The sequence below is a fragment of the Azoarcus sp. CIB genome (genome assembly GCF_001190925.1).
Classification (GTDB): Bacteria; Pseudomonadota; Gammaproteobacteria; order Burkholderiales; family Rhodocyclaceae; genus Aromatoleum.
Window position 1 is genome coordinate 1361567 of the sequence record NZ_CP011072.1, and the last position, 54902, is coordinate 1416468.

The window sequence follows — 54902 nt, forward strand, 5'->3', positions numbered from 1 at the left end:
CTCGACGGGGGCGCCGGTGTCGACAGGATGACCGGCGGATACGGTAATGACACCTACGTCGTGGACACCATCAAGGATGTGATTTCCGAGGGCAGCGTTTCGGGCGGCTCAGACACGGTGGTGTCGAGCATCGGCTACACCCTGGGTACAAACGTCGAAAACCTCGTGCTGACAGGACAGGCCGGCCTGAGCGGAACGGGCAACTCGCTGGCGAACCGCCTGTCGGGCAGCGACGGTGCGGATACCCTGAAGGGGCTTGCCGGAAACGACGTGCTCCAGGGCGGCGCCGGGAACGACATGCTGGTCGGTGGCCTGGGGATCGACGAGCTGACAGGGGGGGCGGGCGCGGACGTCTTCCGCTTCGAAAGCACCCTGGGCTCGACCAACATCGACACGATCACGGACTTCGACGGCACGAGCGATACGATCCAGCTGGAGAACCTGATCTTCAAGAAACTCGCTGCAACCGGCAGCCTCGCGGCTGCGAATTTCGTCGCCAGCGCCACGGGCGAGGCCGCCGATGCCAACGACTACGTGCTTTACAACACGAGCACGGGCGGCCTGTACTACGATGCCGATGGCAATGGAGCGGGCGCGGCCGTTCAGGTGGCGACGCTGACCAGCGCCCCGACCCTTGGCGCCGGGGACTTCATCGTTACGTGACGAGCGGGAATCGGCTCGCCGGCTGAATCCGGTCGGCCGGACGTTTCCCGCGTCCGGCCGATTGCATGCGGTCAGAGCTCCTGCAACGCGGTGGCGATGGCGCTACTTGCAAGCTGTTCCGCCCGAGTGGCTGCCGTTCAAACTCCCGGCGTCGACGCGGCGATTACAAAATGGTCGGCGCTCACGGGACGCGATGATTATCTCAAGGAACCGAGACCCAGCCCTCAAGCGCCTGATGGGCCGCCTCGTCCAGAGTCTTGGGGCCGAAAGGATCGCCGTAGTTGCGATCCTGTTGGTCCTCCAACATCTGGCCGAGCATGCCGAGTCGGTTGGAATAGTCCCATATGCCGCCGCGCACGGCGCTCATGGCCTTGACGTCGAGCGTTTCGATGGCGGGCAGGTTGTGGATGATGAGATGGGTCATGATGGCTCTCCTAACGCGTGTATCGCGTTTCTGCTGGTAGTGAGCTCGATGCTGCGCTCGCCACTCTTATTGCAGAAAGCGCGCCAGGGGCGCCATAGGCATCTTGAAAAAAGCGTAAGGGCCTGAAAATAAAAATAATGTGAAGGCGCATCGCTCGCGTCGAAGGCGATGTGGGTACCACTGGCGGACGCCAAGCGATGGGCAATCCCCAACAGGTTTAGGAGAAGTGTTGGGTCTGTCACGTCACGGTTGGGCAGCCGACGCCGCATAAAGCTGGGGAGGGGCTAAGGGGTGACCCCCTGTGTGCTCGCGCGCGTCGGGCGCGTGGCGTCGATATTCCGGGTGGGTGGGTGCGCTCCCGGCGTGCGCAGCCGCGCGGCTGGAAACTCCTCCTGCCACAGGCGCGTGCCCGCGCCGTTCCACGCGGCGACGCGCAGCAACCGCGAGCCGGCCGGCCCGGAGAACTCCAGCGTGCAGAAGTTGCGCTGCGTGACCAGCGTTCCGGGCACCTCGCGCACCGGGAACGGGCGGGGATGCACGCGCGAGGTCAGCGGCGAGCAGGTCAGTTCGGTCAGCGGGTAGGTGCCGGGGCGCTCGCGCTCGGTCAGGTGGGTGTAGTGGATGTCGCCGGAGAGGAAGAACACGCCGTCGATGCGCTCCGCAGCGAGCCAGTCGAGGAACGTCTGGCGCTCGCGCGGGAAGTTGTGCCAGCCCTCGCCGCCGCGCTGCTCGGGCGACGGGCGGTCGCTGAGCATGCGGCTGCCGTTGGCGACCAGCTTGAAGGTGGCGCGCGAGTCGCGCAGCGCGCCCTTGAGCCACTCGAGCTGCACCGCGCCCAACATCGTCCGGGCGGGGTCAGCAGCGGCATCGTCGTCGCGGTGGTAACGGTCGTCAAGCAGGAACAGCTCGACGTCGCCGAGCGGCACCCGGGCGAAGGTCCCGCCGCCGTCGGGCAGTCCGTAGCCGGGGTTCGCCCAGTAGTCCTGGAACAACTCCAGCGCCGTCGCCTTGAGCGCGAAGTCGCGGTTCGAGTTGTCCGGGCCATAGTCGTGGTCGTCCCAGATGGCGACGTGCTGGCCGGTGCGCAGCAGCCGCTGCAGCGGCGCGAAGCTGCGCGTGGTCGCCCAGCGCCGGTGCATCCGCGCGGCGGCCTCGTCCGCGGGCGCGAGGTCGTCGTCGCGGTAGTAGATGCTGTCGCCGAGCCACAGCATGACGTCGGGTCGCCGTGCGGCGATGGTATCGAAGATCTCGAAGCCGGCGCCGAAGGAGCCCTGCGTGACCTCGTAAGGGGGGTCGGGGACGTAGCTGCACGAGCCGGTGGCGATGACCAGCTCGCGCGGCGCGGCCGGCTCCGCGGGCGCGGTGGTGAACGCGGGCACCTCTCCGAGCTCGACCGGGGTCCCGTCGAGCAGCACACGATAGGCGTAGCGGGTGGCGGCCTGCAGGCCGTCGAGGTCGACGCGCGCGGTGTGGCCGCGCTCCGGGCTGACGGCGACCGGCGCGCTGCGCCGCGCCGCGTCGGGCTGCCCGTGCGGCCAGTACTCGAGCTGCACCTGCGCGGGGGCGTCGGTCATCAGCCACACGCCGACGCGCGCGGCCGTCGCCGGCCCGGCCATCGGGCCGCCGGCCAAGGTGGCCGCGCTGGCGACGGCCGCGTGCAGCGCCAGCAGCAGCCAGGGCAGCGCCAGGCGGCGCAGTACGCGCCACCCAGGCGTGGAACGGCGAACGTCCCGAACGACGTAGCGCAACCGGCCGAGATGGCGGATCAGCAGGTCATCGTCCCCGCGCTGCAGGGCATTGACCGTGAACAACCAGGTGCCGGCGGGATGCCAGGCGCGTCGATAGTCGGGCATGCCATCATGTTGCGCGGAACGCCATGGCGGCGCAATGCCCCTCGGTTCCTGCACCCTACGGAATTGCCGTCGCGTCCGATCACAAAGTGCCACCGAAGCCGCGTATTTTCGAGTGGCTGAGTCGCGACGAGAACGGCCGATTGCGGCAAGGTGATCTGCAGTCGCTGTCACGCATCAGGCAAGCTTTTCACCGGGACTGCGCGTAAGCTCGCGCAGCGCTGTGCATTCACAGGTTCGCCTTAAACGCCATGACTACAATGATCCGGCCCGAGACACCATCAGACGAAGACGCAATCGAGCAAGTCACGCGACGGGCTTTTCTCTCTCATCCTTACAGCCATCAAACCGAGCAGTTCATCATCCGCGCCCTGCGGGCGGATCACGCACTGTCGGTCTCTCTGGTCGCCGAAGAGGCAGGCCGCGTCGTGGGGCACATTGCGCTGTCGCCGGTAAGTGTCAGTGATGGTGCTGCCGGCTGGTATGGACTTGGGCCGATTTCGGTCGAGCCGGAGTGGCAAGTCCGTGGTATCGGGCGGGCGCTGATGGAAAGGGGGCTTGCCGAGCTCCGCAGGATCGGCGCGAACGGTTGTGTGCTCGTCGGTGACCCGGCGTTCTACACTCGATTCGGGTTTGCGAACAATCCGGCGCTCGTGCTGGAGGGCGTTCCGCCCGAGTACTTTCTTGCGCTACCCCTGGGCACCGCTTCCGCTCATGGCAATGTCCGGTTCCATCCGGCATTTCAGGCCACAAGCTGACCCATTACGCTTTCGGGCTGCGCGATCCTGCCCTAGCCGCCGCCCGCGAGCTCTTCGACCAGAAAGTTGATGAAGGCCCGCGCGCGGGCGGGCAGGTTGCGCTTGCCTGGGTAAGACACGTACAGGTCGGCGTTCGGTAGCGCGTAGTCGGGCAGCACGCGCCTGAGGCGGCCGCTCTCGAGGTACTTCGCGAGATCCCATTCCGAGCGGATCAGGATGCCGTGGCCGTCGAGCGCCCAGCCGAGCACGATGTCGCCGTCGTTGCTCGACAGCGCGCCCTGCACCTTCACGACTTCGGTGTGGCTGTCGCGCGTGAAGCGCCAGATGCCGTAGGCGTCGTCGTTCTGGCGATGGACGATACAGCGGTGGCGGGTGAGGTCGTCGAGCGTCACGGGCGTGCCGTGCTGTTCGAGGTAACGCGGCGACGCGCACAGGAAGCGCCGGTTCGACATGATGCGGCGGGCGTGCACGCGGCTGTCGGGCAGTTCGCCGAAGCGGATCGCGAGGTCGTAACCGGCCTCGACCAGGTCGATGGGGCGATCGGTGACTTCGAGCTGCACTTCGACGTCCGGGTAGCGCGCAGCGAAGGCCGAGACCAGCGGGGCGATTGTGGTGCGGCCGAAGCCGAGCGTCGCGTTGACGCGCAGCAGCCCGCGCGGCGCTTGCCGGCTGCTGGTGACGATCTCGTCCATCTCGCGCAGCTCTTCGAGCAGGCGGGCAGCGTGCAGCAGGTAGAGCTCGCCTTCGCTGGTCAGGCTGATGCTGCGCGTGGTGCGATTGACGAGGCGCACGCCGAGCCGTTCCTCTATCGCCGCGAGCCGCATCGTCGCTGCGGGCGGGGTGATGTCGAGCGCGCGGGCCGCGGCCGACAGGCTGCCGTGGCGGGCGAGCAGGACGAAGAACTCGAGTTCGGAGGCGCTGGCGGTTTTCAAGAAAACTGAAGAATGAAGTCAATCGACGTGAAACACCGGCGTGTTGGCGCGACGTAATGTTCGTCCGCCGGGGCCGATACCGTGCCCCCGAAAATACACAGGAGCCACGCCCGTGAGAATAGTCGAAATCCGCGAGAAGACCGTCCCGATCAGTTCGCCGATCCGCAACGCCTACATCGATTTCAGCAAGATGACGCTGAGCCTCGTCGCCGTCGTCACCGACGTCATCCGTGACGGCAAGCCGGTGGTCGGCTACGGCTTCAATTCGAACGGCCGTTACGGACAGGGCCAGTTGATGCGCGAACGCTTCATTCCGCGCATCCTCGAAGCCAACCCCGCGAGCCTGGTCGACGACACCGGCAGCAACCTTGACCCGCACAAGGTCTGGAACTGCATGTTCACGAACGAGAAGCCCGGCGGGCACGGCGAACGCTCGGTGGCCATCGGCACGATCGACATGGCGATCTGGGACGCGGTCGCCAAGATCGAGGGCAAGCCGCTGTTCCAGCTGCTCGCCGAGCGCTACGGCAACGGCACGCCGGACCGGCGCATTTTCGTCTATGCGGCGGGCGGCTACTACTACCCCGGTCAGGATCACGAAAAGCTCAAGGACGAGATGCGCAGCTACATCGACCGCGGCTATACCGTGGTCAAGAAGAAGATCGGCGGCGCGTCGCTCGACGAGGATCTGCGGCGCATCGATTCGATCCTCTCCGTGCTGCAGGACGGCCAGAAACTCGCCGTCGACGCCAACGGCCGCTTCGACCTCGACACGGCGATCCAGTACGCCAAGGCGCTGTCGCAGTACGACCTCTTCTGGTACGAGGAGCCGGGCGACCCGCTCGACTTCGAGCTGCAGGCGACCCTGCGCAACTACTACAAGAACCCGATGGCGACCGGTGAGGATCTGTTCTCGATGCAGGACGCGCGCAACCTGATCCGCTATGGCGGCATGCGCCCGGACCGCGACTGGCTGCAGTTCGACTGCGCGCTGAGCTACGGCCTGGTCGAGTACCTGCGCACGCTCGACATGCTCGCGCAGCACGGGTGGTCGGCGAGCCGCTGCATTCCGCACGGCGGGCACCAGATGTCGCTCAACATCGCGGCGGGCCTGGGGCTCGGGGGCAACGAGTCGTATCCCGATCTCTTCCAGCCCTACGGCGGGTTCCCCGATGGCGTGACCGTCGACAACGGCTACGTCACGCTGCCCGACCTGCCGGGCATCGGCTTCGAGGGCAAGGCGGACCTGTATCGCGAGATGCAGAAGCTGTCGGCCTGAGCGCCGCGGCCCCGGCCGGGGCCTTCGCTACGTCGCCCGGCAGGCGAGGGCTTTGGCCGACCTGGGAACTCGCGCCTACGCTAATCCGGCGTCCTCAAGCACCGGCTTCCAGCACCTATTCACGATCTTCCTGAACCCGGTCCCCTTCGGATGCAACTCGTTCGCCCAGTCCTTCGGTCCAAGCGTACCGCGGCTGTCCACGAGGAGCAGGTGGTTGGGGTCCCCAGGCGTGATCGCGGCGAGCATGTCGTGGAATGCGTCAATGAGGTATCTGACGCAGTCTTGCTGGAGTGCTTCCGGAACGTTGGCGGCGACGAGTGCCGGCTTGAGCCAACCGCCGGAACCGAACACACCCCGTCCGTCGGGATTCGTGTAGTCGTAACTGTGCATGACGATCTTGCAGTCAAGCGAGGTATGGGTGTAGATGCGGCCGATCAGCGTGCGGTAGTGCTGATCCATCCGCAGGAGGAATCCTGAAAGGCCGCTATCGCCCGAGCGGAAACATTCCTGGGCGGACTGCGCGTCGGTACAGTCAAGATTCAGAAGCGGGCGCATGTCGTTGAGCCCCGCGAAATCGTTTCCGCCGCCGCTGATGAACGCCGCAGAAAGGCTCGATCCATAGAGGCGCAGGGCGTCATTGACGCTTCGCTTGTACTTCCCTTCGACGTAGTCGAACGCCTCCGCGCCGTTCATACCCTTCGCAAGGATCACGTGTTCCATCGTGTCGACCAGCGGGCCGAGATAGCTGGTGAGGCTTCCTCCCGGGAAGGGATACCAGAACCATGAGTCGCCGATCGCCAGAATCGTCGGGATGACGCCCGCATTTCGCATTGCCCCTTCGTCCCAGTAGATGCTCATGATGGCCCATCCTCTTTTTGGTCTGGCACTGCAGTAACAGACCGTACGTCATGCCTGCGCATGTTCGTTCGCAGGGAGCTTCACGACGGTCTACCGGGCGAATACGGTTGGTGACGACCGGCCTTTTTTCGCCCATTGGAAACTGGTCGGATTGAGAGAAGAACGGGCCGCACGACTCTGTGCTGCATGCTATGCAATCAAGGTGATCGCCTGTCGTATGTCAAGGTCGTCAAAAGAAAAGGGCGACAAACCCACCATAGAAAGGGGCCAGGCCCAGACGCCGCCCGAAGCAGTACCAGTTCGGTCGATCGACGTTGGCCAGAATGGACGCACTCGGGTTGACTAGGTGTGGAATGGCATCTATCCAGAATGACGCCGTTCAGGAAGGAGTGCGATCATGTTCCATACGCAATCACGTTCGACGAGATCGGCAGTCCTGCGGGCGGCGGCCCTCGGCTTGGCGGTACTGGCAACCGGCGTGTGGTCCGGCGCGATGTACGCACAGACGCCGATCAGCGACTTCAGCTCGAACCCGGACGGCGGCAATCCGGACGATCCGCTCGCGGTGACGCAGTGCAACGGCGCGCCGCAACTGGGTGTCCTCTATCGCAATAGCGAGAGCGAGCCGCACCTCGCGGTCAACCCGCTCGACCCGGCGAACATGATTGCCGGGTGGCACCAGGACCGCTGGAGTTCCGGCGGCGCGCAAAGCCTGGGGGCGGCTTACACGACCGACGGTGGCGTGTCATGGACGCAGGTGGTGATCCCGTTCACGCGCTGTTCCGGGGCGGCGCCGCGCTCTGCGGGCGATTACGAGCGCGGCTCGGATCCGTGGATCAGCTTCGGCCCGACTGGCACGGCGCATTACATGGCGCTGGTCACCGACAGGTCGGTCAACGCGAACGCGATGGTCACCGCGCGTTCGACCGATGGCGGTAACACTTGGTCGGCGCCGGTGGCGATCGCGCGCATGCCCGCACAGGATCCGGTCGCGCGTTCGCTGTTCCACGACAAGAACACCCTCACCGCCGACCCGTTCGATGCACGCCTCGTCTATGCGACCTGGACCTTGTTCCGCACCGGGATCACGTCGCTTGTGTTCTCGCGCTCAACGGACGGGGGTCTCACCTGGTCCAAGCCGGCGCCGATCGCGACGATGGGCTCTGGGGTTGGGAGTTCCGAGAAGACCATATTCCGCCAAGGCGCGCAGATCGTCGTGCTTCCTGACGGAACGCTGGTTAACGCGTTCTTCCGCATACTGTTGGACGACGCTACCGGGCGCGTGACCAACGAGCAGGCGATCCTGCGTTCGACCGATCAGGGGCGGCACTGGACACGCCTGGATACGCGCGTCGCGCCGTTCGAGAGCGCGTCGGCGGTCGATCCCGAGCTTGGCATTCCGGTGCGCGACGCGGGTGGATTGCCGAGCATCGCGGTCAATCCTGGTTCCGGCGAAATCTATATCGCGTGGCAGGACCGTAACGCCAACAGCGCGGGGCTCGTGGGTGCCTTCGTCGCGCGCTCCAGCGATGGCGGCCTGACCTGGACGGCGCCGGTGCGCGTCAATCAGGGCACGACGGATGATGCGCAGGCGTTCCTGCCGATCGTTGCGGTCAGCGCGGATGGCACGGTGGGCGTGCTCTTCTACGATTTCCGCAACGACGTGCCCGGCGATGCGCCGTTGAGCACCGATGTGTTCCTGTCGCTGTTCACGCATGAACTGAGCTTCCTCGACGAGCGACCGCTGACGGCGAGCTCATTTGACATGCGTCAGATGGTGATCACCGGCTCGCGCGGCTTCTTCCCCGGCGACTACATCGGGCTCGCCAGCGCCAGCGGTGATTTCGTCGCGGCATTCACGCGGAGCAATGACCTCGGTCTGCAGGTGGTCTTCCCGCAAGACGAGAACGGCTTGTTCCTCGACACCCACAACCGCCAGGACATCGTGTTCGTGCGCGAGACGCCGTAAGCGGCGAACGCTGCCGGAAAGGGCGGGTGCCGGCAGCTCGCGCTGCCGGTGCGGCTGCGAGTGCGCTATGCCAGTTTCGCGGCAGCCTGATGAATGGCGGCGCGAATCCGCGGATACGTGCCGCAGCGGCACAGGGTGCATTCCATCGCCGCGTCGATCTCCGCATCCGTCGGATGAGGGGATTTCTTCAGCAGTGCGCAGGCACTCATCAGCTGACCGCTCTGGCAATATCCGCACTGCACGACATCGACCGCCATGAAGGCGAGGCGCAGCGCGTCGGCTTCCCGTCCGGCCAGCCCCTCGATGGTTGTGATCGAACGTCCTGCGGCGAGCGCGTCGGCGATTGTCGTCGTGCAGGCGCGAACCGCATTGCCATCGAGATGTATCGTGCAGGCGCCGCAAATCCCGACGCCACACCCGTACTTGGTGCCGGTCAGCTTCAATTCGGCACGCAGCACCCACAATAGCGGCGTATCCGCTTCGGCTTCGACGTCGGCTGTCTTACCGTTGATCAGCAGTCTGGGCATGGCAATTCCACTCGGGGGCTGGTTTGAACCGGAGCGGCAGCGATCGCAGGCGCTGTCCGGTCAATGCAAACAGCGCATTGGCCAATGCGGGGGCGACGGGCGGTGTCGCGGCTTCGCCGACGCCTGCCGGCGCTTCGGTACTCGGCATGATCTCCGTTTCGATCTCCGGGCAATCGACGATGCGCACGATGTGCTGGTCGCCAAACGTGCTTTGCCTGACGCGGCCGTTTTCGATCGTGATTTCGCCGAAAAGCGCGGCGCTGAGGCCGAAAATGATCCCGCCTTCGACCTGCTGCCGGATTAGGTTGGGATTGACCGGAAAGCCGCAGTCGATGACGCACGCCACGCGGTGGACCCGGATCTGCTCGTCCGTGTCGAGCGATGCTTCGATCACCTGGGCGACGATGCTGCCGAAGCTCTCGTGCAGTGCGACGCCACGCGCTCTTTGCGCGCCGCCTCGTGCGCGAGCCGGTGGTGTCCGCCAGTTTCCCAGCGCGGCCGCGCGTTCGAGCACCGCGCGATGCCGGGGATGGTGCTTTAGCAGTGCGAGACGGAAATCCACCGGATCCTGACCGCTCGCCGCAGCGGCCTCGTCGAGAAAGGATTCCGTGAAAAACGCGTGGTGCGAGTGCCCCACGGAACGCCAGAAGCCGATCGGCACCGGCAACTCGACCTGCTCGTGAGCGACGCGCACGTTCGGTAATTCATAGGGCAGATCGAAGGCGCCTTCCGAGGTCGTCTTGTCGCGGAACGGCCAGGGCAGGCCATACGTGCGTTCGAGCACTTGGGTAATGATCGACTGGCTGGCCGAGACGTTCCGCCATGCTGTCAGCCGGCCGTTGGCGTCGAAGCCGGCCTTCAGGCGCGATAGGCACGCCGGGCGGTAGAAGTCGTGGGTCGTGTCCTCCGCGCGCGACCACAGTGTCTGCACCGGAAGGCCGATCGCTTCGCGGGCGATTGCCGCCGCCTGGGCGATGAAATCCACTTCGAGGCGGCGCCCGAAGCCGCAGCCGAGCAGCATGACCTTGATGTCGACGTTGCCGGCCGGAATGCCGAGGACCCGGGCAACCGCATGCCGGGCCATCGTCGGCACCTGCGTCGATACCCACACGGTTGCCGAGTCGTTGTTGACCAGGACAGTGCAGTTCATCGGCTCCATCGTCATGTGGGCGAGGTACGGCGCGCGATATTCGGCCTCGATGTGCTTCGCAGCACCGGCCAGCGCACGCTCGACGTCGCCAGTCCGGTGATAGGTTAGGCCGTCCGCCTCGTCGAGCGCCTGCGACAACTTCTGCAAGAGGTCGACGCTGTTCACGCCCGCCATTGCGCCTTCGTTCCACTTGATCGCTATCGTTTCGAGAGCCGTGATCGCACGCCACGGGCTGTCTGCGATCACGGCGATGCCGGCGGTGCCGCCGTGGTAGCCATCGACCGGGACGACCTTGCGCACGCCCGGAAGGCCCGTCGCGCGTGCAGCGTCGACGCTCGCGACCGTGCCGCCGAGCACGGGACACATGCGCACGCTGGCGTACAGCAGCCCCTCGGGCAAGGCGTCGATCCCGAAGGCCGCGCTGCCGTCGAGCTTGCTCGGGCCTTCGATGCGCGCCAGCGGCTTGCCGATCAGCGTGAAGTCCTGGAGGGACTTGAGCTGAGGATGCTCCGGCAACGCTTGGCGTGCAGCCGCGCCGGCGAGCTCGCCGAACCCGGCTGATCGTCCCGAAGCATGGACGACCCGGCCGGACGATGCGCGGCACTCGCCAACTGGCACCCGCCACTGCTCGGCCGCCGCCGCGATCAGCATGTGGCGTGCAGCTGCGCCCGCTTCACGCATCGGCAGCCAGAGATCCTTCATGCTCGAGGATCCGCCCGTCGCCATGATCCCGAACTCGCGAGCGATCTTTGCGGTCATCCAGTCCGCAGCGCGCTTCACGGTGCCTTGATCGTCGGGCCGGAAAGGCAGGCTTTCGACGACGGCGGTGATGTTGTTGTAGATCGCGTCGATGGGCGCCATCTCGATGCGCACGCTCGACCAGTCCGCATCCATTTCGTCGGCCAGCAGCATCGCCAGCGAGGTCATGACGCCCTGGCCCATCTCGCTCCTGGTCATCATGATGGTCACGGTCCCGTCGGGCGCGACCTTGACCCAGCCGTTCATGGCCGTCTCGCCGCGGGAACTCGCCAGCGGCCGCGCGGAGACCATCCGCTGCCGTGGCGGCAGCACGGACCAGCCCACGACCAAGGCACCCAATGCCCCGGCTGTTCCGAGAATGAAGCGGCGTCTGCTTACCATGCGGCCATCTCCGTCTTGAATGGGACGAATTGCGCTCGCCACGTTCCTTCGCCACGGGAACTCACTATTGATAGATGGCGCTCGGCAGCGGGTCAAGCTGCGTTGCCACAGCGCGGGCGGGGCGGTGAGCGATCCCGTCTGCGTCGTGCTCGCCGACTTGCAGTTTTATCATGTGACAGTATTGACGAAGGTCAGGAGGAAACTGTATCGTTTTGCAAATCAACTGTTGGATATCAACCAATGAGCCAGGGTTATCGCTCTCCTGCGGAATACGACGACCGGGGACTTCGACTTGTCGAAGCCGAGGCGCGTGTGGTCGCCATCGAAGGGCAGGTCGCCTGGCTTCAGCCGGAGCACCGCAGCGGTTGCGGCGCGTGTGCATCGGCTTCGCTGTGTGGTGCTGCGACACTTGCTCGCGCGGCAGGGGGCGGCCGGGCGGGGCGGCTGGCGGCGCGCTGCGTCCCCGTCCGGCCGACCGGCTCGCCGTCGGTGACAGGATCGTCGTCGGTTTGCGCGACGACGCGCTCGCGCGGGCGGCGCTGACGGCTTACGCGCTGCCGCTGGCGGTGATGCTCGGTGCCGCACTCCTGGCGGAAATGGCGGGCGCCGGCGAGTCGATGACCGCCGTGGCGATGGCGGGCGGCCTGGCTGCGGGCCTCGCGCTAGCGCGGTGGGCCGGTGCGCGGGCGGCGGAGGGGCCGCGGGTGCTGCGCCACGCGAGCGCGCTTTCGGGCAGCACCGGCAACCAGGAGCGTGCGGCATGAACGAATATCTGTTGCTGCTCCTGTCGACCGCGCTCATCAACAACGTGGTCCTCGTGAAGTTTCTCGGCCTGTGTCCGACGATGGGGGTGTCGAAGAGCGTCGATGCCGCCCTCGGGATGGGGCTCGCGACCACCTTCGTGATCACGCTTGCCGCTGCGGCGAGCTGGATGCTCGAACACTGGCTGCTGGCGCCGTTCGACCTCGGCTTCCTGCGCATCCTGAGCTTCATCCTCGTCATCGCCGCCGCGGTGCAATTCACCGAAATGGCGATCCGCAAGACGAGTCCTGCACTGTACGAGAGCCTGGGCATCTACCTGCCGCTGATCACGACGAACTGCGCCGTGCTGGGCGTGGCGCTGCTGAACGTGCAACAGGGTTACGGCTTCCTGAAGAGCGTGCTGTTCGGCTTCGGCTCGGCGCTCGGCTTCACGCTCGTCCTGCTCATCTTCGCGGGGCTGCGCGAACGCCTGGCTCTGGCCGGCGTGCCCGCTGCGTTCTCGGGCGCACCCGCGGCCTTCATCACGATCAGCCTGTTGAGCCTCGCGTTCATGGGCTTTTCCGGTCTCATCCCTGCCTGAGGAGATCACATCATGCTTGCCGCCATCCTCAGTCTCACGATCCTCGGCGCTGTGCTGGGCGCCGTGCTCGGTGTCGCCAACCGCTTCTTCCATGTGGAGGGCAATCCGCTCGTCGAGGAGATCGAGGCGCTGATGCCCGGCTCGAACTGCGGCCAGTGCGGCTTTCCCGGCTGCGCCGGGGCCGCAGCGGCGATCGCGGCGGGCCAGGCGTCCCCGGCATGCTGCCCCCCCGGCGGGCGTTCGCTCGCGGTGACGATCGCGCAGCGCCTGGGCGTGAGCGTCGAACTCGGCGGAGCGGAGGATCCGGGGCCGCTGGTTGCCGACATCGATGAATCGATCTGCATCGGCTGCACGCGCTGCATCCGCGCGTGTCCGACCGACGCGATCCTGGGCGGGCCAAAGCAGATTCACAACGTGATGCGCGATTCCTGCAGCGGCTGCGCGCAATGCATCGATCAATGCCCGACCGAGGCGATGGTGATGCAGCCGCTGCCGATCACGCTGCAGCAGTGGTTCTGGCCGAAACCGGCGTTGCAGGGCTGAGGGGGAGCAGGACATGGGTATTCTCGATCGATTCCTGCGCACGGCGCGTTTCAGTGGCGGCGTGCATCCGGATGACCATAAGCGCCCGGCCGCGGACGCGCCGTTGCGGGTGATGCCGCCCCCGGCCCGTGTGTACGTGCCCCTGGTGCAGCACATCGGCAGTCCGGCGCGCGCCGTCGTCGCCGTGGGCGATCGCGTCAGGAAGGGCGAGTGCATCGGCGAGCCGCAGGGCGCGGTGTCGGCGGCGATCCATGCGCCGACCTCCGGGCGCGTGATCGCGATCGGCGACATCGTCGCGCCGCATCCGTCCGGATTGCCGGTGCGGGGGATCACGATCGAGAGCGACGGGCGCGACGAATGGTGCGAGCTGGAGGGCTGCGACGATCCGTTCGCGCTCGACCCGGCGGAGATCGGCCGGCGCGTGGCGCGCGCGGGCGTGGTCGGACTCGGCGGGGCTGCGTTTCCGTCGGCCGTGAAGCTTTCGGGCGGACTCGGCGCGCGCGTCGAACTGCTGATCATCAACGCGAGCGAATGCGAGCCCTTCCTGTCCTGCGACGACCGCCTGATGCGCGACCGCGCGGCAGAGGCCGTCGATGGCATCGCGATCATGCTGCACGCGACGGGCGCCCGCGAGGCGCGCATCGGTATCGAGGACAACAAGCCGGAGGCGATCGCCGCGATGCGGGCGGCCGTTGCCGGGCACGCGCGCATCCGCGTCGAGGTGATCCCGACGCGCTATCCGATGGGTTCGGAAAAGCATCTCATCCTGGTCCTGACCGGTCGCGAGGTGCCCGCCGAAGGGCGTCCGTCCGATATCGGTGTCGTCGTGCATAACGTCGGCACCGCGGTGGCGGTGCGGAATGCCGTCCGGTTCGGGCGTCCGCTGGTGTCGCGCCTCGTCACCGTGAATGGCGCCTGCGTGCGCGAGCCGGGGAACGTCGAAGTGCCGATCGGCACGCTCGCCGGGGAGGTGCTCGCGTTCTGCGGCGGCATGCGTGCCGATCACGGCGGCCCGGCGCGCCTGCTCCTCGGTGGTCCGATGACCGGCATGCAGGTGGCGACGCTGGAAGTCCCGGTAATCAAGGGCACGGGGGGAATTCTGGTGCTCGACGCGGCGGAGGTCGGCGAGGGCGACGGCGGTCCATGCATCCGCTGCGGCGATTGCATGCGAGCGTGCCCGGTCGGTCTGCTGCCGCTGGAGATCGCCGCGCGGGTCCGTGCCGGCGAGGTCGATGCCGCCGCGCGTTTCGGCCTCGCGGATTGCATCGCCTGCGGATGCTGCGCCTACGTGTGTCCGTCGCGCATCCCGCTCGTGCAGTACTTCCACCATGCGAAGGGTGAACTCGCTGCGCGGGCACGTGGAACGCAGCGCAATGAAACGATCCGCACGCTCACGCGGGCGAAAACCGAGCGGCTCGAGCGCGATGAACGCGACAAGGCCGAGGCGCTTGCGCGGCGCGCGGCCGCGTCCGTGGCAGCCGCAGCGACCGCGAAGCAGCCGGTAGCGGTCGCGGAGAAGGCGGTCGAGGACGCGAACCAGGAATCAGGAGTCTGCGCGTGAGCGGTCACGATCAATTCATGCCGGCACCGGCGCCGGCTCCTCATGCCCATGTGGGGACGGACGTCGGGCGCACGATGCGCAGCGTGCAGTTGGCCCTGCTGCCGGCGACCCTGTTCGGGTTCTGGCTCTTCGGCTGGCCGGCGGTGCATCTGTTTGTGATCACGGTCGGGGCGTGCCTGCTCACGGAAGTCTTTTGCCAGCGGCTGCGTGGCTGCGAGAGCCGGCTGTGGGACGGTTCGGCGCTGCTCACGGGCTGGCTGCTCGCGCTCTCCCTGCCGCCGTGGGCGCCGGGCTGGATCGGTGCGCTCGGGGGCGTCATCGCGATCGCTATCGGTAAGCAGGTATACGGCGGGCTCGGGCAGAACCTGTTCAATCCGGCGATGGTGGCGCGCGTTGCGCTGCTGGTGTCCTTCCCGGTGGCGATGACCCACTGGGTGGCGCCGCTGCCGCTCGGGTCGGCAGGTGCGCCCGGTTTCATGGAAGGCCTGCGCATCACGCTCGGGGCGCTGCCGGTGCCCGATGCGGTGACCTCGGCCTCGCTCCTCGGCCATGCCAAGACCGAGCTGTCGCGCGGCATCGACCTCGCGCAGATGCTCGATGCGGCCGGTGGCACGCTTGCGGCGTGGAACGGTGTCCGCGCGGGCAGCCTCGGCGAGACCGGTGCAGTGCTGCTGCTTTTGGGCGGACTCTACCTGCTGGCGCGCGGCGTGATCCGCTGGCACATCCCGGTCGGCGTCTTTGCGGGCCTCGCGCTGCCTGCCGCGGTGGCGCACGCGATCGACCCCGGCCACTACCTTTCTGCGACGACGCATCTCGCCTCCGGCGCGGTCGTGCTGGGGGCGTTCTTCATCGCGACCGACTACGTCACCTCGCCCAATACGGCGTCCGGGCAACTGCTCTACGGACTCGGTATCGGCCTGCTGACCTGGATCATCCGCAGCTGGGGCGGCTATCCCGAAGGGATCGCTTTCGCGGTGCTGCTGTTCAATGCGCTGACGCCGGTCATCGACCGCTATTGCCGTCCCCGGATCATGGGGCGGACGCGGCGCGGTGCGCCGATCCGGGCGACGCAAGGGAGTGCCGAATGAATGTTCGTGAGACGCCGAAGGGCATCGCCGCTATCCGGGAACGGCTCGGCTACCAGCCCGTCCTGCTCGCCGTTGCGGCGCTGTTGGCGGGCGCTGCGCTGACGTGGGCACATGGTGCGACGAAGGCCCCCATTGCCGCCGCCGAAGCGACTGATCTGCGTAACACCCTCGCGCAGGTCATGCCCGAAGGGTTTGCCGACAACGACCTGTTGGCGGATGTGGTGGAGGTCGACGGCGCGCGCGGGGCGGTGAAGGTGCACGTCGCCCGTCGCGCGGGCGCTGCCGTTGGCGCCGTCTTCCGCATGGCGGAGCGCGGCTACGCCGGCGAGGTGGCGCTGCTGATGGCCGTCGACGCGGACGGCCGCGTCCTCGGCGTGCGCGTCCTGAAACACGCCGAGACGCCCGGGCTGGGCGACAAGATCGAACGCGCGAAGTCGCCGTGGATCGACGGCTTCGCCGGCAAGTCGCTCGCCGAACCGGCGCCGGCGCAATGGGCCGTGAAGAAAGACGGCGGCGTGTTCGACGCCTTCGCGGGGGCGACGATCACGCCGCGTGCGGTGGTGAAGGCGGTCCGCTCCGGGCTGGAGTTCTTCTCGGCGCAGCGCGCCGAAATCCTGGGAGGTCGCACATGAGCCACGCACGCATCCTGCGCGAGGGGCTGTGGGGGAACAATGTCGTGTTCTCGCAGATGCTCGCGCTGTGCCCGACCATGGCGGTGACGACCTCCGGCACCAACGCGCTCGCGATGGGCCTGGCGACGACCGCGGTGTTGGTCGTGTCGAACATCCTCGTATCGCTCATCCGCGACGTGGTCAGCACCCAGGTCCGCATCCCCGTCTTCGTCGTGCTGATCGCGACGCTGGTGACGATCGTCGATCTCGCGCTGAATGCGTGGGCGCACGAGTTGTACAAGGTGCTGGGGCTCTTCATCGCGCTGATCGTGGTGAATTGCGCGATCCTCGGGCGTGCGGAAGCCTTTGCGAGCAAGAATGGCGTCGCGGCCTCCGCGGTCGACGGGCTGGCGACCGGGCTCGGCTTCACGCTGGCGCTGACCGTGATCGGCCTGATCCGCGAGCTGTTCGGCGCCGGGACGCTGTTCGCGCAGGCGAGCTTGTTGCTCGGCCCGAGTTTTGCGTTCCTCGAAATGCGCGTGCCGGCCTACGAGGGCGCCTTGCTGATGATCCTGCCGCCCGGAGGCTTCGCCGTGCTCGGGCTGTTGCTGGCGGCGAAGCGCGTGTTCGAGGGCCGGCGGCGTGCGGACGCGGCGGCGTCCGTGCCCGTGGCGGCAAGCTGAAGGAGGTCGTCGATGCAGATCGTGGTCGCTTATTCCGAACCGGGGCAGCAGGTAGCGCTTAAGCTCGAACTGCCCGAAGGCAGCAACGTGAAGGCTGCGATCGAGCGTTCGGGCATTCTCGGATTGTTCCCGCACATCGACCTCGCGGTTCAGAAAGTCGGCGTCTACGCGCGGGTCGTCAAGCTGGACGCCACCCTCAAGGACGGCGACCGGGTCGAGATCTACCGCCCGATCACCTGCGATCCCAAGGCGGTGCCGGTGCGCAAGACGCGCAACAACACGCAAGCGACCGACGCCGGGGCCTGAGGTGACGTCGCTTAGTCGTCCTGCCCCGGCGCGAGTTTTTCCTGCGTCCGGTCGTCGAAGTCGCTCGCGTCGTGCCGCTCGTGGAGCTGCTCGCCCGGTTCGCCCCACGTGCGATTGACCTTGCGGCCGCGCTGCACGGCCGGCCGTTGGGCAATCTCCCGTGCCCAGCGCAGGACATGCGTGTAGGTGCTTGCGTCGAGGAACTCGGCCGCCTCATACACCTGATTCAGCACCAACCCGCCGTACCACGGCCAGATCGCGATGTCGGCGATCGTGTAGTCGTCGCCGGCGATGTAGCGCCGTTCGGCCAGCTGGCGGTTCAGTACGTCGAGCTGGCGTTTCGCCTCCATCGCATAGCGGTTGATCGGGTACTCGTATTTTTCCGGCGCATAGGCGTAGAAATGGCCGAAGCCGCCACCGAGGAGGGGCGCGCTGCCCATCTGCCAGAACAGCCACGACAGGCACTCGGTGCGCGCGGCCAGGCCCTTGGGCAGGAAGGCGTCGAATTTCTCCGCGAGGTACAGCAGGATGGAGCCGGATTCGAATACGCGGATCGGCGGGGTGACGCTGCGGTCGAGCAGGGCGGGGATCTTGGAGTTGGGATTCACCGCGACGAAGCCGCTGCCGAACTGGTCGCCCTCGGTGATGCGGATCAGATGGGCGTCGTACTCGGCCCCGGCAATGCCGTGTTCGCGCAGCTCCTCGAGCATGATCGTGACCTTCACCCCATTCGGCGTCGCCAGCGAATACAGCTGCAGCGGGTGCTTGCCGACCGGAAGCGACTTGTCGTGCGTGGGGCCGGCGATCGGGCGGTTGATGTGGGCGAACTTGCCGCCGCTGGGCGCGTCCCATTTCCACACCTTCGGCGGTGTGTAGGTCTTGTCGTTCATCCGGATGTCCTCATACCTTCAGCTCAGACGCAGAAATCCTGCAGTGCTTCGCATTTAGAATATCGAACCTTCATCGACACCGTGCTCCAATGAAAATTCCGTCGTCCGCATTTCTCGTGCTCATGCTGTTCTTGGTTCCCGCGCTGGCGCAGACGACGTCCGCCGCGAAGCCCGCCTCGATGCGCATGGCGCCCGTGCCGTTCAAGGGGGTGGATTACAGCGGTGTCTATGACTGCCGCGGCATGGACAGCCACGAAGGCCCGTACAACGGCGTCGTGACGCTGGAACTGGTGCCGTCCCAGAGCCACGGCGAATACGGGGCCTATCGCTTCAAGCTCGAGGTGTCCGGATACGGCGAGTACCCCGGTCAGGCCGCGGCGAAGGGCCGGGAGATGGGCATCTACTTCGCCAACACCGACCCGGCGCCCAAGGATTACGGTACCGGAATCGCGTCGTTCGCGAAGGGCAAGAACGGCAAGTGGACCTTCACGAAGTACTACTACGAGCCCGAGTTCAAGGGCGGAAACTTCGGAACGGAGACCTGTTTTCAGCGCTAGGTCCGGTCTGCGGTGGAACGACGGGTTTCCGATTCGTCTCGTCGTCCGATCACACCCCGCATCCCGTTTTCAGCGGCGTCGATTGCCCGGACTTGCCCGTATCGACGCGGGCCTGCGCCAGCAGCGCCACGCCGTTCTTCACCGCGACCACTTCCGCCATGATCGACAACGCGATTTCGGCTGGGGTCTTGCTACCGATGTAGAGTCCCGCCGGGCCGTGCAGGGACGCCAGTTCCGCCTCGGTCAGGCCGAAATGGGTGCCCAGCCGCTCGCGCCGCAATGCCGTGTTCCGTCGCGAGCCGATGGCGCCGACATAGAAGGCGTCGGACCGCAGCGCATCGATCAGGGCGAGGTCGTCGAGCTTCGGGTCGTGCGTCAGCGCCACCACGGCGGTGCGCGCGTCGGGCTTGAGGCGCAGGATCAGGTCGTCCGGCATCTCGCGGCTGATCTCGACGCTTGGCAGGGACCAGGCCGCGTGGCGCTCGATGCGGGGATCGCAGACGATCACCTCGAAGCCCAGCCCGAGCGCGATCTGGCACAGGAAACGCGACAGGTCGCCGGCGCCGATGACGATGATGCGGAACTGCGGCCCGAGGTAGGTCGTGAGATGCCGTTCGTCCAGATGCGGCACGCCATCGCGGCGCCCGTCGCGCAACTCGACGTGGCCAGTGGCGAGATCGAGGATGCGTTCGACGCTGCGGCGCTGCTCGCACGCCGCCAGCAGTTCGTCCAGCCGGCTGTGCGGTGACACCGGCTCCAGCACCAACTCGATGGTGCCGCCGCAAGGCAGTCCGAAGCGGTGCGCCTCGTCGGCCGAGATGCCGTAGCGTTGCACGGTCGGTGCGAGGTCAGGGCAGGCCGCGTGGATGCCGCCGGTGCGGATGCGCTCGATCAGGTCGTCCTCGATGCAGCCACCCGACACGGAGCCCACCGTCGCGCCGTTGGCGTTGATGGCCATCAGCGAGCCGGGCGGACGCGGCGAGGAACCCCAGGTGCGGGCGACGGTGACCCGCACGACCGGCAGGCCGTCTGCCTGCCAGTTGCATGCGGTGCGCAGAACCAGGGTGTCGAGATCTTCCATCGTGTTTCCCGTTCAGGCGAGCTTGAAGGGCAGTTCGCGAATCGGCGTTCCCGTGAGCTGCGCGATCGCGTTGGCGAAGGCCGGTGCCAGGGGCGGCAGGCCGGGCTCCCCCATGCCGGTGGGCGGCTCGGCGCTGGGCACGATGTGCACGTCGAACTCGGGCGCGTCGGTGATGCGTGCGACCGTGAAACCGTCGAAGTTGCGTTGCTCGACTTCGCCATCCTTGAACGTGATCGCCGCCCCCGGCAGACACATCGACAGCGCCATCATGGCCGCCCCCTGCACCTGAGCTTCCACCCCGCGCGGGTTCACCGCGAGATTGCAGTGTACGCCGGCGGTCACGCGGTGGAGCACCGGCCGGCCCTGCTGCAGCGAGGCTTCGACCACGTAAGCGACCACCGAGCTGAAGGACTCGTGCACCGCCACGCCCCAGGCGCGGCCTTCGGGCAGGCGCCGCTTGCCGTAACCGCTCTTGTCCACCGCAAGCTGCAGGGCCGTACGGTGGCGCGGGTGCTGGTCGCCGAAGAGCGCCATGCGATAGGCGACCGGATCCTGCTGCGTCGCACGTGTGATCTCGTCGAGCAGCGTCTCCATCACGAAGGCGGTGTGGGTGGAGCCGACGCTGCGCCACCACAACACCGGTACGTTGAGCTTCGGATGGTGGACCGTGAGGCGCATCGGCAGCGGATAGGGTTCGCGCATGCCTTCCACCGCGGTGCGGTCGACGCCGTTCTTGATCATGCCGCCCTCGAATGGGGTGCCCACCGCGATCGACTGGCCGACCAAGACATGATCCCAGGCGAGGACGCGGCCACGCCCGTCGAATCCGATCCGTGCGCGGTGCAGATGCATGGGACGGTAATAACCGCCGCGGATGTCGTCCTCGCGGCTCCATACCATGCGCACGGGCACATCGAATCCTGCCGCACGGGCCCCCTTCGCGATTTCGCAGGCCTCGACCACGTAGTCGCTCGTGCCGACCGCGCGCCGGCCGAATCCGCCGCCGGCCATCTGCACATGCACCTTGACCTGCTCGGGCTTCAGCCCGAACACACGCGCCGCGGCCTGTCCGTCGATGCCGGGAAACTGGGTGCCGACCCACAGCTCGGCCCTGTCCGCGCCGATCCGCACGGTGCAGTTGAGCGGCTCCATCGGCGCGTGTGCGAGGTAAGGAAAGACGAACTCCGCGTCGATCCGGTGCGGCGCGCTGTCGAGCGGCGTCATGTCCGCATCGAAGTGGCGCGGGCCGGATTGCGCGGCGAGCTCGCGGTATTGTGCCAACTGGCGCGCGCTGTCGACGCGTTCGACGCCGGCCGTGTCCCACTCCAGCGTCAGCGCCTCGCGGCCCTGCTTCGCCGGCCAGTAGCCTTCGGCCAGCACCGCGACGCCTTCACCCCCGCGTTCGAGCGGGACGCGCAGTACCGCCTGCACGCCTTTGATGCGGCGCGCAGCCTTGTCGTCCACGGTGCGCAGCCTTGCCCCGAACACCGAGGGGTGTGCGATCACCGCGGTGAGCTGGCCCGGCAGGTGCACGTCGATGCCGAAATCCTGCCGGCCGCTGCTCTTCGCGTCGCCGTCGAGGCGTGCGGTCGCCCGTCCGATGAGGCGGAAATTCTTCGGGTCCTTGAGGGCGATGCGTGCAGGGACGGGCTGCGCCATCGCGGCTTCGGCCAGCTCGCCGTAACCCAAGCTGCGTCCGCCCGGGCCGAGCACCTTGCCCGATTCGGTGCGCAGCGCCGCCACGTCGACGTTCCAGCGCGCCGCGGCGGCGGAAAGGAGCATCGCACGGGCGCGGGCGCCGAGCTCGCGGTACTGGACGAAGCTGTTCTTGACCGAGTTAGAGCCGCCGGTGAGGTGCATGCCGTAGGCCGGATCGGCATAGGCGGGGGAATTGTCGCCAAAGCGCGTCCGCACCTTGGTCCAATCCGCGTCCAGCTCTTCCGCCAGGATCATAGGCAGCGCGGTCTGCACGCCCTGACCGAATTCGAGGCGGTTGATCGCCACGGTCACCACCCCGTCGGCGTCGATGTGCAGGAAGGCGGACGGCTGCTGCGTCGGCTTGAGCGCCGGGGACTCGCCGGCGACGCCTTGCGCCGCGGCCATCAGCGGAAAGGCGCCCAGCGCCAGGCCGCCGAGGCCGGTGAGCTTCAGGAAGCTGCGGCGGGACATCGCGGCGGGTGCGGGGGCGTCGCGTTCCAGCAGGTCGCGCAAGGCGGGCGGCAGTGGGTCGGGGAAGATGTCAGGCAGCATGTCGGTCTCGGTCAGGCGATCGTGCGGGCCGCGTCGGCGATGGCGGCGCGGATGCGGGCGTAGGTGCCGCAGCGACAGAGGTTGCCCGCCATCGCTGTGTCGATTTCTTCGGGCGTGGGCTGCTTGCCCTTGGGCAGCGACTTCAGGAACGCGGCGGCGCTCATGATCTGCCCGCTCTGGCAGTAGCCGCACTGGGCCACGTCGTGCTTGACCCAGGCGTCGCGCACGGCGGCACCGATGCGGTCGCTGCCGTCGGTGGCCGCTTCGATGGTGGTGATCTTCGCGCCTGCCGCGGCGGAGATCGGCGTGACGCACGAGCGGACAGCCTGCCCGTCGAGGTGCACCGTGCAGGCGCCGCACAGGGCAGCCCCGCAGCCGAACTTGGTGCCGGTGAGGCCCAGCGTATCCCGCAGTGCCCACAGCAAGGGCGTGTCGGGGGCGACGTCGAGCGTGTGCTCACGGCCGTTGATATCGAGAGTGATCATGGTGGTTCGATCCTGCATCAGTCGGATGTTGGGCGAGGCGGCACGGGTATCCACGGAGGCCAAAGCGGGGACGGGCGTGAGTCGGAATTTCCTTTTTGCGTGCCGTGAATCTTATGACCTGGATTGTTCATCGAATAGCGAGCAACATCTTGAACCACTAGCAAGTAAAACTTGCTAATCTCCCGTCGCCCCCGTTTCTGCTAACACGCTGGAGAGGTCCGATGCCGATCAACGAGATGCGTGCCATCAGCACCTTCACGAAGGCCGTGGAGCTGGGTAGCCTGCGCAAGGCTGCCGCGGCGTTGGGCGTGAGTCCGCAGGCCGCCAGCCAGGCCGTGGCGCAGCTCGAGCAGCACCTCGGCGTGCGTCTGCTGCACCGGACGACTCGGCACATCGCGCTGACCGAGGAGGGGCAACAATTTCTGGAATCGGCCCAGCCCGCGATGGCGATGCTCGAACGCGCGCTGCGGCGGGTAACGGTTGCCAAGGATGAGATCGCCGGGCCCTTGCGCATCATCGCACCGCGATCGAGTTTCGCGTCGCTGCTGTGGCCGGTGATCAACGCCTTCTGCCAGGAACATCCCGACGTGCAGCCCGACCTCCATCTGGACGACCAGATCGCGAACTGGGTGCAGGAGCGGGCGGACGTGGGCTTTCGGATCGGCTCGCCGCCGGAGGAGGGCTTGATCGCACGCAAGCTCTTCGTGGTGCCGCTGATTATCTGCGCCGCCCTGGCCTATCTCGAGCGCTACGGGATTCCGAAGAGCCTGGACGAACTATCGGTCCATCGCTGCAGCGTGTTTCGCCATGCGGCGACTGGCCGGGTCTATCCGTGGTTCCTGAAAATCGGCAACGAAGTGGTCCAGCGCGATTTTCCGCCGGCCTTGTCGACCAACGATGCGGAGACCGAACTGCAGGCGGTGCTCGACGGGCTGGTGGTCGGCCAGCTTGCGGGTTTTTCCGCCGTGCCGCATCTGCGTGCCGGCCGTCTTGTGCCGGTGCTCACGCAGCACTTGACCGACCACATGAGCGTCCATCTCTTCTACGGAAGCCGGCGTGCGCAACCGGCGCGGGTGCGCAAGTTCATCGACTTCGCGCTCGCGCGCCTGACGGACAGTCCGGACTACGTCCTCAGTGAGCAGGAGATCCGCGACATGACCGGAACGGCGAGCGATCCATCTGTGTAGGTGCGAACCGGATCGCGCGGAAGCGCCCGCGCCGAATGCGAGAAACGGGGGCGAGGAGCGTCCCCCGTCGCGCGTGAAGGCGCGGTACCCGCGCGTCAGCCTGCCTTGACCGCGAGTACCGGGCAGGCCACTTTCAGCAAGAGATCCTGCGCGGTGCTGCCGAGGAACAGCTTGCCGACCGGCGAGCGCCTGCGCAGGCCGATGATGACGAGCGACGCTTGGAGCTTTTCGGCCAGATCCTCGATTTCCTCGACTGGGCCATTGCCGCGCACGAACTGCTTGAACTCCGCCTCCACGCCGGACGAAGCGAGCAGCTTCTCGATGTCCTCGGCGTCCGCTGAGTCGGCGAGCGACGGATCGTTCGCCGTCCCACCGGGGCCGGCATTGACGACGACGAGGCGTTCCTGGAAACGGCCCGCAAGCTCGATACCTTTCTCGAGTGCGGCGCGGCCTTCGGGGCGAGGGGCATAGGCGACGATGATGGTCATTTTGATTCCTCGTATCGGGTGACGGCAGGGTCGCCGGCAGGGTCGCGATAGCCGCGCCGGCCGGATCGCAAGTATCGTACAACACAGCATCCGGAACCGTATTCCTTTGTGCTGGTTCCGACGCGATACACGCGCACCATTATTTCCCCATTTCGTCGTTTCACGACGAAAGCTTCCATATCCGTGCGTCCTTATATATGGAGATGGGCGCATTCGATTTCGCATTGCTACACTGAATCGACACTCGGCGGGCGCCGGGTCGAGACAATTTCCAGTGCATCGGACTGCGTGTTGCAGGCACGGTCTTTTCCGACCCGCCGGCATGACATCGACGAGACGCCCGGATGATGCATCACGACGCTGTAACAGGCAGTTGAACGTTCCCGATCGATAGATGAGGAGTTGTCATGGCCAAGGTTCTCGTTCTGTACTATTCATCCTACGGGCATATCGAAAAGATGGCCGCCGCGATTGCCGAAGGCGTGCGCGACGCGGGCGCCGAAGTGATTATCAAGCGGGTTCCGGAGCTGGTTCCGGAAGAGATCGCGCGCAAGTCGGGCATGAAAGTCGATCAGGCTGCGCCGATCGCCACGGTCGCCGAACTCCCGGACTACGACGCAATCATCTTCGGTACGCCCACGCGCTTCGGCAACATGGCCTCACAAATGCGCAATTTCCTCGATCAGACCGGGGGGCTGTGGATGTCAGGGGCGCTGATCGGCAAGGTCGGCAGCGTATTCGCCAGCACCGCCACGCAGCATGGCGGGCAGGAAACCACCATCACCAGCTTCCATACCACGCTGCTGCACCAGGGCATGGTGATCGTCGGTTGCCCGTATTCGGAAACGCGGCAGATGAACATGGACGAGATAACCGGCGGCAGCCCCTACGGCGCGACGACGCTGGCCGCGGGCGACGGTTCGCGCCAGCCGAGCGAGAACGAACTGGCGATCGCCCGCTTCCAGGGCAAGCACGTCGCCCAGATCGCCGCCAAGCTGGCTGCACGCTGATCGCGTAACACGAGTTTGCGCCGCTCGTGCGGCCGGAATCCCTTGCCGGTTTCGGTCGCACGGCCGACACCCACAGTGTGCGGGTGCTCCGCGGTCGGGGGCGACGCGGGCAGGTTCTGAAAGGTTTTATGACAATTCCCCTGCAATCTTCACCGGCCAAGGGTGTCAAACCGGCACTTGTCCAGCCTGGAGAAGGAGAAGATCATGAAGAAGACTTCCGCCCGCATCGTTCCGATCGCGCTGCTCGCGCTTGCTGTCGGCTTCCATCCGCCGGTCCTGCGCGCCGAGTTGGTATCCACTCCCGACGTCGCCAGCCAAGCGTCCGCCGAGGCCGATCGCGCCAAGGTTCAGCACTTCCTTGAACAGGCCACTGTCAAGGAGCGGCTCCTGGCCATGGGCGTGGACGGAATCGCAGCCGCCGACCGGGTGGCCGCCCTGGACCAGCAGGAAATCCACGCCCTCGCGCAACGCATCGACTCGATGCCGGCAGGGGGCAACATCACGACGATGGAGTGGATCCTCATCGTCCTCGTCGCGATTCTCGTGGTGATTGCGCTCTGATGTGAAACTTCCCGCATCTTGCCTGAGCGTTGCCGCAGCCCTGCTGCTGGCCGCCTGCGCGAGCCTTCCGCCGGGAGACTGGGGCAACCCGCCGGGCGACCCCTTCCCGGCGTGGGCCGAAAGGACGGATGCACCGTTCCATCCGCAGGAGGAGTACCAGTGCGGCCCCGCCGCGCTGGCTACGGCCTTGGGGAGTGCCGGTATCCGGCGGGCGCCCGTGGATCTCGTGCGCGAGGTCTACATTCCTGCCCGCCAAGGAAGCCTGCAACCCGAAATGCTGGCCGCGGCGCGCCGCTCCGGCGCGGTGGCCTATCCTCTCGCCGCGGAACCGCAGGCGCTCCTGAAAGAGGTGGCCGCGGGCCATCCGGTGGTGGTGTTGCAGAACCTCCGCCTTGATTGGGCGCCTCAGTGGCATTACGCGGTGGTGGTGGGCTACGACCTGCGCAGCCGCGAGGTGGTGCTGCGCTCTGGACGTGAGCAGCGCCTCGTCATGGATATCGACGCCTTCGACCGCACTTGGGCGAAATCCGGGCGGTGGGCGTTCGTCGCGCTGCCGCCGGACCGGCTGCCCGCCACGGCTGCCGAAGCCGGTTATGTGAACGCGGCCGTGGCGCTGGAGCGGGTCGCACCGGCTGCCGCCGAGGGTGCCTACCGCACCGCACTCGGGCGGTGGCCGCACAATCTCGTCGCCCGCATGGGGCTCGGCAACATCGCATACGGCCGCGGCGACATCGAGTCGGCCGAGTCGGCCTTCCGCCGGGCAGCTGCCGATCACCCGGACTCCGGCGATGCCTGGAACAACCTCGCGCAGATTCTTCACGAGCGGGGCCAGGCGCAGGCGGCGCGGGACGCTGCGGAACGTGCCATGGCGATCGGTGGACCCCGGCTTCCGACGTACCGCCGCACCTTCGAATCAATCGCTGGCGGGTGACGGTCTGGCGCCCCGTCGTCTCTGCGGGAGGATGTGCCCTTGAAAACGCTCATACGCGTGTTCTCGATCATTCACGGGCTGATGGCGCTGCTATTCGCCTGCGCCGCGCTTGTGCTCATTGTGATTGCTGCCCATACCGGCGGTACGGCCGTCGCCACGGGGCTGGACCGGGTCGCGGCGCAAGGGGTCATCGAAGCGGTAGGTTTGTTGGCTGCGGCGGTCGTGGCGCTTCAGATCGCGCAGACCATTACCGAGGAGGAAGTCATTCGTGACGCCCATATCAGCGGACCGACACGCGTACGGCGGTTCTTGTCGCGATTCATGGTGGTGGTGGTCGTCGCACTCGCAATCGAAGGACTCGTTGCGACGTTCAAGGGCGCAAACGAGGATCCGGCGCATCTGCTGTACGCGGCGGGCATTGTTGCTGCCGTAGGGCTTCTCCTTGCCGGCTGGGGGGTATTCATCCGTTTCAATTGCCAAGCCGAAGCGCTGGAGCCGGAGGCAATGGCGGCAGCCAAGCGCGAAGACCGGAAGCTTGAATAGTCAGTATCCGGAAATGAAACGCGGCGAAGCTGCGGTAACACTGACGTCGTCCGCCTGATCAGGACACGGGGCTGCTTGCGCATGCACGAACGCTGGCCGGGTCGGCTACATGAGGTAAGCTCGTCCGCATGTTGAACCTGAGAACAATCCGGGCCATTTCGCTCGATCTGGATGACACCCTGTGGCCCATCTGGCCCACCATCGAGCGCGCGGAGACGGTGCTCCATGAATGGCTCGCGCTCAATGCGCCGATGACGGCGGTGCGGTTCGCCACTCCCCAGGCGTTGCGCGAGATCCGCAACGCCGTGGAGTTGCAGCGGCCGGACCTCGCGCATGACCTCGCCGCATTGCGCCGCGAGTCGATCCGCGTCGCACTTTGCAGCGCGGGGGATGACCCTGGACTGGCGGAGCCCGCCTTCGAGCTCTTCTTCGCCGAGCGCCACAACGTGACCCTCTTTCCCGATGCGCTCCCCGCGCTCGAGTTCCTGGCCGCGCGCTATCCGCTGGTGAGTCTCACCAACGGAAACGCCGAGCTTGCACGCATCGGGCTGGAATCATTCTTCGTCGCCAGCGTTACCGCGATCAAGGTCGGGCTGTCCAAGCCCGATCCCCGGATCTTCCATGCCGCCGCCCAGGCAGTGGGAGTGCAGGCGCAAGAGGTGCTGCACGTGGGCGACGACGCGCTGCTGGATGTCCTGGGCGCGCGCAATTCCGGGATGCAGGCTGCCTGGCTCAACCGGACGCAGGTGATGTGGCCGCACGAAGAGCGGCCCGACCTGGAGTTGTCGAGTCTGGGCGAGTTGTGCAATGCGCTGACATAGCCGGCGATCGAGTGTGGATGCCGCTGCCGCGGTAGCCGCCCCGGATTGGGTAACGTGCCGGGCCGATGTTGATTTTCCTGTCACATTCGCGGGCGACCATCACGTGCACGCGGCCGAACCCAACACGGCACCTCAACTGCTATCGGAGGTACGCATGAACTTCGGAAAACCCGGTCAATCCTATGTCGATGCTGCCAAAACGCTGAGCGCACGCGACATTGAGCAGCTCGACGCAAGGCTGAAGCCATGGCTCCCGCCAGACAGCAGGCTTGGACGTCTGCAGAAAGTGGAACGTGCAGCGCTCCAGCTTCAATACGAGGAAGAGTCGCTCGCGCAATGGCGTGCCAATCTGGCCCAGTTGCGAGCGAACGCTTCACGGTGAATCACGCCTTGCCGCACGACGGACCACGCGACCATGCCGGACGTCGCAGTCCTTGTCCGCCGACGGCTCCTCAGGACTTGATCTTGTTGAGTAAGCCCCGTCTGATCGCAACAGTGGTCGGCGGGTTGAATCACGACACCTAGTCGGAGAGGGAGGCGCTGCGCGATTTAGCGATCGGTGCTGAGGGCGACGTGCGGAGGAACGGTGGATGGCACGCGGACTGTGCTTCGTCCGAATGAATACGGTTCGCCTCATCAAGAATGCCGTGAAGCATCTCCGGTACTTCAAACAGGGCGCGGTTGTCGATGGCGCGCACGCTCGCGCGAAATTCATCGAGCCGGTCCAACAACTGAGCAACTGCGCGGTCGATCGTGCGGAAGCTGCCATGGACGATGCCGAGATGGTTGTCGCGAACCCATTCGGCGTTATAGCGCTCCTGCGGCATGGTCCAGGCGTTTTCCACGACGATGACGGGCAAGCCTTGCTGCACGGCTTCGCTGATGCTGCCGGGGCCGGGCTTTCCGATGAAGAAATCCGCGAGCTGCATGTAGTACGGGATGTCCGGACTGAATTCGACGACGAGCCGGGAAGCCCCTTGCGGCAATGCACGTAGCTGACGGGCCAGCGACTTGTTGTGGCCGCAGATCAGGATCAGCTGCGTCGTCTCGGCGAGTTTTTGGGCGATACCCAGCATCGCTTTCGATCCATGTCCCCCGAAAAGCACGACGCCCGTCGGTCGCGATGGATCGAGGCCGTGGCGACGTCGCTCGCGCTGCCGATCGTACCGGGCCGCGGTGTAGAAATCGGGGCGGATGATCATCCCCGACGTCGCATGAATGCGCTCGTCGGTATGTCCCAGAGCGCGCGCCTGCTCGACGGCCTTGGGGGTGCCGCAGACGAAGTGCTGGGCCTGATCGGGTTCGATCCAGAAATTGGGCGGAACGTCGGCGAGATCGGTCAGCACCGTCACGTAGGGCACGCCGGGTAGTGCGGTGGCGAGGCTTTCGAACAGGGCACGGTTGAAATTGGGAATCAGCGAGACGACCAGATCGGGTTCGGTTCGTGCCCAGTGCTGCTGGAGCTGCTTGACGAGCGGGCCGTGTGCGAGGCGGATCAGGGTTTGCAGGAGCTTCAGCTCCTGCGCCATTCCGATGGTCCATCCACGCGCCAGGCGTTTGTTGTACCAGTCCTCCGGAGCACTGCCGGTGATGGTGCGAAATCGGTCCTGCGGGTCGAGGACTTCGAAGAGATTGACGAGGCGCACCCGCCATTCCGGCTTGCGCTCACGCAGTACCGCAGCGAGGGCGACGGCTGTGGCGCGATGCCCGCCACCCGCGTTGAAGTAGATCAGGTCTACGGTTTTCATCCTTGCTCCGGGATGCCTGGTATCGGGAGGTCCAGGGTGTGCAACAGGCGGCGGCGGAAGTCGTCGGGCGAGGGCACGATGCATTCCTCCGGGACGTTGTAGGCGTTCGTCAGGCGCAACCGGTCTTCCGCGCCGTAGGCCACGACGAAGGGACACATGGCGGCTCCGATTGCCGCCCGGTAGTCGCTGTATTCGTCGCCACACGCGTAGGCGCGGGCCGGGTTGATCGCATAGCGTTCCCGCGTGCGCCTGAAGTGCAGCGTCTTGTCCTCGCGCAGGGGAAGACAGACGAGAAAATCGAATTCGCGCGTGTCGATCCCGTGCCGGCGGAAGAGGCAGGCCAGCGTTTCCTCCGGGTCGATTGTGACGTTGCGCGTGACCATGCCGACGCGCACGTCCGGCGTTGCCAAGAGCGTCCGCAGCAAGGCGTCGATCCCCGGGTACAGGCACGCCTCGTGACGATAAAACTCCGTCAGCGTCGACAGGAGCCGCTTGCGGTTCTGCTTGCCGAACTGGCGTCGCAGATTGTTCGGAAACTCGCGCAGGCCACCAAGGTACTTGAACAGCTTGCGACGCTTCTGGAAGCGTTCGAGGTCGCCGAGGGCCATGCCGTGGCGCAGGAAACTTTGTTCGACCGCATGAAAGGCGTCTATGGTCGTGCCATCGGCATCGAAGATCACCAGACGGTCGTGATTGGGATAAGTCGTCACGCGGCTACGCTAGCCAATCACTGTGACAAGGGGATGACGCCGCGGCCGGGGGGATTGCCGGGGGCTTACCGCGAGTTCGTCCGGCAGAGCCCCGTAGGACATGCAGTGAGCGGGCCTCGCCTTGTTCTGGCGGTCAATCCCGCATAATGTGTTTATACGGTTTTAACTGTTGCAAGTGAGGTGTCTGATGAAAAGTTCTTCCAGCGCACGTGGCCGCGCCCCCGCGGATCCGGTGGCCGCACCGCGCGCGCGTTCGGGTGGGAAGGGCGTCGACGGGGCTCCGACAGCCGCCGCGGCGAACCGGACGCCGACTGCAGCCGTTGCGGACGACGCTGCAGCAAAGGATGGGAAAGGCAGGAGGAACGGCCTCAGAAAACCGAAGCTCGTGCGTGACAGCTTCACGTTTCCGGCAGCGGATCACGCCCGGCTTGGCGAACTCAAGGAGCGCGCGCTGAAGTCCGGACGCGAAATCAAGAAGAGCGAACTGTTGCGGGCGGGGCTCGCTGCCTTGGTGGCGATGCCGGATGCGGCCTTCCTCGCGGCGCTCGATGGCGTGGAGCGGATCAAGACGGGGCGCCCGGCCAAATAGCGAGTGTCGCCGGCCTGTCCGGCTAGCGGCGACGCCGGGCAGGCGCTACGGTGCGAGTACCCGCACGACGATGTCTTCGCCCAAGCCGTTGCGGAACATCCGCTCGGTGACGAATGCCCGCTCTATCGGCGTGAGCGCCTTCGCCAGGGTTTGCCCGATGCTGAAATGCCCCGCGCGAACATGTCGTTCGATGTGGCGGGCGGTTTCGAGGATCTTCTTGTGGCGGTTGGAAGGGCGCGCGCCCGCGCCGTCGCCGTCGATGACCGTGAGCATTCTTCGTGTGTGGAACCGCGGCCGGCCGGCCGGGGAGGTCGGGCCGCGACGGCAAGCCGCCGGAGCCTTTGCAGACGCCTCGTCACACCCTCCTTTCCCGCCTGCGTCTGGTTGCAGAGATCAACCCTGTCCTGCGCCCGCTTCATCGTCCCGGTTGCATCGTCCGGCCGATGGCGGTTTATATCGTTAAAACAGTTTATACGCTTTTATCGGGAGATCAAGGGCGGCCGTCACGGTACTGCGGCTTAAGCGTGTAGCCGCGATTGCCTGAGTTCGGCGGCAAAAAAAAATCCCTGCGCACCACCATCGGGTGCGCAGGGATCGGTGTGAGTACGGTCAGCGTTGACCCGGAAACGTGCGGGTGGCTACCGCCTCAGACGGTCGGATGGATGGAGCGATGCTTCAGGCCGATTTCCTTGCCCGACCTGCGGTTTCCTCATGCGATTCGGTCAGGCTTTCGCTGGCCGCTTCGCCGGCGCCGGTGGCGCGCTTGGCGAGCTGGAGGGCGGACATCACGGCGGCAAGCGCGAGATCCGTGCCGGCGGGCGCGGAGCGGGCTGCGTTGTCGATGTTGGTCGTGAGCTCGCGGGTGAATTCGGCGATTCGCGGCTCCATGAGTTGCAGGATCGCCTGTTGTCCTTCGCTGACGATTTCGTAAGTGCCACGGACGCACGCGGTGGCATTGTCGATCACCGACTGGCCCAACGCCATGTCGTGCGTCAGGCGCTCGCCCGTCTTCTGCGGATCCAGCAACGAGGTGGCACGGTTGGCTCCATCCTGCAGCAGGGTGCGCGACGTGCCGAGGTTCAGCGCCATCAAGCGTGCGCTGGTGTCGAAGGCGATGTTGAACACGGCGGTCATCGTGTCGAGACCGGCCTTGCCGGAATCGACGAATTTTTCTGCGGTGGCGATCATTGCATACTCCAGTGGCTATCGGTGGGCAGCGGGGGGAACTCCGGTGCGAGCCTGCGGCGCAGGTGCACGTCCGTCTACATAGCAGGCCGATGTTATGGATTTGTTGTCGCTGGCCGGGGCGATACATTTCCGGGGCCGTGATCAAGGCCCGCCGGGTTCAAGGCAATAATCGTCTTTCCTGCATGGACAGGAATTGCCGTTTCGCTTTCTGGCGCGCAAGATCACGATTGATTTGCGATTGCTGCCTGCCGAACGCGTCACGTTCGGCGATGCTGCCTTGTGCGGCCTCGATCGAGCGCCGGCAGCGCCAGCGGTAACCGTGCCGGGTGAGATGGCGGTCCATCTCATCGCGTGGGTGGTGAACGCGGCAGCAGTGGCAAAACAGCATCTCCGGCATCGAATTCAGGCCTTTCATGCGTTCGAATGGGTATCCGCGATCATTGCGAGGCTCCGGTGCTGATGGCGTCCGGCTGCCACGGATAGAGCCAGTCGTCCTCGAACATCTCGTCGATGATTCGTTGCAGATCGAAGAATCTCCACCTCATTCGCGCTCCCGGGTGTCTGCGATGACTGACTCTGCTCACCCTATCAAGGGAACATGGCAATCTCGTTTCAACTCGACGATGCGTGCGCGATCAGGACGGGAAGGCAATGCCGCCCGGTTCCGGGCCTACGGCCCGCCCACGCTCCCATTCAAGCTTTGTTGACGATTCGATCGTGGCGAATTCTGCGATTTTCGAGCTGAACGAACTGGAAAACGTCATCGAGGCGGGGAGGGGGCACCTCGAGACGCGTGTCGTGGCCGAAATCGATGGAGGATGCGGCACCCGATTCCCGCTCTATGCGATCGCATTGGGCAATCCGGATCGTGCGGTGCCCGCAATCGGTTTCTTCGGCGGCGTTCATGGGCTGGAAAGGATCGGTGCCGACGTCGTGATCGCCTACCTGAGGCACCTCGTCATGCGCCTGCGCTGGGACTCCACCCTGCATCGACAGCTGGAATCCGTTCGCTTGGTATTCATGCCCCTCGTGAATCCAGGCGGCATGTGGCGGGGCACACGCGCCAATCCGAACGGTGTCGATCTGATGCGGAACGCGCCCCTCGAAGCGCACGAGCGTGTGCCGCCGCTGATCGGCGGACAGCGGATCAGTTCCCGCTTGCCCTGGTATCGCGGTCATCGCAACTGCGCCATGGAAACCGAGAGTCGCGCGCTGTGCGAAACCGTCGGCGAGGAACTGCTCTCACGGGACTTCAGCATCGCCCTCGACTGTCATTCGGGATTCGGGCTGGTCGATCGCGTCTGGTTTCCGTATGCCCATACCCGCACACCGTTGCGCCACCTCGCGGAGATCCATGCCTTGAAGGAGATCTTTCGCCAGACGCATACGCATCATCCGTACGTCATCGAGCCGCAAAGCCGCCAATATCTGACCCATGGCGACCTGTGGGATTTCCTGCACCTGCAAGCCTGCGAGAAGGCCGGGCGCATCTTCCTGCCGCTGACGCTGGAAATGGGGGCCTGGTTGTGGATCAAGAAGAATCCGCGTCAGCTGTTCTCCCGACACGGAATTTTCAATCCCCAGGTCGCACACCGGCAGCAGCGCGTGCTCCGTCACCACCTGTCGCTGCTGGATTTCCTGTCGCGGGCGACGTGCAGCTACCGGCTATGGCTGCCCGAGGGCGAGGCGCGCGCCAAACACCACGAGCTTGCCGTCGCTCACTGGTACCGATGAGCCCATGACGACCTGGATCTTCCTCCGCGGTCTCACGCGGGAAAGTCGCCACTGGGGCGACTTCGTGGACACGTTCCGCCGAACCATGCCGGATTCGCGTGTCGTGACGATCGATCTTCCCGGGAACGGCGCACTGCATCACTTGACCAGCCCGACCGACGTGCGCGAGATCGCCGTCTACTGTCAAAAAACATTGACACGGCTCGGCATCGAGCCCCCCTACAACCTGCTGGCAATGTCTCTGGGTGCAATGGTCGCGGTGGCGTGGGCGCACGCGTGCCCGGGCGCGATTGCCCGTTGTGTCCTGATCAACACCAGCCTGCGCCCATTCAGTCCGTTCTATCGGCGTCTGCGCCCGCGCAACTACCTTCCGTTGCTGAAGCTGGCGCTGTTCGGGGGTACGGGGCGCGAATGGGAGGAAAGGATCCTCTCCCTGACCAGCCGGCTACGCGTTGGTGCGGCGGACGTGCTGGATTCCTGGATCGCCTTCCGCACGGAATACCCGGTCACGAGGAAGAATGCGTGGCGCCAACTGTGCGCGGCTGCGCAATACCGTGCCGGGGACGAAAGTCCGGGAACGGCACTGCTGATTCTTGCCAGCCGGAACGATGGGCTGGTTCATGCGGATTGTTCCCTGGCCCTTGCGCGCGCATGGAACTGTGCGATCAGGATTCATCCACGGGCGGGCCACGACATTCCGCTGGATGACGGCCCGTGGGTTGCAGCCCGGGTGCAGGAATGGGCGGAGAGTCGGGACAGTGATCGGAGTCCACGGGCCTGAAAGCCCTGGCGCAGGCGGTTTGAGTACCTCGCCTGGACATTCATCGGCGTTCCGGAAGCCGGCGTAACCACTTTGCGCCAGCCCCAGGAACGCCTTCCCCGGATCACTTCACGTCGAAGCGGTCGAGGTTCATCACCTTGTTCCAGGCCGCAACGAAGTCGCGCACGAACTTCGCCTGCGCGTCGTCCTGGGCATACACCTCGGCCAATGCGCGCAGCTGCGAGTTGGAACCGAAGATCAGGTCCACGCGGGTGCCTGTCCACCTGGCTTCGCCGGTCTTGCGGTCATGCCCTTCGAAGCGGTCCCCCGCCTCGGTGACCGGCTTCCAGACCGTCCGCATATCGAGGAGATTGACGAAGAAGTCATTGGTCAGCGTCTGGGGCCGCTGCGTGAACACGCCGTGCGGCGAGTTCCCTACGTTGGCGCCCAATACGCGCAGGCCACCGACCAGCACCGTCATTTCGGGCGCGCTCAGGGTCAGGAGCTGCGCCTTGTCCACCAGCATCTCCTCGGCCGACATGGTGCTGGCCTGCTTCTGGTAATTGCGGAAACCATCGGCCAACGGTTCCAGCACGGCGAACGACTCCACGTCGGTCTGAGCCTGCAGGGCGTCCCCGCGGCCCGGGGTGAAGGGCACATCCATGGGATGCCCGGCTGCCCTGGCGGCCGCTTCGACCGCCGCGCAGCCGCCCAGCACGATCAGATCGGCCATCGAGACCATCTTGCCGCCCGTGTGGGCGCTGTTGAACGCTTGCCGGATGCCCTCGAGCGTCGCCAGCACCTTGGCCAGTTGTTCCGGCTGGTTCGCTTCCCAGTCCTTTTGCGGCGCGAGGCGGATGCGCGCACCGTTGGCTCCGCCACGCTTGTCCGAGCCGCGGAAGGTGGATGCCGAGGCCCATGCGGTGGAAACCAGCGCGGCCACCGACAGGCCCGAAGCCAAGATCCTGGCCTTCAGGTCGGCGACGTCCCTGGCGTCGATCAGGGGGGAGTCGACGGCGGGAATCGGGTCCTGCCAGATCAGGTCTTCGGCCGGCACCTCGGGGCCGAGGTAGCGGACCTTGGGCCCCATGTCGCGGTGGGTCAGCTTGAACCACGCGCGCGCAAAGGCATCGGCCAGGGCCTGCGGATCCCGATGGAAGCGGCGTGAAATGGGTTCGTAGATCGGGTCGAAGCGCAGCGACAGATCGGCCGTGGTCATCATCGGCGGATGCTTCTTCGACGGGTCGTGCGCATCCGGAATCATGTCTTCCGGCTTGACGTCTTTTGCCACCCACTGGTGTGCGCCGGCGGGGCTCTTGGTCAGCTCCCATTCGTAGCCGAAGAGCGTGTCGAAGTAGCCGTTGTCCCACTTCGTGGGATTGCGCTTCCACGCGCCCTCGATGCCGCTGGTGGTGGTGTCGCCGCCCTTGCCGGATCCCAAGCGGTTGATCCAGCCCAGGCCTTGCGCCTCGATGGGGGCGCCTTCGGGCTCGGGGCCGACGAGTGCCGGGTCGCCAGCGCCGTGGGCTTTGCCGAAGGTGTGACCGCCGGCGACGAGCGCCACGGTCTCTTCGTCGTTCATGGCCATGCGCGCGAAGGTTTCGCGCACGTCACGGCCCGAGGCCACGGGGTCGGGGTTGCCGTTCGGGCCTTCGGGGTTCACGTAGATCAGGCCCATCTGCACGGCGGCCAGCGGATTGGCCAGTTCGCGGTCGCCGCTGTAGCGCTTGTCGCCGAGCCAGGTGTCTTCGTTGCCCCAGTAGGTGTCCTCTTCGGGCTGCCAGATGTCCGCGCGGCCGCCGCCGAAGCCGAAGGTCTTGAAGCCCATTGATTCCAGCGCGCAGTTGCCGGTCAGGATCACCAGGTCGGCCCAGGAAATCCTGTTGCCGTATTTCTGCTTGATCGGCCAGAGCAGGCGGCGTGCCTTGTCCAGGTTGCCGTTGTCGGGCCAGCTGTTGAGCGGCGCAAAACGCTGGTTCCCCGTGCCGCCGCCACCACGTCCGTCACCCGTGCGGTAGGTTCCGGCGCTGTGCCACGCCATGCGGATGAACAGGCCGCCGTAGTGCCCCCAGTCAGCGGGCCACCAGTCCTGTGAATCCGTCATCAGCGCATACAGATCCTTCTTCAGCGCGGCCAGGTCGAGCTTCCCGAATTCCGCGGCGTAGTCGAAGTCGCCACCCATCGGGCTGGAGGCCGGTGCGTGCTGGTGCAGGATGTTCAGGTTCAACTGGTTCGGCCACCAGTCCCGATTCGATCGCACGCCGACCGTTGCGCGCGCACCATGCATGCCGGCAACCGGGCACTTGTTCTCGTTGCTCATGTATGACCTCTCCTTGCAAGGGTGAACGGAGCAGATGTGATATTCACCTTAGCCGTAATGCATTGCTGTTTCTATCGATTTCTAAACATGGGGGCGATAGCCTCGATTCATCTGTGACGGATATGCGCCCGGCGGGCGTTGCCTCGCGGCCCGGCCCGGCGCACTTCGCGTAAGTGTTGCGCATGTCCTGCAGCGAAGACAGTGACGGGAACGCCCACGCCGCCCACGCGTCGAAAGCCTCGTCGATGACAACATCAGGAAAGACGCGATGGCGCACTCAACGACACAGGACCGCGCCGCGGGCGCCATACTCGGCGCCTTCGTCGGCGACGCGCTCGGGCTCGGCCCTCACTGGTACTACGACCTCGACGAACTGCGCCGCGATTACGGCGAGTGGATCACCGACTACACCAGCCCGAGGCCCGGGCGCTACCACGAAGGGATGGCCGCGGGGCAACTGTCGCAAGCCGGACTGATCCTGAAGATGCTGCTGCAGTCCGTCGTCGAGCGTGGCGATTACGAGGAAGCGGATTTCTGCCGTCGTATGGATGAAGAGCTCTTTCCCCGGCTCGACGGCACCCCGATGTCCGGGCCCGGCGGATACACCAGTCAGTCGATTCGCGAGGCCTGGCGGCGCCGGGTCGAGCAGGGCCTGCAGTGGTCGCAAACCGGCGGACACGCCGATACCACCGAAGCGATCGAGCGCTCGTTGGTCCTAGCCGTGCGCTACGCCCCGGAGCCGCATCGGCTCGCCGACGCCATCGCCCGCAACACGCACCTCACCCAGACCGACGAACTGATCGTGTCGCTGACTGTGGCGTATGGAGCCGTGCTCGGTCTCCTGGTGCAGGGGGAGAAACTCGACGCCCAGCTCTCCGGAAAGCTCATGCGCCTCGTCAAGTCCGGCGACCTGCCTTTCCATGCGGTCACGACCGGACAACTCCAGGCCCCGCGCCGCGGCGAAGCCGAGCCCTCGCACGCCGGACGCTTCGCCTCGCCCGACGCACTGCTGACGCCGTCCTACATTGCCCGTGCCGCCGCCGACCCCGACATCCGCATCGAGCCCGCGTGGAAGGTCTCGCTCGTCTACGGGATGCCATGCGCGGCCTATCACGTGTTGCCGGCCGTCTACTACCTTGCGGCGCGCTTCCACGACGACTTCGAGTCGGCCGTGCTGCACGCCATTAACGGCGGTGGCCAGAACCAGGCCCGCGCGATGCTCGCCGGCGCCCTGGTCGGCGCCCAATGCGGACTGTCAGGCATCCCCGGCCGTTTCCTCGACGGCCTTGAGGACGCGGTCGAGCTCCAGCAACTCGCACGAAGCCTCGCTGCGCAGCTCGCGTAGGGGAGCGTTGATTACCGTTGATGGAATTGCCGGCTGGAATTCTTGGGCGCGCAAGGGCTTGCTTGCGCACTGCCCCCGTTCTCGACTCCGCCTGGCGGCGGGGAGTAAGCAGGCTTTGCGCGAAATTGCGCCAAAGCCGGAAACGACAAGGGCCTGCACGATGTGCAGGCCCTTGGCTTGTTTGGTTGCGGGGGCAGGATTTGAACCTGCGACCTTCGGGTTATGAGCCCGACGAGCTGCCAGACTGCTCCACCCCGCGTCGGAGAAACAAAACTATAGCGAACTTCTACCAGGCCCGCAAGAACTATTTTCGAAAATCTTCCAGCTGACCCTCGCAGCTTGTCTTGCCGGGGTGATTATTGGATAGTGCCGGGTTTTTGTGCAGGCCGCGAATTGTCTGCAATTTCAGTGGCTTCGAGTTCTTGATGGGGGATGTTCGATGCTGGCGGGGTTGTTGTTGCGTCTGGCTGGCTGGCGCCTGGTGATTGTGCCGCCGCCCGCTCCGAAAGGGGTCGTGATGGTGTATCCGCACACGTCGAACTGGGATTTTCCGCTCGGGGTGCTGGCGCGATCGGCATCCGGGTTGAGGATTTCCTACGTGGCGAAGGATTCGCTCTTTCGTCCTCCGTTCGGGGGGCTGTTCCGCTGGCTGGGCGGCATTCCGGTGAATCGGCGCGTCAGCACGGGGTTCGTCGGGCAGCTGGTGCGTCGCTTCGCGGAGTCGGAGCGCCTGCTGATCGCGATCGCGCCCGAGGGAACCCGCGGACATGTGCCGCACCTCAGGTCCGGCTTCTATCACCTTGCGGTCCAGGCGGGAGTTCCGCTCGGATTCGCGTATATCGACTACGGCCGCCGCGAGGTGGGCATCGGGGCGTGGGTGACGCTCAGTGGTGACGCGGAACGCGACCTTGCGACGATCCGCGATTTCTATGCGGGCAGGCGGGGCAGGCACCCGGATAAGGCGGGCGAGATCACCTTCGGTGACGGGCGCGCTTGAGCCGCAGCGGGAATGAAGAAGGGCGACCGGCCTGAGGCCGGTCGCCCTTTTCTCTCTCTCTGGCGGGCAGGGGGTGTTAGTTCAGTTGCTGGATGCCCGCGACCTGCCAGCCCTGGTTGCCGTCGATCGGCTTGGTGAGGTGCCAGAACTCGTCGAAGTTGACCGGAGCGGCGCCGGCTTCTTCGCGGATCAGGCCGCGGAAGCGGACAGCGACACGGTAACGGCGGTTTTCCTCGACGCATTCGACGACTTCGGCGTTGAGTTCCATCACTTCGGTCTGCTGCGGGGCGGTGCCGCGCTCGCGGATCTGCATCTGCAGTTCGCCGAAGATCTCCGGCGTCACGAACTCGCGCAGGTCATCGAGGTTGCCGGCGTCGTTGGCAGCCTGCAGGCGGATGAAGTTCACCTTGGCCTGGCGGGCAAAGCCTTCGGCATCGAAACCGGCCGGCAGGGCGTTGCTTGCCGGAGCGGCGACCGGTGCAGCGCTACCATAGGCCGGTTGCGTTTGCGACTGCATCGGGATGTTGCCGCCACCGGCGCCCATGCCCGCGTACTGCATCGCCGGCTGCTGCTGAGTGCGCTTGCGCATCACCAGGCGGAAGACGGCGATTGCGGCGAACACGAGCAGGCCGATCATGAGCATGTTGGCGAACTCTTCGCCCATGCCGAGGTGCGAGGCGAGGGCGGCGAGGCCCAGGCCGGCGGCCAGGCCGGCGACGGGGCCGAGCCAGGAGTTCTTGCGCGGGGCCTGGGCCGCGGCCGTCGGTGCGGTCGGGGTGTCGGCCGTGCGGGCGGTGGTCGTGGACGATTGCGCGGTGCTGCTCTGCGTGCCGAACGACTTGCCGCCGCCGACGCGCTTGGCTTCGGCATCGTTCGCCGTCAGGCCGACGCTCACGACGAGCGCGCAGACCGTGAGCAGGAATCGGGTGAGTTTCATAAGGGAGGGCCTCCTTTGAGTGTTTGAGTTCCGTGTCCCGCGGGCCCCAGCTGGGGGCGCGCGGTCCGCTGCACCAGTCGGTGCACACGACACTTGGAGGATACGGAGACTTGGACTTCCGAGGAAGATGAATTTAAAGTATGTTTATTCAGAAAAAAAGGAAGTAAGCATGCAGCCGCTCAACTACCGTCACCTTTATTACTTTTGGGTCGTCGCGAAGGAAGGCGGCATCGCGCGGGCCGCGGAGCGGCTCGAGATGGCGGTGCAGACCGTCAGCACCCAGGTGCGTGAGCTGGAGCGCTCGCTGGGTTACGCTCTGTTCAAGTCGGTGGGGAGAGGGATCGAGCTGACCGATGCGGGTGCGACGGCAGTGCGCTACGCGGAGCAGATCTTCCAGCTGGGCGAAGCCTTGCCGGCCGCCGTGCAGGAGGCGGCGAATGCGCAGGGCGTGCGCCTCGCGGTCGGAATCTCCGACGCATTGCCGAAGCTGGCGGTGCGGCATCTGCTGCAGCCCGCGGTGCAGACGCCCAACCTGCGCCTGCAATGCCAGGAGGGCGACTTCGACGACCTCCTGGCCGATCTGGCCCTGCATCGTCTGGACGTCGTCCTCGCCGACCGGCCCGCACCGGCGAATCCGAACCTGCGCGTGTTCAGCCACCGGCTGGGGAAATCGTCCATCGCGTGGTACGTGCGGGCGGACATTGCCGCGAAGGTCGAGCTGGATTTCCCCGCCTGTCTCGCCGAACTTCCTTTATTGTTGCCGACGACGGATTCGGCGGTGCGCAGCCGCCTCGACGACTGGCTCGCGCGTCATGGCATTCGTCCGCGCATCGTCGGCGAGTTCGAGGATAGCGCGCTGCTGGCGACTTTCGGCGAGAGCGGGCTTGGTGCCTTTCCGGCTCCCGAACTGTCGTCGGAGGAGTTCACCCGCTCGCGCGGTCTGGCGCTGCTGGGGCGCTGCCCGGATGTGGTCGAGCATTTCTATGCGATTTCGGCGCAGCGCAAGGTCGATCATCCGGTGATCCGCAGCCTGCTTGCCGGAGCAGAGCACGCCAGCGCTTGAGCGCGGCATCGGTGGGGCGCGGTGGTCCGTCCGCTTGTCGTCTTTATCCGGATGGGCTAAAAGGCATCATCGGACGGGAGCGGCGGCGATGAACAGCTGGGTGCGTTACTGGATGGTGGTGCTGAAGACGACGGTACGCCTGTGGCTGGACGCCCAGGTGTTCGTGCACGCAGCGGCGCTCGCCTTCTTCACGGTGTTTTCGGTGGCGCCGGTCGTAATCGTCGCGGTCACGATCGTCGGCCTGGTGCTCGGCGAGTCCGCGGCGCAGGGACAAATGGCGCAGCAACTGGAGGCGGCGATCGGCGCTCAGGCGGCGCAGGCGGTGCAGACCGCGGTGATGGCCAGCCGCATCCAGCAGAGCGGCATCCTGCCGACGCTGGCGGGCTTCGGCGCGATGCTGTTCGGCGCGACGACGGTGTTCGCGCAGATGCAGGCCGCGCTCAATGCGATCTGGTCTGTCGCACCACGGCCGACGCGCAGCAGCATCTTCATCTACGCGAAGGGTCGTTTGCTGTCGATGACGATCGTGCTGGCGATCGGCTTCGTGCTTCTCGTATCGCTGCTGTTGAGCGTAGCGGTGCGGGCGGTGGTCGAGTTCGCGAGCGATTGGGTGCCGATTCCGCCACCGCTCTTGCTGCTGCTGGACTGGGGCGTGTCGCTGTTCGTCGTGACGCTGCTGTTCGCGACGATCTTCCGCGTGTTGCCGGACGTCGTGCTGCGCTGGCGCGACGTGTGGCTCGGGGCGCTGGTCACCGCGCTGTTGTTCGCGGTGGGGCGCAGTCTGATCGCCCTCTACCTGTCGACGACCGCGACCGCGTCGACTTACGGAGCGGCAGGTTCGCTGGTCCTGCTGCTGATGTGGGTGAACTACTCGTCGCTGATCCTGCTGCTGGGTGCAGCCTTCACGCGCGCGAACGTGGAAGCGCGCGGGCGGGTCATCCGGCCGCGGATCACTGCCGTGCGCGTGCATCGCGAGCTGATGAAGGATGATTGAAGCGGACCGGGCAAGCTTCGCAGGATCAATTCCCTTGTCCGGCGACCGCGGCGAGTTCGGTGCACTGCAACTCGGCGATGGTTCGCTGGGGCGCTCCTACGTGCTGCTCGAGCTTTCGACCGCCCGTGGGCCGGATTCGGACATCAGGTTCGCGATCAGGCCGCGCAGCCAGCGATTGCCCGGGTCGTGGTGGAAGCGCGCGTGCCAGTGCTGCTTGATCGTGTAATCCGGTAGCGGGAAGGGGACGGGCAGGACGCGGAAGTCGCCGCGTCCGCGCAGCAGTTCGCCCAGCCGGCGCGGCACGGTCATCAGCAGGTCGGTGTGTTCGACGACGAAGGCCGCGCCGAGGAAGTTCGGGATGTCGAGCACGATGCGGCGCTTGATGCCCTGGCGGGCGATTTCCTGCTCGATCACGTGGTGGCCCGTGCCCGTGGTGCGGAACACCGCGTGGTCTTCCGCCTCGAACTGTTCCAGCGTCAGGCCGCCGTGGATGCGGGGGTGGTCGGCGCTCGCGAGGCACACGTAGTGCTGGCGGAACAAGGCCTGCTGGTAGAAGCCGGCCTCCAGGATGGGGATGAAGCCGACGGCGAGGTCGGCTTCACCCGATTCGAGCTTGCGGCCGGTGTCGTCGTCCAGCGGGGCGATCTGGATGCGGATGCCCGGCGCGGTCGCGCGCAGCTCGCCCCACAGGCGCGGCAGCAGCACCAGGTGGGTGATGTCGGTCATGCAGATGCGGAAGCTGCGTTCCGACGTGGCGGGGTCGAAACTGCTGCGGTGGCCGAGGGCGACTGCGAGCGCGTCGAGTGCGTCGCGGATCGGCTGCACCAGTTCGTCGGCGAGCGGGGTCGGCTCCATGCCGCTGGAGGTGCGCACGAACAGGGGGTCCGAGAAATGTTCGCGCAGCTTGCCGAGGGCGATGCTGACGGCGGGTTGGCCGAGTTCCAGCAGATCGGCGGCACGGCTCACGCTGCGGGTCTTGTGGACGGCGTCGAACACTTGCAGCAGGCGAAGGTCGGGGGTGCTCATTGCGCGACGACTATTCGAAATTCGAATTCACATTATTTCACGCATTGCATCGACGGAATATTTATCCCTCGATAAATTGTGCTCCATCACAACGAATCGCCGCTCGCCTTGATCTGGCGCAAAGGTTTTTCACCTAGCTGGCGGCGATATCCCGATGGAGGAGTCAGGAATGCAGGAACTTGGTCGTCTCGATGATCTGCCGCTCGCCTACCGCGAGTCGCTCGGCGCGCAAAACCTGGTGCCGCTGTGGCCCAGCCTGCGCTCGGTGCTGCCCCCCGGTACGCCCGCCCGCCGCACCAAGCCGGTGATGTGGTCCTACGAGGCGCTGCGCCCGCTGCTGATGCAGGCCGGCGAGCTGACCCCGATCGAGAAGGCGGAGCGTCGCGTGCTGGTGCTCGCGAACCCCGGTCACGGCCTCGAGAAGATGCAGGCGAGCGCGGCGATCTACCTCGGCATGCAGCTGCTGCTGCCGGGCGAGTGGGCGCCGTCGCACAAGCATACCCCCAACGCGGTGCGCATGATCGTCGAAGGCGAGGGCGCCTACACGACCGTCGATGGCGAGAAGTGCCCGATGAGCCGCGGCGACCTGATCCTGACGCCGACCGGCCTGTGGCACGAGCACGGCCACGACGGCAAGGAGCCGGTCGTGTGGCTCGACGTGCTCGACCTGCCGCTGGTGTATTACACGGAAACGTCCTACGCCGTCGAAGGAAAGGAGCAGGAGGTGAGCGGTACCCGCCTCGAGCGCAACTACGTCCGCGGCGGCATCGTGCCATCGCCGGTGTTCTCGCGCGGCAGCGCCCGCCGCTACCCGATGCTGCGCTACCCCTGGGCCGATGCCCGCGCCGCGCTGCTGAGTCTGGCCGAGACGCAGCCTGAAATCGAGGCCGTGCAGGTGGCCTATGTGAATCCCGAGAACGGTGGGGATTGCCAGAACATCCTCGGCTTCTCCGCGCTGATGCTGCGCCCGGGCGAGACGCTGAACCTGCCCGCGCGCTCGCCGGCGATGGTGTTCCACCTGATCGAGGGCGGCGCCGACGTGGCGATCGAGGAGAACCGGTTCGCGCTGTCGCCGGCCGACACCTGCTGCGCGCCCGGTTATACGCCCGTGACGCTGAAGAACCGCTCGGCGAGCGAGCCGGCCTTCATCTTCGTTGCCGACGAGAGCCCGCTGCACAAGAAGCTGGGCGTCTACGAAGTGCGCGCCTGACCCCCGAACCCAACGACTCAGAGAGAAGACGACATGTCCGAAGCCCAATACCTGTTCCCGCCGTCGCCGGTGTATTCGCTGCCCGTGCGCGGCATCGAGTCCCGCTACCCGGTCAAGCGCATCTTCTGCGTCGGCCGCAACTACCACGCCCATGCGGTCGAGATGGGGCGCCCGGTCGACAAGGCCACGGCTCAGCCTTTCTATTTCACGAAGGCTGCATCGACCCTGGTTGAGTCCGGGGCGACGGTGCCGTACCCGACCGGCACGTCGAACTACCACTACGAGATGGAGCTGGTCGTCGCGATCGGCGCGCCGGGCTTCCGCGTGACGGAAGCCGATGCGCAGAGCCTGGTCTACGGCTACGCCGCCGGCCTCGACATGACCCGCCGCGACCTGCAGCTGGTGGCCCGCGAGCAGGGTCGTCCGTGGGATCTGGGCAAGGACTTCGAACTGTCAGCCGTGTGCACCGAGATCGTGCCGATCGGCGACCTGGGCGTGCTGACGACGGGCGCGATCAACCTGCAGGTCAATGGCGAGACCCGCCAGACCGCCGACCTGTCGCAGCTGATCTGGAACATCCCCGAACTGATCGCCGACCTGTCGAAGTTCTATCACCTCGAGCCGGGCGACCTGATCTTCACCGGCACGCCGGAAGGCGTGGGCGCCGTGAAGAGCGGCGATCGCATCACCGGCCACGTCGACAAGGTCGGCGACATCGAACTGACGATCGGCGCAGCCGAATAAGACCTTAAGACGGAGCGCGCAGCCGCTCCGCCAATCCTGATCGAGATGGAGGAGACACACATGACCGAGCAGCTTCCCGTAATCGTCGCCGGCGGCGGCATCGGCGGCCTTGCAGCCGCACTCGCGCTGGTGCGCCAGGGATTCCGCGTGCTGGTGCTGGAGCAGGCGGACCAGATCGGCGAGATTGGCGCCGGCATCCAGCTGGGCCCCAACGCCTTCCATGCCTTCGACGCGCTGGGCGTCGGTGAGAAGGCGCGCGGGCGCGCGGTGTATACGGATGAAATGGTGATGCACGACGCGCTCGACGAGACGCTCATCGGCCGCATCCCGACCGGCGAAGCCTTCCGCAAGCGATTCGGCAACCCCTATGCGGTGATTCACCGTGTGGACGTGCATCTGTCGCTGCTTGAAGGTGCGCAGGAGACCGGTCGCGTCGAATTCCGCACCTCGACCCACGTACAGCGCGTCGAACAGGATGCCGACGGCGTCACGGTGTACGACCAGCACGGCAACGCCGTCCGCGGCGTTGCGGTGATCGGCGCGGACGGCGTGAAGTCGGTCGTGCGCGCGCAGTACGTGAATGACCCGGCGCGCGTGACCGGCCACGTGGTGTATCGCGCGGTGATCGACAAGAAGGACTTCCCCGAGAACCTGCAGTGGAACGCGGCGAGCATCTGGGTCGGCCCGAACTGCCACCTCGTGCATTACCCGCTGCGCGGCGGCGAGCAGTACAACGTCGTCGTGACCTTCCACAGCCGCGAGAAGGAAGAGTGGGGCGTCACCGAAGGCAGCCGCGAGGAAGTGCAGAGCTACTTCCAGGGCATTTGCCCGAAGGCACGCCAGCTGATCGACCTGCCGAAGAGCTGGAAGCGCTGGGCGACGGCCGACCGCGAGCCGATCGGCCAGTGGTCTTTCGGCCGCGTGACCCTGCTGGGCGACGCGGCGCACCCGACGACGCAGTACATGGCGCAGGGCGCGTGCATGGCGCTCGAAGACGCCGTGACGCTGGGCGAAGCGCTGCGCGTCAATGGCAACGACTTCGAAAAGGCCTTCGACCTCTACCAGCGCTCGCGCATCGCCCGTACCGCGCGCATCGTGCTGTCGTCGCGCGAGATGGGCCGCATCTACCACGCCAAGGGCGTCGAGCGCCTGGTGCGCAACGACCTGTGGAAGGGCCGCACGCCGGAGCGCTTCTACGACGCGATGGAGTGGCTGTACGGCTGGAACGTCGACAATTGCCTGGCGAAGGACTGAGTGGCATGTCCATGAAGCTCTACAACTTCTTCCGCAGCGGTACCTCGCATCGCCTGCGTATCGCTTTGAACCTGAAGGGGATCGACTACGAGTACGTGGCGGTCGACCTGCGCACCGAGGAGCATCTCGGTGCCGAGTTCCGCGCGGTGAATCCGCAGGCGCTGGTGCCGGCCCTCACCGAGGGCGATCTGACGCTGATCCAGTCGCCGGCGATCATCGAGTGGCTCGAAGAGCGCTACCCGACCCCGGCGCTGCTGCCCGCCAACGCAGAGGACCGCGCCCGCGTGCGCGCACTGGCGGCGATCGTCGGCTGCGACATTCACCCGATCAACAACCGACGGGTCCTCGAATACCTGCGGAAGACGCTCGGCTGCGACGAGGCGGCGGTACTGGCCTGGTGCGACACCTGGATCACGGCCGGCTTCGACGCTCTGGAAGCGCTGCTCGCCGCAGACAAGGACCGCGGTGCGTTCTGTTTCGGCAACGCGCCCACGCTCGCCGACGTGTATCTGGTGCCGCAGGTCGAGAGCGCCCGCCGCTTCAACGTCGATTTGACGCCGTATCCGAACATCGTGGCGATCGACCGCGCTTGCGGTGAGCTCGACGCCTTCCGGCGAGCGGCCCCGGCCGTGCAACCGGATGCGCCGGCGAAGTAAGTCACAGGCAATTAGAAGAAATCGGGGGTGACGCGGTTGCGATCGCGTTCGGCCCCCGAACCCTGACGAGAGAGATGAGGAGACACATGATGGAATTCAGAAAGCATTTCGCGTTGCTGGCCGTGGCATTCGGTACGTCGGTCCTTTCGCTGTCGGCCGCCGCCGCCGAACCCCTGAAGATTGGCATGATCCTGCCGATGTCCGGGCCGTTCGCGTCCTACGGCAAGCAGATCGAACACGGGGCGCGCCTGTACCTCCAGGAGCACAACGACACCTTCGCCGGCCGAAAGGTCGAATTGATCGTCAAGGATGACACCGGTGTTGCGCCGGAGATCAGCAAGCGCGCCGCGCAGGAACTGGTCGTCAAGGACAAGGTGCACATCCTCGCCGGCTTCGGCCTGACGCCGTCCGCGTTCGCCGTCGCGCCGCTGGCGACGCAGGCGAAGACGCCGATGGTCGTGATGAATGCGGCGAGTTCGTCGATCACCACGAAGTCGGATTACGTGCTGCGCGTGTCGCACACGCTGCCGCAGATCACCGCGCCGATCGCGAGCTGGGCGCTCAAGAACAACATCAAGAAGGTTTTCACGCTGGTCGCGGACTACGGTCCCGGTCACGACGCCGAAACGCAATTCAAGAAGACCTTCACCGCGGGTGGCGGGGAGATCGTCGGCGAGGTGCGCACGCCGGTGAAGAGCCCCGATCTGGCTCCCTTCCTGCAGAAGATCAAGGACGTGAAGCCGGATGCGGTCTTCCTGTTCCTGCCGCCGGGCGAGCAGACGGTCGGCTTCATCAAGGGCTTTGCTGAACGCGGTCTCGCGAAGGCGGGCATCCGCATCATCGCCACGGGTGACCTCACCGAAGAGGACCAGCTCGACGCGATGGGCGACAACGCGCTGGGCATCATCAATTCGCTGCAGTATTCCGAGGTGCACAACTCGCCGGAGAACAAGGCTTATACGGCGGCGTACTACAAGGCCTATCCGAAGGACCGGCCGAACTACATGTCGGTCAGCGGCTATGACGGCATGCAGCTGATTGCCAAGACGCTGGAGAAGACCGGCGGCGACGCCACCGGTGCGAAGTTCATGGCGGCGGCGAAAGGTATGGCCTGGACGAGCCCGCGCGGCCCGATCAGCATCGACCCGGAAACCCGTGACATCGTGCAGACGATCTACGTGCGCAAGGTCGAGAAGGTCGCAGGCAAGCTTCAGAACGTCGAGTTCGACCAGGTTGCGAACTTCAAGGATCCGGGCAAGCAGTAAGCCGCGCTGGCCGGGCAGCGCTCTCGTGCTGCCCGGCCAGCCGGACCTACGACCCCGCAACTGGAGACTTCCATGACTGTGATTTTCGACGGCATCGCCTCGGGGATGCTGCTGTTCCTCATCAGCGTCGGCCTGTCTGTCACGCTCGGCCTGATGAACTTCGTCAATCTCGCACACGGCGCGTTCGCGATGCTGGGCGGCTACATCGGCGTAACGTTGCTGAACCAGGCCGGTGTGCCCTTCCTCGCGGCGCTGCCGCTGGCGGCAGTCGCGACGGCGCTGGTCGGCGTGCTGTTCGAACGCACGCTGTACCGGCGCCTTTACGGTGCGACCCACCTCGATCAGGTGCTGTTCTCGATCGGACTCGTGTTCATGTCGATCTCGGCGGCACATTTCTTCTTCGGCGCGCAGCAACAGCCGCTGACGCTGCCGGATTTCCTGCAAGGCCAGATCAATCTGCCCGGGCTCGACATCGGCATCTACCGCCTGTTCCTGGTGGCTCTTGGGCTGGTGATTGCGGTCGGCCTGCAGCGCATGGTCAGCGGCACGCGCTTCGGCGCCCAGTTGCGCGCATCGGTCGACAACCCCCGCGCCGCCCGCGGCATGGGCATCAACGTGGAGCGCATCTTCACGCTGACCTTCGCGCTCGGCACCGCGCTGGCCGGCCTTGGTGGCGCGCTCGGCGTCGAGATGCTGGGCCTCGATCCGACCTTCGCGGTGAAGTACATCGTGTATTTCCTGATCGTCGTTGCGGTCGGTGGCAGCGGCAACATCAAAGGCTCGCTCGTCGCCTCGCTGATCCTCGGCATCTTCGATGTCGCCGGCAAGTACTACGTGCCGGAGATCGGCGCCTTCGTCATCTACGCGGTGATGGTCGCGATGCTGATCTTCCGCCCGCAAGGCCTGTTCGGCCGCGCCGCGTCCCGTTAAGGATTTCTCATGACTACACTGGCACTTCAATCGGGCCTCGTGCCCGTCCGCCGCGCTGACCAATGGCGTCCGGCCGAACTCGCGTTCTGGCTGCTGCCGGTCGCGGCGTATTTCATCTTCCCCGATAACCTCGTGCTGCTCACGCAGATCGCGATTACCGCGCTGTTCTGCCTGTCGCTCGACCTGATCCTCGGCTACGCCGGCATCGTGTCGCTCGGTCACGCCGCGTTCTTCGGCCTCGGCGCCTATGCGGCGGGTCTGCTGGCGGCGCACGGCTTCGGCGACCCGCTGCTGGGGCTCGGTGTCGCCGCGGTCGTCGCGGCAGCGCTCGGTTTCGTCACCAGCCTGCTGGTGCTGCGTGGCGCCGACCTCACGCGGTTGATGGTCACGCTGGGCGTCGCGATGATGCTGTATGAGCTCGCCAACAAGCTGACCCCGATCACCGGTGGCGTCGATGGCCTGCAGGGCATCGAGGTGCTGCCGCTGCTCGGCGCCTTCGAGTTCGACCTCTATGGCAAGACCGCCTTCTGGTACGCGCTCGCGGTGCTGTTCGTGTTGTTCTGGGTCGCGCGCCGCATCGTGCATAGCCCGTTCGGCCTGAGCCTGAAAGGCATCCGCCTCAATGTCGGTCGCATGCCGGCGCTCGGTACGCCGGTCAATGCGCGCCTCGCCGCGGTGTATACGATCGGCGCCGCGTATGCCGGCATCGCCGGTGCGCTGCTCGCGCAGACGACGCAGTTCGTCGCCCTCGATGTGTTGTCCTTCAACCGTTCGGCCGAGTTGCTGCTGATCCTCGTGCTCGGCGGCTCGGGTTCGCTGTATGGCGCGTTGATCGGCACCATCGTCTTCATGTCCGCGCACCACCTGCTGTCCGAGCTGAACCCGCAGTACTGGCAATTCTGGCTCGGCGCACTGCTGGTCGTGATCGTGCTGTTCGCGCGCGACGGCGTCATGGGCGGCCTGCGCCGCATCGGCACGCGCCTGGGCGCGAACGGAGGGGCGAAGTGATGAACTACGCACTGCAGACCCGCAACCTGGTTAAGAAATTCGGCGGCTTCGTCGCCACCAACGACGTTAGCCTCAACGTCCAGGCCGGGGCGCGCCATGCGCTGATCGGCCCCAACGGCGCCGGCAAGACGACGCTCATCAACCTGCTCACGGGCTTCCTCGAGCCGACCAGCGGTGAAGTGATCCTCAAGGGCACGACCGTCACGCATCTCGCGCAGCATCAGCGCGTCAAGGGCGGGCTGGCGCGTACTTTCCAGATCAACCGGCTGTTCGCCGATCTCACTGTGCTCGACTCGGTGACCATGGCGGTGAACGAGCGCCTCGGTCTCGGCGCGCGTTTCTGGAAGCCGGTCGCGTCCTACGCCGAAGCGGTCGATGAGGCCGCGAGCTTGCTCGCCACGCTGCGCCTGCTCGACGTCGCGCACGAGAAGACGCGCAACCTCGCCTACGGCAAGCAGCGCCTGATCGAGATCGCACTGGCGCTGGCGGCCAAGCCAAGCGTGCTGCTGCTCGACGAGCCGGCGGCCGGCGTGCCGACGAGCGAGAGTCGCGAGTTGTTCGAGAGCATCGCGAACCTGCCGCGCGACGTGACGATCCTGCTGATCGAACACGACATGGATCTGGTGTTCCGTTTCGCCGACCAGATCTCGGTGCTGGTGAGCGGGGCGGTGCTGACCGAGGGCACGCCCGAGTTCATCGCCAACAATCCGAAGGTCAAGGAAGTCTATCTGGGGGAGGCGATCAGTGTCTGAACTGCTCAAACTCGAAAACGTGTTCGCCGGCTACGGCGAAGCGGTGGTGCTGGAAGGCATTTCCTTCAGCATGGAGGAGGGCGACAGCCTGGCGTTGCTCGGCCGCAACGGCATGGGCAAGACCACGCTGCTGTCGACGCTGATGGGCGCGGCGCGCCACCATTCCGGAGCGCTGCACTTCAACGGACAGGATCTTGCCGTGGTGCCGGCGCATGCGCGCGCCCACCTCGGGCTTGGCTGGGTGCCGCAGGAACGCGACATCTTCCCGTCGCTGACCGTCGAGGAGAACCTCACCGTCGTGTCGCGCCCCGGCCATTGGAACCTGAAGCGCGTGTATGACATGTTCCCGCGCCTCAACGAACGCCGCACCAACATGGGCAACGAACTCTCCGGCGGCGAGCAGCAGATGCTTGCGATGGGCCGCGCACTGATGCTGAACCCCAAGCTGCTGCTCCTCGACGAGCCGCTCGAAGGCCTCGCCCCGCTGATCGTGCAGGAACTGCTGTCGATCATCCGGCAGCTTACTGAGGAAAGCGGCATGGCCGTGATCCTCGTCGAACAGCACGCGCGGCAGATCCTGCCCCTGACCCGCCAGGCGCTGGTCCTCGAACGTGGGCGGGCCGTGTATCACGGCGACAGCGCCACCCTGCGCGACGACCGCGAGCTGCTCGATAGCTGGCTCGGCGTTGCGGCGCACTGAACGAAGGAAACAAGCATGAAAGCAATCGACATCATCCATGATGAACACCGCGCGCTCGGCGCGGTGCTGCAGGCCTTCCGTTTCGTGCTCGACGGCATTCGCGGCGGCAGGTTCGAACCGGACTTCGAACTGCTGGCGGCGATGATCGAATACATCACCGAGGTGCCCGACAAGCTGCACCATCCGAAGGAAGACGACTACCTGTTCGTGAAGATGCGCGAACGGATTCCGGCTGCGGCGAAGCTGCTCGACCAGCTCGAGGCCGACCACGCCGAAGGCGCGCGCCGCACCATCGCGCTGCGTGCCGCCCTTGAACAGTATCAGGGGGCAGGGGCCTCGGGGTTCGCGCAGTTCGATGCCGCCGCAGGCAAGTACCTCGACGCTTCATGGAAGCACGTGACGCGCGAGGAGACCGAACTCCTCCCGCTCGCACGGCAGGACCTCCGCGATGAGGACTGGGCCGAGATCGACGCCGCGTTCCTCGCCAACAAGGACCCCTGGTCGGGTCCGACCGGTGAATTCCGTGCGCTGTTCTCGCGCATCGTCACCCTGGTGCCGGCGCCGTATGGCGTCGGCGCGACTCCGGCCTAGGGCAGCCCTCGGACTGTTGCCGGACATGCGATCGGAGCGCGATTGAGTTTGCCGGATGCGCGCGATTGAAATAGAGTGAATGTTCATTCATGATTCTGCCCGGGCCGCTCCCGAGGGATCCGAGGCTCCGGGGGTGCCGCGAGGCATCCCCGTTTTGCCCTTTGGGCATTTCAGCCTTCCAAAAAAATGATGAGGAGACAAACCCCGTGTCACGACTGTTCGCAAAAGCATCCCGCGTTTGCCTTGCCGTTGCCGCCGCCACCTCTTTGAGCTCGGTTGCCGCGCCGCCTGTGCAGAGCGGGGCATCCCGCCCGAATATCCTGCTGGTCGTGGTCGACGATCTCGGCTTCAACGATCTCGGCGTTACGGGCGGGGAGATCGCCACCCCCAACATCGACGCGCTCGCCCAGTCCAGCGTGTTGATGACCGACTTCCATGCCGCACCGACTTGCTCGGTCACGCGCTCGATGCTGATGACGGGGGTGGACAACCACCAGGCGGGGCTTGGCACGATGGCGGAGCGTCCGAAGGCGCCGAACCAACGCGACCAGCCTGGCTACCGGGGCCGGCTCGACGAACGCCTCGTGACGATCGCCGAGCGGCTGCAGGACCGCGGCTACGCCACCTTCATGGCTGGAAAATGGCATCTTGGCACCCGTCCCGAGGACGACCCGTCGCGCAAGGGGTTCGAGGATACGTTCACGATGGTGCAGGGTGGTGCGAGCCATTTCGCGGACCGGCTCGGCATCACGCCGGGCGCGCCGCTGTCGCAGTGGCGTGACAATGGCCGGGAGCTGACGCAACTGCCGGAGAATTTCTTCTCGTCGATAGCGATCACCGATCGCGCCCTTGCCGCGATCCAACGCAACCGCGGCGATGCCCGGCCATTCTTCGGCTATGTCGCCTACACCGCGCCCCATTGGCCGCTCCAGGTGCCCGATGAGTGGCTCGACCGCTACCGCGGACGGTACGATGCTGGCTACGAAGCGCTGTGGCGCGAACGTCATGATCGGATGAAGCGTCTCGGTCTCATCGCGGCCGACGCGACGCTCCCGCAGTTCCCGTCCTACCTCAGGAAATGGGACGAGCTCACCCCCGAGCAGCGGCGCGTCGCGGCGCGCTCGATGGAGCTCTACGCAGCGATGGTCGAGCAGATGGATCAGCAGATCGGCCGCCTGTTCGCGGGGCTGAAGGCCGCCGGCAAGTACGACGACACGCTCATCGTGTTCCTGTCCGACAATGGCGCCGATTCGGAGAACGTCCGCGCGATCTGGGCCCGCGCTGGAGAGGACAAGGCCAGGGAGTTCGAAGCGAAATTCGACTTCAGCCTGGAAAACATGGGTCGGCTCGGTTCGTTCGTAAGCGTCGCCGATGGCTGGGCGCCTGCGCGGACCTTGCCGGGGCGGCTGTACAAGGGAATGACGACCGAGGGCGGCGTCCGGGTGCCGACGATCATCAAATACCCCGGCCGTGACGGACTGACCGGACGTGCCCATGCCTTCGCGTCCGTGCTTGATCTGCCGCCGACCTTCCTCGAACTTGCCGGCGAGGCCAGTCGCGAGCAGCCGCGTCCGGGGCGTGTCGTGCCCGAACAGCTGGGCCGCTCGATGGTCGGCTTCCTGGCCAAGTCCACGCCGCGCGTCCACGGCGATGATTATGTGATGGGCTGGGAGCTGTGGCCGAACAAGGCGCTTCGCAAGGGCGACTGGAAGCTGGTGCGCCTGGGGCCCCCGCACAAGACGGCAGACTGGCAGCTCTTCGACCTGTCGAAGGATCCGGCCGAAGCGAAAGACCTGGCAGTTGCAGAGTCCGAAAAGCTGCGCGAGATGATTTCCGCGTATGACCAGTACGCGGCCCGTGTCGGTGTCATCGAGCCGGAGTGGGAGACCCCTC

57 protein-coding genes and 1 tRNA gene (2 of these 58 running past the window's edge) are annotated in these 54902 nt (G+C 66.0%); 38 read left to right on the forward strand and 20 right to left on the reverse strand.

Features of this window, described 5'->3' with window-relative positions; genetic code table 11:
- Positions 1-663, forward strand: partial view of a calcium-binding protein gene (locus tag AzCIB_RS05945; protein ID WP_050415048.1) — the 3' end only. Its footprint begins 5193 nt before the window's first position; 663 of the gene's 5856 nt are visible here — the last part of the coding sequence; its start codon lies off the left edge, out of view; the stop codon is at positions 661-663.
- Positions 664-865: 202 nt separating this feature from the next.
- Here AzCIB_RS05945 and AzCIB_RS05950 read toward each other — a convergent pair whose 3' ends face one another.
- Both AzCIB_RS05950 and AzCIB_RS05955 read right to left on the reverse strand, forming a co-directional pair.
- Positions 866-1087 (reverse strand): hypothetical protein, encoded by a 222-nt coding sequence (locus AzCIB_RS05950; RefSeq protein WP_050415049.1) that lies wholly within the window; start codon positions 1085-1087, stop codon positions 866-868.
- A 284-nt stretch (positions 1088-1371) separates the two neighbouring features.
- A complete protein-coding gene (locus AzCIB_RS05955) occupies positions 1372-2940 on the reverse strand; it encodes an alkaline phosphatase D family protein (RefSeq protein ID WP_232299368.1) in 1569 nt (522 codons plus the stop codon).
- Positions 2941-3197: 257 nt separating this feature from the next.
- On the opposite strand from AzCIB_RS05955, the gene AzCIB_RS05960 reads away from it, so the two are divergent.
- A complete protein-coding gene (locus AzCIB_RS05960) occupies positions 3198-3695 on the forward strand; it encodes a GNAT family N-acetyltransferase (protein ID WP_232299369.1) in 498 nt (165 codons plus the stop codon).
- Between the two features lie 32 nt (positions 3696-3727).
- Here the strand turns inward: AzCIB_RS05960 and AzCIB_RS05965 are convergent, their stop codons facing one another.
- On the reverse strand, positions 3728-4627 hold the full coding sequence (locus AzCIB_RS05965; RefSeq protein WP_050415051.1) for a LysR family transcriptional regulator: 900 nt from the start codon (positions 4625-4627) through the stop codon (positions 3728-3730).
- Between the two features lie 112 nt (positions 4628-4739).
- Here AzCIB_RS05965 and AzCIB_RS05970 point away from each other — a divergent pair, with 112 nt between their 5' ends.
- Positions 4740-5906, forward strand: a complete 1167-nt coding sequence (locus AzCIB_RS05970) for a mandelate racemase/muconate lactonizing enzyme family protein (protein WP_050415052.1) — start codon at positions 4740-4742, stop codon at positions 5904-5906.
- 75 nt (positions 5907-5981) lie between these two features.
- Here the strand turns inward: AzCIB_RS05970 and AzCIB_RS05975 are convergent, their stop codons facing one another.
- On the reverse strand, positions 5982-6764 hold the full coding sequence (locus AzCIB_RS05975) for a hypothetical protein (protein ID WP_050415053.1): 783 nt from the start codon (positions 6762-6764) through the stop codon (positions 5982-5984).
- Positions 6765-7161: 397 nt separating this feature from the next.
- On the opposite strand from AzCIB_RS05975, the gene AzCIB_RS05980 reads away from it, so the two are divergent.
- The gene (locus tag AzCIB_RS05980; RefSeq protein WP_050415054.1) at positions 7162-8733 is read left to right on the forward strand and encodes a sialidase family protein; all 1572 of its coding nucleotides are present in this window, start codon (positions 7162-7164) and stop codon (positions 8731-8733) included.
- 65 nt (positions 8734-8798) lie between these two features.
- Here the strand turns inward: AzCIB_RS05980 and AzCIB_RS05985 are convergent, their stop codons facing one another.
- Both AzCIB_RS05985 and AzCIB_RS05990 read right to left on the reverse strand, forming a co-directional pair.
- Positions 8799-9260: a (2Fe-2S)-binding protein gene (locus AzCIB_RS05985; RefSeq protein WP_050415055.1), complete on the reverse strand. Its 462-nt coding sequence runs from the start codon at positions 9258-9260 to the stop codon at positions 8799-8801.
- Positions 9235-11550, reverse strand: a complete 2316-nt coding sequence (locus tag AzCIB_RS05990; protein WP_050415056.1) for a xanthine dehydrogenase family protein molybdopterin-binding subunit — start codon at positions 11548-11550, stop codon at positions 9235-9237. Before AzCIB_RS05990 ends, AzCIB_RS05985 begins: the two co-directional genes overlap by 26 nt.
- Before the next feature lie 212 nt (positions 11551-11762).
- Here AzCIB_RS05990 and AzCIB_RS05995 point away from each other — a divergent pair, with 212 nt between their 5' ends.
- The 8 genes from AzCIB_RS05995 to AzCIB_RS06030 are packed head-to-tail and all read left to right on the forward strand — an operon-like array spanning position 11763 to position 17684.
- Positions 11763-12314, forward strand: a complete 552-nt coding sequence (locus AzCIB_RS05995; RefSeq protein WP_502685647.1) for a SoxR reducing system RseC family protein — start codon at positions 11763-11765, stop codon at positions 12312-12314.
- A complete protein-coding gene (gene rsxA / locus AzCIB_RS06000) occupies positions 12311-12892 on the forward strand; it encodes an electron transport complex subunit RsxA (RefSeq protein ID WP_050415058.1) in 582 nt (193 codons plus the stop codon). The genes AzCIB_RS05995 and rsxA overlap by 4 nt, the downstream gene beginning before the upstream one ends.
- 12 nt (positions 12893-12904) lie before the next feature.
- A complete protein-coding gene (locus tag AzCIB_RS06005; protein ID WP_050415059.1) occupies positions 12905-13435 on the forward strand; it encodes an RnfABCDGE type electron transport complex subunit B in 531 nt (176 codons plus the stop codon).
- 13 nt (positions 13436-13448) lie between these two features.
- A complete protein-coding gene (gene rsxC, locus AzCIB_RS06010) occupies positions 13449-14996 on the forward strand; it encodes an electron transport complex subunit RsxC (protein ID WP_050415060.1) in 1548 nt (515 codons plus the stop codon).
- A 17-nt stretch (positions 14997-15013) separates the two neighbouring features.
- The gene (locus AzCIB_RS06015; protein WP_050418246.1) at positions 15014-16084 is read left to right on the forward strand and encodes an RnfABCDGE type electron transport complex subunit D; all 1071 of its coding nucleotides are present in this window, start codon (positions 15014-15016) and stop codon (positions 16082-16084) included.
- On the forward strand, positions 16081-16716 hold the full coding sequence (gene rsxG, locus AzCIB_RS06020; protein WP_050415061.1) for an electron transport complex subunit RsxG: 636 nt from the start codon (positions 16081-16083) through the stop codon (positions 16714-16716). The genes AzCIB_RS06015 and rsxG overlap by 4 nt, the downstream gene beginning before the upstream one ends.
- Positions 16713-17378 (forward strand): electron transport complex subunit E, encoded by a 666-nt coding sequence (locus AzCIB_RS06025; RefSeq protein WP_050415062.1) that lies wholly within the window; start codon positions 16713-16715, stop codon positions 17376-17378. The genes rsxG and AzCIB_RS06025 overlap by 4 nt, the downstream gene beginning before the upstream one ends.
- Before the next feature lie 12 nt (positions 17379-17390).
- The gene (locus AzCIB_RS06030; protein ID WP_050415063.1) at positions 17391-17684 is read left to right on the forward strand and encodes an RnfH family protein; all 294 of its coding nucleotides are present in this window, start codon (positions 17391-17393) and stop codon (positions 17682-17684) included.
- 11 nt (positions 17685-17695) lie between these two features.
- Here the strand turns inward: AzCIB_RS06030 and yghU are convergent, their stop codons facing one another.
- A complete protein-coding gene (gene yghU / locus AzCIB_RS06035; protein WP_050415064.1) occupies positions 17696-18574 on the reverse strand; it encodes a glutathione-dependent disulfide-bond oxidoreductase in 879 nt (292 codons plus the stop codon).
- Between the two features lie 89 nt (positions 18575-18663).
- Here yghU and AzCIB_RS06040 point away from each other — a divergent pair, with 89 nt between their 5' ends.
- A complete protein-coding gene (locus tag AzCIB_RS06040; RefSeq protein WP_232299370.1) occupies positions 18664-19131 on the forward strand; it encodes a hypothetical protein in 468 nt (155 codons plus the stop codon).
- Positions 19132-19180: 49 nt separating this feature from the next.
- Here the strand turns inward: AzCIB_RS06040 and AzCIB_RS06045 are convergent, their stop codons facing one another.
- The 3 genes from AzCIB_RS06045 to AzCIB_RS06055 are packed head-to-tail and all read right to left on the reverse strand — an operon-like array spanning position 19181 to position 22947.
- Entirely contained in the window at positions 19181-20212 is a 1032-nt protein-coding gene (locus tag AzCIB_RS06045; RefSeq protein WP_050415066.1) for an XdhC family protein, read from the reverse strand.
- Between the two features lie 12 nt (positions 20213-20224).
- Positions 20225-22462 carry a xanthine dehydrogenase family protein molybdopterin-binding subunit gene (locus AzCIB_RS06050; protein WP_050415067.1) on the reverse strand — a complete coding sequence of 746 codons (2238 nt, stop codon included), beginning with the start codon at positions 22460-22462 and terminating at the stop codon, positions 20225-20227.
- Positions 22463-22473: 11 nt separating this feature from the next.
- Positions 22474-22947 carry a (2Fe-2S)-binding protein gene (locus tag AzCIB_RS06055; protein WP_050418247.1) on the reverse strand — a complete coding sequence of 158 codons (474 nt, stop codon included), beginning with the start codon at positions 22945-22947 and terminating at the stop codon, positions 22474-22476.
- 221 nt (positions 22948-23168) lie between these two features.
- Here AzCIB_RS06055 and AzCIB_RS06060 point away from each other — a divergent pair, with 221 nt between their 5' ends.
- Positions 23169-24134 carry a LysR family transcriptional regulator gene (locus tag AzCIB_RS06060; RefSeq protein WP_050415068.1) on the forward strand — a complete coding sequence of 322 codons (966 nt, stop codon included), beginning with the start codon at positions 23169-23171 and terminating at the stop codon, positions 24132-24134.
- Between the two features lie 95 nt (positions 24135-24229).
- Here AzCIB_RS06060 and AzCIB_RS06065 read toward each other — a convergent pair whose 3' ends face one another.
- Positions 24230-24622, reverse strand: coding sequence for a universal stress protein (locus AzCIB_RS06065; RefSeq protein ID WP_050415069.1), 393 nt, complete (start codon positions 24620-24622; stop codon positions 24230-24232).
- Between the two features lie 407 nt (positions 24623-25029).
- Between AzCIB_RS06065 and wrbA the strand changes: the two genes are divergently transcribed.
- The 6 genes from wrbA (at position 25030) to AzCIB_RS24065 (ending at position 28870) form a co-directional block, all read left to right on the forward strand.
- A complete protein-coding gene (gene wrbA / locus AzCIB_RS06070; protein WP_050415070.1) occupies positions 25030-25632 on the forward strand; it encodes an NAD(P)H:quinone oxidoreductase in 603 nt (200 codons plus the stop codon).
- 204 nt (positions 25633-25836) lie between these two features.
- A complete protein-coding gene (locus AzCIB_RS06075; RefSeq protein ID WP_050415071.1) occupies positions 25837-26193 on the forward strand; it encodes a PA2779 family protein in 357 nt (118 codons plus the stop codon).
- 1 nt (position 26194) lies between these two features.
- Complete coding sequence (locus AzCIB_RS06080) at positions 26195-27124, forward strand: PA2778 family cysteine peptidase (RefSeq protein ID WP_050415072.1); 930 nt, start codon at positions 26195-26197, stop codon at positions 27122-27124.
- A gap of 33 nt (positions 27125-27157) precedes the next feature.
- Positions 27158-27667, forward strand: coding sequence for a hypothetical protein (locus AzCIB_RS06085; protein ID WP_232299371.1), 510 nt, complete (start codon positions 27158-27160; stop codon positions 27665-27667).
- A gap of 128 nt (positions 27668-27795) precedes the next feature.
- Positions 27796-28488 carry an HAD family hydrolase gene (locus AzCIB_RS06090; RefSeq protein WP_050415074.1) on the forward strand — a complete coding sequence of 231 codons (693 nt, stop codon included), beginning with the start codon at positions 27796-27798 and terminating at the stop codon, positions 28486-28488.
- A gap of 154 nt (positions 28489-28642) precedes the next feature.
- Entirely contained in the window at positions 28643-28870 is a 228-nt protein-coding gene (locus AzCIB_RS24065; RefSeq protein WP_157058429.1) for a hypothetical protein, read from the forward strand.
- 139 nt (positions 28871-29009) lie between these two features.
- Here AzCIB_RS24065 and AzCIB_RS06095 read toward each other — a convergent pair whose 3' ends face one another.
- Together AzCIB_RS06095 and AzCIB_RS06100 are read right to left on the reverse strand one after the other, a co-directional pair.
- Complete coding sequence (locus AzCIB_RS06095; RefSeq protein ID WP_050415075.1) at positions 29010-30236, reverse strand: glycosyltransferase; 1227 nt, start codon at positions 30234-30236, stop codon at positions 29010-29012.
- The gene (locus tag AzCIB_RS06100) at positions 30233-30946 is read right to left on the reverse strand and encodes an HAD family hydrolase (RefSeq protein WP_050415076.1); all 714 of its coding nucleotides are present in this window, start codon (positions 30944-30946) and stop codon (positions 30233-30235) included. Before AzCIB_RS06100 ends, AzCIB_RS06095 begins: the two co-directional genes overlap by 4 nt.
- A gap of 187 nt (positions 30947-31133) precedes the next feature.
- On the opposite strand from AzCIB_RS06100, the gene AzCIB_RS23645 reads away from it, so the two are divergent.
- A complete protein-coding gene (locus AzCIB_RS23645) occupies positions 31134-31535 on the forward strand; it encodes a hypothetical protein (RefSeq protein WP_083446887.1) in 402 nt (133 codons plus the stop codon).
- A 45-nt stretch (positions 31536-31580) separates the two neighbouring features.
- Here the strand turns inward: AzCIB_RS23645 and AzCIB_RS06110 are convergent, their stop codons facing one another.
- The 3 genes from AzCIB_RS06110 to AzCIB_RS06120 all read right to left on the reverse strand — a co-directional run bounded on the left by AzCIB_RS06110 (position 31581) and on the right by AzCIB_RS06120 (position 33138).
- Positions 31581-31808: a hypothetical protein gene (locus AzCIB_RS06110; RefSeq protein ID WP_050415078.1), complete on the reverse strand. Its 228-nt coding sequence runs from the start codon at positions 31806-31808 to the stop codon at positions 31581-31583.
- A gap of 402 nt (positions 31809-32210) precedes the next feature.
- Positions 32211-32723 carry a phasin family protein gene (locus AzCIB_RS06115; RefSeq protein WP_050415079.1) on the reverse strand — a complete coding sequence of 171 codons (513 nt, stop codon included), beginning with the start codon at positions 32721-32723 and terminating at the stop codon, positions 32211-32213.
- 157 nt (positions 32724-32880) lie between these two features.
- The gene (locus AzCIB_RS06120; RefSeq protein ID WP_050415080.1) at positions 32881-33138 is read right to left on the reverse strand and encodes a hypothetical protein; all 258 of its coding nucleotides are present in this window, start codon (positions 33136-33138) and stop codon (positions 32881-32883) included.
- Between the two features lie 212 nt (positions 33139-33350).
- Between AzCIB_RS06120 and AzCIB_RS06125 the strand changes: the two genes are divergently transcribed.
- Both AzCIB_RS06125 and AzCIB_RS06130 read left to right on the forward strand, forming a co-directional pair.
- Positions 33351-34457, forward strand: coding sequence for a M14 family metallopeptidase (locus AzCIB_RS06125; RefSeq protein ID WP_232299372.1), 1107 nt, complete (start codon positions 33351-33353; stop codon positions 34455-34457).
- A 4-nt stretch (positions 34458-34461) separates the two neighbouring features.
- Positions 34462-35238, forward strand: coding sequence for an alpha/beta fold hydrolase (locus tag AzCIB_RS06130; protein WP_050415082.1), 777 nt, complete (start codon positions 34462-34464; stop codon positions 35236-35238).
- Positions 35239-35341: 103 nt separating this feature from the next.
- On the opposite strand, the gene katG is transcribed toward AzCIB_RS06130, so the two are convergent.
- Entirely contained in the window at positions 35342-37537 is a 2196-nt protein-coding gene (gene katG, locus AzCIB_RS06135) for a catalase/peroxidase HPI (RefSeq protein WP_050415083.1), read from the reverse strand.
- 268 nt (positions 37538-37805) lie between these two features.
- Here katG and AzCIB_RS06140 point away from each other — a divergent pair, with 268 nt between their 5' ends.
- Complete coding sequence (locus tag AzCIB_RS06140; RefSeq protein WP_050415084.1) at positions 37806-38882, forward strand: ADP-ribosylglycohydrolase family protein; 1077 nt, start codon at positions 37806-37808, stop codon at positions 38880-38882.
- Between the two features lie 182 nt (positions 38883-39064).
- Here AzCIB_RS06140 and AzCIB_RS06145 read toward each other — a convergent pair.
- Positions 39065-39141: transfer RNA gene (locus tag AzCIB_RS06145), tRNA-Met, on the reverse strand.
- Between the two features lie 180 nt (positions 39142-39321).
- On the opposite strand from AzCIB_RS06145, the gene AzCIB_RS06150 reads away from it, so the two are divergent.
- Positions 39322-39879: a 1-acyl-sn-glycerol-3-phosphate acyltransferase gene (locus tag AzCIB_RS06150; protein WP_050415085.1), complete on the forward strand. Its 558-nt coding sequence runs from the start codon at positions 39322-39324 to the stop codon at positions 39877-39879.
- Between the two features lie 76 nt (positions 39880-39955).
- Here AzCIB_RS06150 and AzCIB_RS06155 read toward each other — a convergent pair whose 3' ends face one another.
- Positions 39956-40816, reverse strand: a complete 861-nt coding sequence (locus AzCIB_RS06155) for a Tim44 domain-containing protein (RefSeq protein ID WP_050415086.1) — start codon at positions 40814-40816, stop codon at positions 39956-39958.
- Positions 40817-40985: 169 nt separating this feature from the next.
- Here AzCIB_RS06155 and nhaR point away from each other — a divergent pair, with 169 nt between their 5' ends.
- Positions 40986-41879 carry a transcriptional activator NhaR gene (gene nhaR, locus AzCIB_RS06160; protein WP_050415087.1) on the forward strand — a complete coding sequence of 298 codons (894 nt, stop codon included), beginning with the start codon at positions 40986-40988 and terminating at the stop codon, positions 41877-41879.
- A gap of 88 nt (positions 41880-41967) precedes the next feature.
- Complete coding sequence (locus AzCIB_RS06165; protein ID WP_050415088.1) at positions 41968-42873, forward strand: YihY/virulence factor BrkB family protein; 906 nt, start codon at positions 41968-41970, stop codon at positions 42871-42873.
- Positions 42874-42969: 96 nt separating this feature from the next.
- Here the strand turns inward: AzCIB_RS06165 and AzCIB_RS06170 are convergent, their stop codons facing one another.
- Complete coding sequence (locus AzCIB_RS06170; RefSeq protein ID WP_050415089.1) at positions 42970-43899, reverse strand: LysR family transcriptional regulator; 930 nt, start codon at positions 43897-43899, stop codon at positions 42970-42972.
- Positions 43900-44068: 169 nt separating this feature from the next.
- Between AzCIB_RS06170 and AzCIB_RS06175 the strand changes: the two genes are divergently transcribed.
- The 11 genes from AzCIB_RS06175 to AzCIB_RS06225 all read left to right on the forward strand — a co-directional run.
- Entirely contained in the window at positions 44069-45109 is a 1041-nt protein-coding gene (locus AzCIB_RS06175; RefSeq protein ID WP_050415090.1) for a cupin domain-containing protein, read from the forward strand.
- Positions 45110-45142: 33 nt separating this feature from the next.
- Positions 45143-45853 carry a fumarylacetoacetate hydrolase family protein gene (locus AzCIB_RS06180; RefSeq protein ID WP_050415091.1) on the forward strand — a complete coding sequence of 237 codons (711 nt, stop codon included), beginning with the start codon at positions 45143-45145 and terminating at the stop codon, positions 45851-45853.
- 60 nt (positions 45854-45913) lie between these two features.
- Complete coding sequence (locus AzCIB_RS06185) at positions 45914-47107, forward strand: 3-hydroxybenzoate 6-monooxygenase (protein ID WP_050415092.1); 1194 nt, start codon at positions 45914-45916, stop codon at positions 47105-47107.
- Positions 47108-47118: 11 nt separating this feature from the next.
- Positions 47119-47763: a maleylacetoacetate isomerase gene (gene maiA, locus AzCIB_RS06190; protein ID WP_050418248.1), complete on the forward strand. Its 645-nt coding sequence runs from the start codon at positions 47119-47121 to the stop codon at positions 47761-47763.
- 89 nt (positions 47764-47852) lie between these two features.
- Positions 47853-49028, forward strand: a complete 1176-nt coding sequence (locus AzCIB_RS06195; protein ID WP_050415093.1) for an ABC transporter substrate-binding protein — start codon at positions 47853-47855, stop codon at positions 49026-49028.
- Between the two features lie 72 nt (positions 49029-49100).
- Positions 49101-49958: a branched-chain amino acid ABC transporter permease gene (locus tag AzCIB_RS06200; protein ID WP_050415094.1), complete on the forward strand. Its 858-nt coding sequence runs from the start codon at positions 49101-49103 to the stop codon at positions 49956-49958.
- A gap of 9 nt (positions 49959-49967) precedes the next feature.
- Positions 49968-50966: a branched-chain amino acid ABC transporter permease gene (locus tag AzCIB_RS06205; RefSeq protein ID WP_050415095.1), complete on the forward strand. Its 999-nt coding sequence runs from the start codon at positions 49968-49970 to the stop codon at positions 50964-50966.
- Positions 50966-51718, forward strand: coding sequence for an ABC transporter ATP-binding protein (locus tag AzCIB_RS06210; protein WP_050415096.1), 753 nt, complete (start codon positions 50966-50968; stop codon positions 51716-51718). The genes AzCIB_RS06205 and AzCIB_RS06210 overlap by 1 nt, the downstream gene beginning before the upstream one ends.
- On the forward strand, positions 51711-52418 hold the full coding sequence (locus AzCIB_RS06215) for an ABC transporter ATP-binding protein (protein WP_050415097.1): 708 nt from the start codon (positions 51711-51713) through the stop codon (positions 52416-52418). The genes AzCIB_RS06210 and AzCIB_RS06215 overlap by 8 nt, the downstream gene beginning before the upstream one ends.
- A 15-nt stretch (positions 52419-52433) precedes the next feature.
- Complete coding sequence (locus AzCIB_RS06220; protein ID WP_050415098.1) at positions 52434-53009, forward strand: hemerythrin domain-containing protein; 576 nt, start codon at positions 52434-52436, stop codon at positions 53007-53009.
- Between the two features lie 161 nt (positions 53010-53170).
- Positions 53171-54902, forward strand: the 5' portion of a protein-coding gene (locus tag AzCIB_RS06225; RefSeq protein WP_198149620.1) for an arylsulfatase. Its footprint extends 32 nt past the window's final position; the window shows 1732 of its 1764 coding nt (coding positions 1-1732); the start codon lies at positions 53171-53173; its stop codon lies beyond the right edge, outside the window.

What these genes read in the sequence shown, in the direction of transcription:
- AzCIB_RS05990 (WP_050415056.1), bottom strand. Translation starts at nt 11,550, where the DNA reads ATGGTAAGCAGACGCCGCTTCATTCTCGGAACAGCCGGGGCATTGGGT.
- AzCIB_RS06120 (WP_050415080.1), bottom strand. Translation starts at nt 33,138, where the DNA reads ATGAAAGGCCTGAATTCGATGCCGGAGATGCTGTTTTGCCACTGCTGC.
- yghU (WP_050415064.1), bottom strand. Translation starts at nt 18,574, where the DNA reads ATGAACGACAAGACCTACACACCGCCGAAGGTGTGGAAATGGGACGCG.
- maiA (WP_050418248.1), top strand. Translation starts at nt 47,119, where the DNA reads ATGAAGCTCTACAACTTCTTCCGCAGCGGTACCTCGCATCGCCTGCGT.
- katG (WP_050415083.1), bottom strand. Translation starts at nt 37,537, where the DNA reads ATGAGCAACGAGAACAAGTGCCCGGTTGCCGGCATGCATGGTGCGCGC.
- AzCIB_RS05950 (WP_050415049.1), bottom strand. Translation starts at nt 1,087, where the DNA reads ATGACCCATCTCATCATCCACAACCTGCCCGCCATCGAAACGCTCGAC.
- AzCIB_RS06030 (WP_050415063.1), top strand. Translation starts at nt 17,391, where the DNA reads ATGCAGATCGTGGTCGCTTATTCCGAACCGGGGCAGCAGGTAGCGCTT.
- AzCIB_RS05980 (WP_050415054.1), top strand. Translation starts at nt 7,162, where the DNA reads ATGTTCCATACGCAATCACGTTCGACGAGATCGGCAGTCCTGCGGGCG.
- AzCIB_RS06095 (WP_050415075.1), bottom strand. Translation starts at nt 30,236, where the DNA reads ATGAAAACCGTAGACCTGATCTACTTCAACGCGGGTGGCGGGCATCGC.
- AzCIB_RS05960 (WP_232299369.1), top strand. Translation starts at nt 3,198, where the DNA reads ATGATCCGGCCCGAGACACCATCAGACGAAGACGCAATCGAGCAAGTC.
- AzCIB_RS06075 (WP_050415071.1), top strand. Translation starts at nt 25,837, where the DNA reads ATGAAGAAGACTTCCGCCCGCATCGTTCCGATCGCGCTGCTCGCGCTT.
- AzCIB_RS06165 (WP_050415088.1), top strand. Translation starts at nt 41,968, where the DNA reads ATGAACAGCTGGGTGCGTTACTGGATGGTGGTGCTGAAGACGACGGTA.
- AzCIB_RS05955 (WP_232299368.1), bottom strand. Translation starts at nt 2,940, where the DNA reads ATGCCCGACTATCGACGCGCCTGGCATCCCGCCGGCACCTGGTTGTTC.
- AzCIB_RS05975 (WP_050415053.1), bottom strand. Translation starts at nt 6,764, where the DNA reads ATGAGCATCTACTGGGACGAAGGGGCAATGCGAAATGCGGGCGTCATC.
- rsxC (WP_050415060.1), top strand. Translation starts at nt 13,449, where the DNA reads ATGGGTATTCTCGATCGATTCCTGCGCACGGCGCGTTTCAGTGGCGGC.
- AzCIB_RS06150 (WP_050415085.1), top strand. Translation starts at nt 39,322, where the DNA reads ATGCTGGCGGGGTTGTTGTTGCGTCTGGCTGGCTGGCGCCTGGTGATT.
- AzCIB_RS24065 (WP_157058429.1), top strand. Translation starts at nt 28,643, where the DNA reads ATGAACTTCGGAAAACCCGGTCAATCCTATGTCGATGCTGCCAAAACG.
- AzCIB_RS06155 (WP_050415086.1), bottom strand. Translation starts at nt 40,816, where the DNA reads ATGAAACTCACCCGATTCCTGCTCACGGTCTGCGCGCTCGTCGTGAGC.
- AzCIB_RS06040 (WP_232299370.1), top strand. Translation starts at nt 18,664, where the DNA reads ATGAAAATTCCGTCGTCCGCATTTCTCGTGCTCATGCTGTTCTTGGTT.
- AzCIB_RS06220 (WP_050415098.1), top strand. Translation starts at nt 52,434, where the DNA reads ATGAAAGCAATCGACATCATCCATGATGAACACCGCGCGCTCGGCGCG.
- AzCIB_RS06045 (WP_050415066.1), bottom strand. Translation starts at nt 20,212, where the DNA reads ATGGAAGATCTCGACACCCTGGTTCTGCGCACCGCATGCAACTGGCAG.
- AzCIB_RS06115 (WP_050415079.1), bottom strand. Translation starts at nt 32,723, where the DNA reads ATGATCGCCACCGCAGAAAAATTCGTCGATTCCGGCAAGGCCGGTCTC.
- AzCIB_RS06180 (WP_050415091.1), top strand. Translation starts at nt 45,143, where the DNA reads ATGTCCGAAGCCCAATACCTGTTCCCGCCGTCGCCGGTGTATTCGCTG.
- AzCIB_RS06090 (WP_050415074.1), top strand. Translation starts at nt 27,796, where the DNA reads ATGTTGAACCTGAGAACAATCCGGGCCATTTCGCTCGATCTGGATGAC.
- AzCIB_RS06210 (WP_050415096.1), top strand. Translation starts at nt 50,966, where the DNA reads ATGAACTACGCACTGCAGACCCGCAACCTGGTTAAGAAATTCGGCGGC.
- AzCIB_RS06055 (WP_050418247.1), bottom strand. Translation starts at nt 22,947, where the DNA reads ATGATCACTCTCGATATCAACGGCCGTGAGCACACGCTCGACGTCGCC.
- AzCIB_RS06005 (WP_050415059.1), top strand. Translation starts at nt 12,905, where the DNA reads ATGCTTGCCGCCATCCTCAGTCTCACGATCCTCGGCGCTGTGCTGGGC.
- AzCIB_RS06205 (WP_050415095.1), top strand. Translation starts at nt 49,968, where the DNA reads ATGACTACACTGGCACTTCAATCGGGCCTCGTGCCCGTCCGCCGCGCT.
- AzCIB_RS06065 (WP_050415069.1), bottom strand. Translation starts at nt 24,622, where the DNA reads ATGACCATCATCGTCGCCTATGCCCCTCGCCCCGAAGGCCGCGCCGCA.
- wrbA (WP_050415070.1), top strand. Translation starts at nt 25,030, where the DNA reads ATGGCCAAGGTTCTCGTTCTGTACTATTCATCCTACGGGCATATCGAA.
- AzCIB_RS23645 (WP_083446887.1), top strand. Translation starts at nt 31,134, where the DNA reads ATGAAAAGTTCTTCCAGCGCACGTGGCCGCGCCCCCGCGGATCCGGTG.
- AzCIB_RS06050 (WP_050415067.1), bottom strand. Translation starts at nt 22,462, where the DNA reads ATGCTGCCTGACATCTTCCCCGACCCACTGCCGCCCGCCTTGCGCGAC.
- nhaR (WP_050415087.1), top strand. Translation starts at nt 40,986, where the DNA reads ATGCAGCCGCTCAACTACCGTCACCTTTATTACTTTTGGGTCGTCGCG.
- rsxA (WP_050415058.1), top strand. Translation starts at nt 12,311, where the DNA reads ATGAACGAATATCTGTTGCTGCTCCTGTCGACCGCGCTCATCAACAAC.
- AzCIB_RS06025 (WP_050415062.1), top strand. Translation starts at nt 16,713, where the DNA reads ATGAGCCACGCACGCATCCTGCGCGAGGGGCTGTGGGGGAACAATGTC.
- AzCIB_RS06200 (WP_050415094.1), top strand. Translation starts at nt 49,101, where the DNA reads ATGACTGTGATTTTCGACGGCATCGCCTCGGGGATGCTGCTGTTCCTC.
- AzCIB_RS06015 (WP_050418246.1), top strand. Translation starts at nt 15,014, where the DNA reads ATGCCGGCACCGGCGCCGGCTCCTCATGCCCATGTGGGGACGGACGTC.
- rsxG (WP_050415061.1), top strand. Translation starts at nt 16,081, where the DNA reads ATGAATGTTCGTGAGACGCCGAAGGGCATCGCCGCTATCCGGGAACGG.
- AzCIB_RS06175 (WP_050415090.1), top strand. Translation starts at nt 44,069, where the DNA reads ATGCAGGAACTTGGTCGTCTCGATGATCTGCCGCTCGCCTACCGCGAG.
- AzCIB_RS06185 (WP_050415092.1), top strand. Translation starts at nt 45,914, where the DNA reads ATGACCGAGCAGCTTCCCGTAATCGTCGCCGGCGGCGGCATCGGCGGC.
- AzCIB_RS06140 (WP_050415084.1), top strand. Translation starts at nt 37,806, where the DNA reads ATGGCGCACTCAACGACACAGGACCGCGCCGCGGGCGCCATACTCGGC.
- AzCIB_RS06130 (WP_050415082.1), top strand. Translation starts at nt 34,462, where the DNA reads ATGACGACCTGGATCTTCCTCCGCGGTCTCACGCGGGAAAGTCGCCAC.
- AzCIB_RS06110 (WP_050415078.1), bottom strand. Translation starts at nt 31,808, where the DNA reads ATGCTCACGGTCATCGACGGCGACGGCGCGGGCGCGCGCCCTTCCAAC.
- AzCIB_RS06170 (WP_050415089.1), bottom strand. Translation starts at nt 43,899, where the DNA reads ATGAGCACCCCCGACCTTCGCCTGCTGCAAGTGTTCGACGCCGTCCAC.
- AzCIB_RS06060 (WP_050415068.1), top strand. Translation starts at nt 23,169, where the DNA reads ATGCCGATCAACGAGATGCGTGCCATCAGCACCTTCACGAAGGCCGTG.
- AzCIB_RS05985 (WP_050415055.1), bottom strand. Translation starts at nt 9,260, where the DNA reads ATGCCCAGACTGCTGATCAACGGTAAGACAGCCGACGTCGAAGCCGAA.
- AzCIB_RS06195 (WP_050415093.1), top strand. Translation starts at nt 47,853, where the DNA reads ATGGAATTCAGAAAGCATTTCGCGTTGCTGGCCGTGGCATTCGGTACG.